This window comes from Aeromonas sp. QDB39 (genome assembly GCF_027707585.1).
Taxonomy (GTDB): Bacteria; Pseudomonadota; Gammaproteobacteria; order Enterobacterales; family Aeromonadaceae; genus Aeromonas; species Aeromonas hydrophila.
In genome coordinates, this window is the sequence record NZ_JAPCIV010000002.1 from 57,672 (window position 1) to 114,278 (window position 56,607).

Below are 56,607 nucleotides of genomic sequence, written 5' to 3' on the forward strand. Positions count from 1 at the left end.
GCTGGCCCAGCGCTTTCGGTTGATCGCCAAGCGGCTCGGGCTCGGCAAGCGCCACTTTCAGCTGCGCCAGGATGCCTTCATCCGCCAAGGCGAGCAGTTGCGGCTGTTCTAGGCGCCCGTCAAGCCCGCCACGGGCAAAGCCTCAGCCCCTTGGTCGCGACGCACTGGCCTTGCTGCTGCGGGCAATCAACTCGGCGGGCAAACGGGCTGGCTCGTGTGCCACCTCAGGTTCATGTTCGCCTGCGCGGGCATCCATCTCTGCCTCGCCCCATACCCGGCTCCACCAGATCTCCCACATTACCCAGCTGGTCATGACATGCTCCTGGCAGGCGTTACCTGCGTCTATGGTGGTTTATCTCCAACGGGAGCAGCATGGCTGGCCGCCATGACAGAGCGATGACATTCACATGAAGGAGCCGTGTCGAGGCCATGCTCCCTTGGGAGCAGCCCTGGTAAGCGGGTAGTGCCCGTTCTTCCTGCCATGACAGGCAAGACTGGACAGGGAAAAGGAAGAGAAGGAAGGAAGGAAGGAAGGAAGGAAGGAAGGAGGATAACGGGGGACGCCAGCAACAAGAGAGCCAATGAAAAGAGCGGCCATGAGGCCGCTCTTTGGTATCGGGTAAAGAGGAGCGATTATTCGTCGCCCGCTTCACCTGCATCGACAGCACCGGTGTCCGCTGCGGTATCGGTGCCTTCAGACACCTCCCCTTCAACGGCCAGCACTTCGTTTTCGTCTTCGTCGCTCTCGGCAACCCGCTGCAGACCGACCACGGTCTCGTCTTCACCGGTACGGATCAGACGCACACCACCGGTGTTGCGGCCGATGACGCTCACCTCGGACACCCGGGTACGAACCAGGGTACCGCCGTTGGTGATCAGCATGATCTGGTCGGTATCTTCGACCTGGATCGCATCGATCACCTTGCCGTTGCGCTCATCCACCTTGATGGAGATGACGCCCTGGGTACCACGGCTCTTGGTCGGGTACTCGTCAAGCGCGGTGCGCTTGCCGTAACCGTTCTCGGTGGCGGTGAGGATGGCCCCGTCGCCACGCGGCACGATGAGGGACACCACCTTGTCACCGGCGCCCAGCTTGATGCCGCGCACACCGGCAGCGGTACGACCCATGGGACGTACGCCCTTGAAGGTGCCCTTGCTTTCGGTGCCTTCGCCGTTGTCGCTGCCATCATCGTCGTTGCCGGCGTCGTTGCCGGCGTCGTTGCCGGCGTCGTCGTCGGTGTCGACTTCGTCAGTGGCATCGGCATCAGCGCGACCGCTGCCTTCCGCGAAGCGAACAACCTTGCCCGCATCGGAGAACAGCATGATCTCGTTGCTGCCATCGGTGATGTCCACCCCGATCAGCTCATCACCCTCTTTGAGGTTGATGGCTCGGATGCCGGAGGAGAGCGGACGGCTGAAATCAGACAGGCTGGTCTTCTTCACGGTACCGTTGGCGGTGGCGAAGAACACATACTTGTCGGCGTCATACTCCTTGACCGGCAGAATGGCGGTGATGCGCTCACCCTCATCCAGCGGCAGCAGGTTGATGATCGGACGACCGCGGGCGCCGCGGGACGCCTCCGGCAGCTGGTAAACCTTGAGCCAGTAGACTTTGCCACGAGTGGAGAAGCACAGAATGGTGTCGTGGGTGTTGGCCACCAGCAGACGCTCCACAAAGTCCTCTTCCTTGATCCGGGTGGCCGACTTGCCACGACCACCGCGGCGCTGGGCCTCGTAGTCGGAGAGCGGCTGATACTTCACGTAACCCTGGTGAGACAAGGTAACGACCACGTCTTCCGGGGTGATCAGATCTTCGATGTTGATCTCGGCACTGGACATGCTGATCTCGGTACGACGCTCGTCGCCGTACTGCTCGCGCACGGCCAGCAGTTCGTCACGGATCACTTCCATCAACCGCACCGGGCTCGCCAGGATGAACAGCAGCTCGGCGATGAGATCCAGCAGAGACTGGTACTCTTCCAGGATCTTCTCGTGCTCGAGGCCGGTCAGCTTGTGCAGACGCAGGTCAAGGATGGCCTGGGCCTGCTGCTCGGTCAGGTAGTAGTGACCTTCGCGGATGCCGAACTCGGGTTCCAGCCACTCGGGGCGTGCCGCGTCGTCACCGGCTTTCTCCAGCATGGAGGCCACGTTGCCGAGCTCCCAGCCGCGGGCAACCAGGCCCGCTTTCGCGTCGGCCGGGGTCGCGCTGTGGCGAATGAGTTCGATGACCGGGTCGATGTTGGCCAGCGCCACCGCCAGGCCTTCCAGGATGTGAGCCCGATCCCGCGCCTTGCGCAGTTCGAACACGGTCCGGCGGGTCACCACTTCACGGCGGTGCAGCAGGAACGCATCCAGGATCTCTTTGAGGTTCATCACCTTGGGCTGGTTGTTATCGAGCGCCACCATGTTGATGCCGAACGTGGTCTGCATCTGGGTGTGCTTGTAGAGATTGTTCAGCACAATCTCGCCGGACTCGCCGCGCTTGATCTCGATAACGATGCGCATGCCGTCCTTGTCGGACTCATCGCGCAGGGCACTGATGCCCTCGATCTTCTTCTCTTTGACCAGCTCGGCGATCTTCTCGATCAGCCGCGCCTTGTTCACCTGATAGGGGATCTCGTGAACGATGATGGTCTCGCGACTGGTCTTCTCGTCCACCTCCACTTCGGCCTTGGCACGCACATAGACGGAGCCACGACCGGTACGGTACGCCTGCACGATGCCGGAACGACCGTTGATGATGCCACCAGTGGGGAAATCCGGGCCGGTGATGTAGGTCATCAGCTCGTCGATGGTGAGGTCGCCGTTCTCGATCAACGCCAGACAGCCGTTGACTATCTCGGTGAGGTTGTGAGGCGGAATGTTGGTCGCCATGCCCACCGCAATACCGGAGGAGCCGTTGACCAGCAGGTTGGGAACCTTGGTGGGCATGACAGCCGGGATCATCTCGGTGCCGTCATAGTTCGGCACCCAGTCCACGGTCTCTTTGTCCAGATCGGCCAGCAGCTCGTGGGAGATGCGGGCCATCCGCACTTCGGTGTAACGCATGGCGGCGGCGCTGTCGCCGTCGACCGAACCGAAGTTGCCCTGACCATCGACCAGCATGTAACGCATGGAGAAATCCTGCGCCATGCGAACGATGGTGTCATACACGGCAATGTCGCCGTGCGGGTGATATTTACCGATTACGTCACCGACCACACGGGCCGATTTTTTATAGGGCTTGTTCCAGTCGTTCCCCAGCTCGTTCATTGCATACAGAACGCGGCGGTGAACCGGTTTCAAGCCATCACGCACATCCGGCAGAGCTCGTCCTACGATCACGCTCATGGCGTAATCAAGATAGGAACTCTTGAGCTCTTCTTCGATGTTGACCGGCGTGATCTCTCTGGCCAGATCGCTCATAGAAAGCCTTAATCCCTAATTAGTTGTTCTTTGGCTTAAACAGCGCGACATGGTAACACACTGAGCCAAATACCTTAAGCCACAAATCCGGTAACAAGTCGGGCTGGTGTGACAAAGTCCGTCCGTTATAATGCCCGCCAGGACAACAGATTGCGCGCGCCCCACCCAGCCTGCGCGCCCTTGCCACAGGATCATCAAAAAATGCACAGTGATGCCAATGTCGATCTGACAGAAATTGCCAAATTCGAAGCCATCGCCTCCCGCTGGTGGGACATGGAGGGAGAGTTCAAGCCGCTGCACCAGATAAACCCGGTGCGCCTTGACTGGATCACCGACAAGAGCGGCGGCCTGTTCGGCAAGCGCATCCTCGACATCGGCTGCGGCGGCGGCATTCTCGCCGAGAGCATGGCCCGCCGGGGCGCCAAGGTCACCGGCATCGACATGGGCAAGGAGCCCCTCGGGGTCGCCCGCCTCCATGCCCTCGAGGCAGGCGTGGAGCTCGAGTATCGCCAGATCACCGCCGAGGCCCACGCCGATGAGGCCCCCGGCCAGTACGACGTGGTCACCTGCATGGAGATGCTGGAGCACGTGCCGGATCCCGCCTCCGTACTGCGCGCCATCGCTACCCTGGTGCGCCCGGGCGGCAAGGTGTTCGTCTCCACCATCAACCGCAACCCGAAAGCCTATCTGATGATGATCCTCGGCGCCGAGTACCTGATGAAGATGGTGCCCAAGGGCACCCACGACCACAAGAAGTTCATCACCCCCGCCGAACTGTGTCGCATGGGTGAGGCGGCGGGCCTGCTGGTACGGGACATGAGCGGGGTGCACTACGCACCGCTCTCCAACAGCTTCAAGCTCGGTCGCAACGTCGACGTCAACTACATGGTGGCGTTCGAGCGCCCGGAGCAAGGCTGATGACGACTCACTCTGCTGCGCCCCTTGGCTGCGTGCTGTTCGATCTGGACGGCACCCTGCTCGACACCGCGCCCGATCTGGGGGCCGCCGTCAACCACGTGCTGATAAGCGAAGGCTTTGCCCCCCTCTCTGACGACATCATCCGTCAGACCACCTCCCACGGGGCGCTCGGGCTGCTCAGGGCCGGTCTTGGTGACGAACTGCTCGAAGAGCTAGGCGCCACCCGCCTTCGCACCGCCCTGCTCGATTACTACGCCGCCAACCTCTGCGTTGGCACCCGTCCCTATGAGGGGATGGTGGATCTCATCGAGTGGCTCGACGAGAAGCAGCTGCCCTGGGGCATCGTCACCAACAAGCCGGGCTTTCTCACCGAGCCGCTGCTGGCGGCCCTGCCCGAGCTCGCCAGTTGTGGCGTGACCGTCAGCGCCGACACCCTGCCAGTGCGCAAGCCCGACCCCGCCCCCATGTACTTTGCCTGCGACCAGCTTGGCGTCGAGGCGAGCCACTGCCTTTATGTGGGAGATCACGTGCGCGACATTGAGGCTGGCCGCAACGCCGGCATGCGCACCGCCGTCGCCGGCTGGGGTTATCTCAATGACAACGAGGATCCGGCCCAGTGGGGCGCCGATCTGCATTTTGACACCGTGCAGGCCCTGCACCACTGGCTGCGCTACGAGCTGGGCTGAGATTACCAGCCCGTGCCGGGCACCTCTGGTACAGGAAGCAGGCAACAGAGATGGATAACAAAGGCAGCTTTGCCGCCAAATGGTGGCCAGATGAGCACTGTTGATTGATCGCGGCAGAGCCTTGCCAGTCCCGACGGGGGATCCCTGGCGATCCCCCGTTTTGGCGGTTTGACAAGCAGGGAAGCGGCGAGATCGGACACCTTTTGACCCTTGCTGCACAAGGGATAATCAGGCTGAATTTGCTAGTAAAAACACCCCCTTTTCGCAAGCAAAAAAAGTTATTTAAATTTTCCATGTTCGATCATCAGACTTGCATTTACCGGATCGGACGGATGAAAACCCACTCGCTGTGAGCGTCCACTAACACAGAGCGGAACACCCACAATTTATCCACAGCTAATCCCTTATCCACAGATTGCAAAGCCGGGCCGACCTCACTATCTTGTAGCTCGAAATCAAAATAACACTATATCTTGTGATTCATCGCACAATAGGTCCCCACCTCCCACGCCTCTCACAGGCCTGGAGGCGAGCGCCGTGCGATGGTTTTTCGGGAATCAACTAAAGGTCATCAGCCAATGAACTTGTTTGTGACGAAGCGTAACGGCCACAAAGAACCCATCGATCTGGATAAAATTCACCGCGTGCTCGACTGGGCTGCCGAGGGTCTCGACAACGTGTCGGTCTCCCAGGTGGAACTCAAGTCCCACATCCAGTTCTATGACGGCATCCGTACCGCCGACATCCACGAAACCGTCATCAAGGCCGCTGCTGACCTGATCTCCGAGCAAAGTCCGGACTACCAGTACATGGCCGCCCGCCTGGCCATCTTCCACCTGCGCAAGAAGGCCTACGGCCAGTTCGAGCCGCCCCACCTCTATCAGCACGTCGCCAAGCTGGTGGACATGGGCAAGTACGACAAGCACCTGCTGGAAGACTACAGCCAGGCCGAATTCGAGGAGCTGAACCAGCACCTGGATCACTGGCGCGACATGGACTTCTCCTACGCGGCGGTCAAGCAGCTGGAAGGCAAGTACCTGGTCCAGAACCGCGTCACCGGCGAAATTTACGAGAGCCCGCAGTTCCTCTACATCCTGGTAGCGGCCTGCCTCTTCTCCAAGTATCCGAAAGATACCCGTCTGGACTACATCAAGCGCTTCTATGATGCGGTCTCGACCTTCAAGATCTCGCTGCCGACCCCGATCATGAGCGGCGTGCGCACCCCGACCCGTCAGTTCAGCTCCTGCGTGCTGATCGAGTGCGATGACAGCCTGGATTCCATCAATGCCACCGCCAGCGCCATCGTGCGTTACGTGTCCCAGCGCGCCGGTATCGGCATCAACGCCGGCCGCATCCGTGGTCTGGGCAGCCCCATCCGTGGCGGCGAAGCGTTCCACACCGGTTGCATCCCCTTCTACAAGTACTTCCAGACTGCCGTGAAGTGCTGCTCCCAGGGCGGCGTGCGCGGCGGTGCGGCCACCCTGTTCTACCCGCTGTGGCACACCGAAGTGGAAAGCCTGCTGGTACTGAAGAACAACCGCGGCGTGGAGGAGAACCGGGTCCGTCACATGGACTACGGCGTGCAGATCAACAAGCTGATGTACCAGCGCCTGATCAAGGGCGGCGACATCACCCTGTTCTCCCCGTCCGATGCGCCTGGCCTGTACGATGCCTTCTTCGCGGATCAGGACAAGTTCGAAGCGCTCTACGTCAAGTACGAGCAGGATCCGAGCATTCGCAAGAAGACCCTCAAGGCGGTCGATCTCTTCTCCCTGATGATGCAGGAGCGCGCCGGTACCGGTCGCATCTACATCCAGAACGTGGATCACTGCAACACCCACAGCCCGTTCGATCCGAGCGTGGCGCCGGTGCGCCAGTCCAACCTCTGCCTCGAGATTGCGCTGCCGACCAAGCCGCTCAACAACGTGGATGACGAAGAGGGCGAGATCGCGCTCTGCACCCTGTCCGCCTTCAACCTGGGTGCCATCGAGAAGCTGGAAGATCTGGAAGAGATGGCGGATCTCGCCGTGCGCGCTCTGGATGCCCTGCTCGACTATCAGGACTACCCGCTCAAAGCCGCGATGAAGGGCAGCATGAACCGCCGTACCCTGGGGATCGGCGTCATCAACTACGCCTACTACCTGGCAAAGAACGGTGCCCGCTACTCCGACGGTTCCGGTCTGGCGCTGACCCACCGCACCTTCGAGGCGATCCAGTACTACCTGTTGAAGGCTTCCGTGCAGCTGGCCCGCGAGTTCGGCCCCTGCCCGGCCTTCAACGAGACCACCTATGCTCAGGGGATCCTGCCCATCGATACCTATAAAAAGGATCTGGACAACCTGTGCAACGAGCCGCTGCACCTGGACTGGGAAGCGCTGCGCGAAGAGATCCGCACCGTGGGTCTGCGCAACTCCACCCTGACCGCCCTGATGCCGAGCGAGACCTCCAGCCAGATCTCCAACGCCACCAACGGCATCGAACCGCCGCGCGGCCTGGTGTCGGTCAAGGCCTCCAAGGACGGTATCCTCAAGCAGGTGGTGCCCGAGTATGACCGCCTGAAAGATCAATACGAACTGCTCTGGAAGCAACCGAGCGTCGATGGTTACCTGCAGCTGGTCGGTATCATGCAGAAGTTTGTGGATCAGGCGATCTCCGCCAACACCAACTATGATCCCGCCCGTTTCGAAGGCAACAAGGTACCGATGAAGCAGCTGCTGAAGGACTTGCTGACCGCCTACAAATACGGCCTCAAGACCCTCTACTATCACAACACCCGTGATGGTGCGGACGATGCCCAGACCGATCTGCAAGATGACGGTTGTGCCGGCGGCGCCTGCAAGATCTGATGAACCGGGCGGGAGCATGAAGCTCCCGCCCTCCTGTTTCCCCTTATTCAAGACATTCAAATCACCATGGCCTATTCAACGTTCTGCCAGACCCAAAACGACCAGCTCAAGGAGCCGATGTTTTTCGGCCAATCGGTCAACGTGGCCCGTTATGACCAGCAAAAACACGAAGTGTTCGAACGGCTGATCGAAAAGCAGCTCTCCTTCTTCTGGCGCCCGGAAGAGGTGGACGTCTCCCACGACCGCATCGACTTCCAGGCCCTGCCGCCCCATGAGCAGCACATCTTCATCTCCAACCTGAAGTACCAGACCCTGCTGGATTCCATCCAGGGTCGCAGCCCCAACGTGGCGCTGCTGCCGCTGGTCTCCATTCCGGAGCTGGAAACCTGGATCGAGACCTGGGCCTTCTCGGAAACCATCCACTCTCGCTCCTACACCCATATCATTCGCAACATCGTCAACACCCCCGCTCAGGTGTTCGACGACATCGTCACCAACGAACAGATCCTGAAGCGCGCCGGCTCCATCAGCCACTTCTACGACGATCTGATCGAGGCGACCGCGCTCTACAACCTGCACGGTGAAGGCACCCACCGGGTGGCCGGTCGTGACGTGACCATCACCTTGCGCGAGCTGAAAAAGAAACTCTATCTGTGCCTGATGAGCGTCAACGCGCTGGAAGCGATCCGCTTCTACGTCAGCTTCGCCTGCTCCTTCGCCTTCGCCGAGCGCGAGCTGATGGAGGGCAACGCCAAGATCATCAAGATGATCGCCCGCGACGAAGCGCTGCACCTGACCGGGACCCAGCACATGCTGAACCTGATGCGCAGCGGTCAGGACGACCCCGAAATGGCCGAGATTGCCGCCGAGTGCGAGCAGGCCTGCTTCGAGCTGTTCAAGGAAGCCGCCATCCAGGAGAAAGAGTGGGCCGAGTACCTGTTCCAGGACGGCTCCATGATCGGCCTGAACAAGGACATCCTCTGCCAGTACGTGGAGTACATCACCAACCTGCGCATGAATGCGGTGGGTCTGCAGCCAGCCTTTGCCGGTGCCAAGCAAAACCCGATCCCCTGGATCAACACCTGGCTGTCGTCCGACAACGTGCAGGTCGCCCCACAGGAAGTGGAAGTGAGCTCCTATCTGGTAGGTCAGATCGACAGCGAAGTGAATGCCGAAGACCTGGGTGATTTCGAGCTGTGAGTGACGCCACCGGCACGCTGACTCCTGCCCCGCACGCGGCTCCCGCCCAGAGCGACGCAGGCTCGCCACGGGTGCATACCCAGGATGACGTGCTGCACGCCCATCCCGGCGAGAGCGTACTGGAAACCCTGGAGCGCCACGGTCATCACGTGGAGTTCCAGTGCCGCAGCGGCTATTGCGGCGCCTGCCGCACCCCGCTGCTGGCAGGCAAGGTGCACTATGCCGCCGTGCCGCTCGCCTTTGTCTCAGAGGGAGAGTGCCTGCCCTGCTGCTGCAAACCGGTGGGCGCCATCCGGCTGGACATCAAGAAGCGCTGAGCCCCCTCAGGTTCGCGTCAGCAAACAAAAAGCCGCCGGATTGCTCCGGCGGCTTTTTTATATCCATCTCTATGCCTGGTGAGCGGGCGGCTGATGCACCACCCGCCCCCGCAGGGCCTTACAGCCAGGGCGCGGCGGTCGGCCCATGGTGCAGACCCAGCTTCCAGACCCGGCCGAAGTGCTTGTAGTGACCGGCCGCGACACCGGCCTTCTCGCCCATGCCGTGGTAGAGGTCGAGGTGGCCCTTCTTCACCGCACCGCCCACATCCAGCGCGATCAACAGCCGCAGCTGGTGCTTGCCGGTCCAGTTGCCCTCTTTGTCCAGCAGCGGCACTTCCGCCAGGATAGGCGTGCCCATCGGCAGCAGGGTCTTGTCGGCGGCCACCGCTGCCATCGGCAACAATGGAATGCCGGCGGCCCCGATCACGTCGTTGGTGGGGCGACGCTCGAAGAAGACATAGGAGGGGTTCTGCTCCACCAGCTCCTTGACGCTCTCCTCCGGCTGACGGTTGGCCCACTCCTTGATGGCCTTCATGGACATCTGCTCCTTGGGCACTTCGCCGCGATCGATCAGCACCCGGCCGATGCTGACGTAACCGTGACCGTTCTTGCCGCTGTAACCCAGATATTGCAGCCGATCGTCGTCACCATAGTGGACAAAGCCCGAGCCCTGCACGTCCATCAGGAAATTGTCGATGAGGGATTTGCTGTAGCCCAGCTCCAGCCCACGGTTGGCCAGGGCCCCCTGATGGATCTGGGCCCGGCTCGGGCAGCGCCCGCCGCATTTGGGCATGGCATAGATGGGGTACTTGTACTTGGCATCCGGGCGGTGACGCACCTCCAGCACCGGCGAGTAGTAACCGGTGAACAGCACGTTGCCCATCCGATCCGAGCCGCCCAGCTGGGCCAGGCTGATGCCGTAACGGGTGATCTGAGCGGGATCGCCGCCATTGGCCACCCAGCGGGAGAGTTGATGGTAAAGCTCGCCGTAGCGACGGGTCATCTTGCCGGAGCGCTCCAGCACCAGCCGGCTCTGGGGGCCGAACTTGCTGTAGTCGGCGCGCTGTCGGCTGTTGACCCGCTCCACTCGCACCAGATCGTCAGGCAGGGGACCGTCCAGATACTGCTTGCCCAGATTTTCCGGCACCTCGCAGTTGAGAAAACATCTGGCATCGGGTTTGTTTTTGGGCACCTGGGCTTGCTCAGAGTTGCCCGCACAACCGGCCAACCCCAGTACTGCGGCGGTCAGCCAGTAAGCGTGTTTATTCATATGTCCTCATATAACACCAAGGGTTATGTTCGGCGGGGAAGATGCCAAATTTGCAGGGGGAAAGCAAACGCCTTCAGGCCTGGGACGGCGGATTTCTCCAAAGGGGATCTTCTGGGTTATAACAAGGTAACAGGGTGTGAGAGGCCATGGATGGAACAGCTCGAAATCTTCCCGCTGCAGAGCCCCTGCATCGGGGTCTGCGAAGTGAACAACAAGGGCTACTGCAAAGGGTGCCTGCGCAGCCGCGAGGAGCGTTTCAACTGGCTCACCATGAGCCATGCCCAGCAGCAAGAGGTGATGCGCCTGTGCCGTGGTCGCAAGGCGCGGGTGGAAGCCGCCCGCCGCAAAGCGCTGGAGGGAGCCCAACCCGAGTCGCCGGAGCAACCGGGCTGGGATTTTTAAACCCAGCCCCTCTCTTATCCCTCTTTACCCCCCCCCCCCCCTTTGCACCACTCGCACCAGCTCGCTGAACGCCACGAACAGGTGATAGAAGGTGCTGGCCGGTGCATGGCCGGCCAACGGCGCCCCCGTCACATCCACCTGATCTATCCACTGACCCGGCAGCGCCGGCATCAGGTAATAGTCAAAGATCCGTCCCACCACCTCACCAATCCGGTGCGCAATCTCAGCCTCCCCTCGCCGCTCGTAGGCTGCCAGCAGCGCCTTGAGCTGCTCGGTCTGGCACCAGAGCCGGCTGGTCGTCCGATGGGGCCGCCCGTCATCGCTGAGTTCATCCAGCACCAGCCCGGTCGGTCCGTGGCCGTGAACGGTGGCAAAGCGGGTCAGGATGGCCATCACCTCGTCTATCTTGCGGGCACTCGGTCCATATTCCCACCCTTGCGCCAATGCCCGATAGCGGGCCAGCAGCCAGCACCACTCGTAGTGATGGCCCGGGTCGATCAGGTGCGAATCGGGATGGGTCGGGAGAAGCCGTTCATCGAAGAACTCCCGCAGCAAGGCGGGCTCCAGCAAGCGCTGGCAAAACAGCTGATAGAGCCGATGGGCACGCCCTTGCCAGCGCGGCTCATCAAAGCTCTCCGCCGCCACCAGCAGCGCTTCAAACAGATGCATATGGGGGTTTTGACTGCGCGGCGCGCTTGCTGGAAAGCGGGAGTGAAACCCGCCGTGCACGGGATCGGCAAAGAGCAGTTCGATGGCCTGATAGCGCGACTCGGCCTGCTGCTGCCAGCGCGGCTCGCCGCTCAAGCGGTAGAGCCAGCACTCGGCCAGCAGGGCAAAGGCGTATTCGTAGCAGCACACCGCACCGTCGGCGGGCGAGCCATCGGCATTGAGGGAAAACAGCTGGTTGCCGGCGCCATCAGCAAAGCGCCTCATGCCGAACGTGGCGCAGCGCTCTGCCAGCTCGCCCCCCTCATACCAGCCGAGCAGGGCGGCGTGGCTGAACACATAGATCTGGCGACTCTGCACCCGAAAACGAATGGGCTGCCAGAGCGGTGCGCCTGCGCTATCCAGCCCTTCGGCAAACAGCCCCCGCGCCCAATCAAAGCCGCTTGCCCCCCAGTGAGGCAGCGCCTCCTCCAGCAGCCAACGTCGGCAACGCTGCGCCGCCTCTTTTATCTCGTCATGCATCTCATCACCTCTCCAGCCAACCCATCATCCAGCCCATAAAAAGGGAGAGCCCTGCTCTCCCCTGTCTGTGCTCACCTCAACCTTTGAACGGCCTAGAAGAGCCCGACGGCGACCCCGACAAAGGCCACGACCAGCAGCCCCAGCATGGCCTTGACCGGCGAGACGTTGCGTCTGGCCATCAGATACCATGTGCCCAGCACCACCAGCAGCGGCATCAGCTTGGGAAAAATGCCGTCCAGCATGGCCTGCAACTGGATGTTGACCCCGTCGGAGGTGACGAAATCGAGCCCGGTGGAGAGATTGACGTAACTGGCCGCCACCCCGCCCATCACGAAGACCCCGAGCAGGGAGAGCGCCTCGCGTAGCTTGACCGACTCCGAGCTCACCAGCGCCTCCACCGAGCCGGTCCCCATCCGGTAGCCCTTCATGAACAGCATGTAGGAGCCGGTGATGACGATGGCGTTGAAGCTGATGATGTAAAAGAGCGGCCCCAGCACGCTGCCGCCGGCGGCCAGCGCCATGCCGATGCTAAGCAGAATGGGCACCAACATGCCCGGGATCATGGAATCCCCGATCCCGGCGATGGGCCCCATCAGCCCCACTTTCAGGGTGTTGATGGTCTCGCCATCGATCCGCTCGCCGTTGGCCCGCTTCTCCTCCAGCCCTACCGCCAACCCGTTGATGATGGCGCCAAGCTGAGGCTCGGTGTTGTAGAAGGAGGCGTGACGCTTCATCGCCTCCGTCCGCTCCGCCTTGCCGGGATAGAGCTTCTTGAGCGCCGGCATCATGCCAAGGCAGAAGCCGAAGGATTCGAGCCGCTCGAAGCTCATGGAGGAGAGGTTGTACATCATCCAGGCGCGCCAGCAGGCACGCAAATCCTTGAGAGTGAGGGCCACCGGCGCCTTGTTCACCGGCTGGCCCGCTTGCAGCTTTGCGTCCATCAGAATTCATCCTCATCGTCGGTTTGGGTGGCAGCGCGGGCAGCCGGTGCAGGGCGCGGCTCCGGCTTGTAGTTGTAGTGGATGAGCGCGAGCAGGGCGCCGATCATCACCAGCCCCACCATGTTGAGCTTGAGAAAGACGATGCCGACAAAGCCCACCAGAAAATAGATCAGCATGCTGCTCTGCTTGATGATCTGCTTGAGCAGGATGGCGATGCCGACCGCCGGCAAGATGCCCCCCACCACCGTCATGGTGCGGATCACCAGCTCCGGCAGGCTGTTCATGAAGCCTTCGATGTACTGGTTACCAAAATAGACGGCGATGAAGGTGGGTACGAAGCGCAGCACGAAGTTGCTGGCCTGCGGGAAGATCGCGCTGTTGAGGTAGACCCCCTGCTCGTCCCCCTGCTCCAGTGCCACGTCGGCCCTGTGGTTCCAGTAGGAGTTGAGCACCATCATGAAGTTGAAGAGGATGGTACCGGCGATGCCGATGGTGGCAGCAATGGCCACCGCCACCGACGGCTCCTTGCCCGACAGTATGCCCAGCGCAATGGCCGGAAAGGCGACGAAGTTGAGATCCGCCGGCATGGAACCACCCGGCGTCACCATGGCGATATAGACCGCCTGCACCGCCACCCCGATGAGGATCCCGGTCTGGATATCACCGAGGATGGCCCCCACCAGCATGCCCGAGACCAGCGGGCGGGTGATGGTGTACCAGCCCCCGGTCAATCCCAACAGCCAGAGGCTGCTGAGGGCACCGAGATAACAGAGTATCCCGATGAGAGTTGCTTCCAGAAACATGATGTCTGCTCCCTATTTCAGCTTTTTCTGGGCATCCGCCCAGCTGTAGTGGCTGGCATCCGGCACCAGCCGAAAGTCAATGTCGTGGCCCAGGCCGGCCAGGTAGTCGAAGGCGGCGATCTCCTGCGCCGTGACCGACTGGTTGGGGCCTATGGTGGTGGTCTGCTCGCGGGCACTCATGGGCCCGACGTTGATCTTGCCGTTGTGGTTCTCAAGGGAGATGCCGGCGGCGCAGAGCCGCTGCAGGGTGACCGGCGACTTGCCGATCACGAAGTAGCGCTTGTCGCTGGCGATCACCTTGGGCAGCTTGGCAATCGCCGTCGCCACATCGAACAGCCATACCCGGGTATCCGGCACGGCACCGATCATCACCTGGGAGAGCAGCGGATCGGCCGCCACCTCGTCATCGATCGCGACGATGCCGTCGCAAGGTAGCTCCCTGGCCCAGCGCGTCACCAGCTGACCGTGGATCACCCGATCGTCAATGCGTACAAATGAAATGGCCATCTCGCTCTCCTAGAAGTTGTCGTCTTGCTGGTGCGCAACCGCCGGGGCCGCGATCACCATGGATTCCAGCGCCTGGGCCAGCAACTGGCGGGCCGCCTCGTGCACATCCACGGCATCCAGCAGATCGGCGCTCATCAGCAGCATGGGGAAGTTGACCCCGGCCACCACGGCCAGCGGCTGCGGCCATTCATGGTCAAACGCGCAGCGGCACGCCACGTTGTAGGGGGTGCCGCACTCCATGTCGCACAGCACCAGCACCCCGTCAGCCCCCGCGCCATGGCGGCGCAAGGTCTGTTCAAACTCGCTGCGAAAGGCCTCGATCCCCCCCTCTTCGGTGAGGGAGACGGTCGCCACCGCCGGCAGTTCGCCGTAGACCATGCTGGCGCTGGCCAGCAGGGCCGGCGCCAGTGAACCATGGGTTGCGATAAGGATCCTCAGCATCTTGGTTACCCCCTCACATAGGCCTTGATGGTGGCGATGGTCGCCCCTTCACTCTCACCGCTCGGGCGGATGCGATAGCGCCCTACCGAGGCCGGGACGATGAAGGTTTCGGCGTAGTGCACCACAAACGGTGCGAACGCATGGTCGGGACTCTCCACCGTCGCCTCCCGCCCCTCAATCAGATTGAGCACCTGCACAGTGCCACCGGTGTCGTGCTCCACCGGCACGCTGAACCAGTGGCGACGGGTCTCGATGAATTCCCGCTCGTGCAGCCCGGTGCGCTCCTCGCGCCAGCCCGGCCCCTCGGCAATGGGTTCGATGCGATTGACCAGGTGCTCGCGGGTCCAGTCGGTGTCGCGCTCCCACTGGATCACCTTGCTGCCATGCTCCAGATGGATGGGGCGCGGGATGCCGTCGAGCCCGACCCGACTCCAGTCCCACAGCTTGAAGGTGAAGATGTAGGGGGTGGCGCTGATCTCGAGCACCATGGCCCCCTCTCCCGAGCAGTGGACGGTCCCGGCCGGGATCAGGAAGTGATCGTGCTGGCGGGCCGGGAAGCGGTTGATGAAGCGCTCGTCATCGAAGGGCTTCTCGCCGCGCTGGGCGGCAGCCAGCTCCGCCAGCATCGCCTGCGGGTCGATACCGGTGCGGGTACCGAGGTAGACGCAGGCACCCGGCTTGCCATCGAGCAGGTAGTAGCTCTCGTCCTGGGTGTAGTGCATGCCGAACTCCTGCTGGATGTACTCGGTCAGCGGATGCACCTGCAGGCTGAGCGGCTGCCCCCCTACCGTGTCGAGAAAATCGAACCGGATCGGGAACTCGGCGCCAAAGCGGGCGTGTACCCGCTCCCCAAGCAGGGCGCTGGGCTGGCACAGCACCAGGTTTTGCGACGGGATCTCTACCCGCACCTCGCCAATGCGCAGGTAGAGGCTGTTCTCTTCCGGTACGCAATCAAAGCACCAGGCATAGTTGGGCTGGGCCGGGTCCAGATCGCACACCTGCTTCATCCACTGCCCGCCCCAGACCCCGGGGTCGAAGAAGGGCACCACCCGAAACGGCTGGTGCGCCGCCTGATGCAACCCCGCCAGCAGCGCCTGCCCCGTCACCAGGGTCGGCTTGCCTCGGGTGTTGGTATCGAGCAGGAAATCGATGGTGGGCAGCTGGGCCAGTTTATGGCGGTCAAACACCCGCCACTCGATGAAGAAGGCGCGCTTGTAGCGGCGCAGTATGTCCTCCTCCTCGTTGCCGGCCCCCCAGTTGCCGATCTCCTTGCGACGCAGCCGCTGCTGGATCTCCCAGCGGGCGAGATCGGCATAGACCCGCACGTCCCCCTCGGCCACCAGGGAGGCGCCACTGCCCATCACCACCACCAGGCCACCGGTTATCTCTGCGACCTGCTGCTGCAGACGCGCCAGCGCGGCCGGGTCAAAAAACTCCACCATCTTGTGGGGGGCCAGCACGCCAAAGACCCGGTCGTCGGTGATGAAGCGATCCAGCATCGCCAGCACTTTTGGTTCGGGCAGGCGGGCCTGCTCCACCTCGATGAGCGTGTGGGGTCCAAGCCTCGCCAGCAGCTGGCTACGCAGCTCGTCCTGATCCACGCCGTGATAGCAGTCGATCACCAGCACTACCCTTGCCCCACCTTGCCCGTCTGCCGCGGCCTGCAGTCGCCGGGCTATCTCGTGCCAGCCGGCACAGGCGGCGCCCTCATGGCCGGCGACCACCACGTCCGGGAATTTGTCGTAGTTGGAGACGTAACTCGAATGAATCATTGGCTTGCTCTCTCGTTGACACCTACGAAAGAGATAAATCGATTAACCTGTTAACCACAACCTGATAAACAAGATTAACCTCATAAAATGGTGTATTTGATCGCCAACATGGGCGAAATATGTGATCATGACGGCAATTTCATCATGGCACGTTAACAACAGAAGGTTAATCGATATACCTTTGAGGCCTACTCCCTGACAGGATCCATCCCATGAGCAATGTGACCGTTGCCGACATCGCCCGCCATCTGGGGGTGTCGACTGCCACCGTCTCCATGACCCTGCGCAACAAGGGGCGCATCTCCGAGCACACCCGCCAGCGGGTACTCAGGGCCATCGACGAGCTCGGCTATGTCTACAACCAGACCGCCGCCAACCTGCGCAACAAGAGCAGCAACCAGGTCGGTCTGTTGCTGCACGACATCACCAACCCCTTCTATGCGGAGATGACGGCGGGCCTGAGCCGGGAGATGGAACATCACGATCTGATGCTGTTTCTGGCCAACAGCGAGGAGTCGGCCACCCGGCAGCAGCAGTTCACCGACTCGCTGCAGCGCAACAACGCCGCCGGCATGGTGATCTGCGCCACCCAGACCACCCCCCGCAGCTTCTTCGAGAGTCTGCAGCGCCGCCGCATGCCCACCATTCTGATCGTACGGCCGGTGCCGGACGTGGCGATCGACTTCGTCGGCACCGACAACTTTCTGGGCTGCCAGCTGGCGACCGAACACCTGCTGAAGCTGGGCCACCGCCACATCGCCTTTGTCGGGGGCAACCCCGCCTCCATCAGTCGCTCCCAGCGTCTCGGCGGCTACATGAGCAAGTTGCTCGAACACGGCATCTCCCCAAGGCCGGAGTGGATCATCGGCTGCGGCGCCAGCCGGGTGGAAGGCACCCGCGCCATCACGGCGCTGCTGGAACAGCATCCCGAGGTAACGGCGGCGGTCTGCTATCAGGACGTGGTGGCGCTCGGCGCCATTCTGGCGCTGCGCAAGCTGGGGCGGGTCATCGGTCAGGACTTTGCACTGGTGGGCTTTGACGATCTGCCGGAAACCGCGCTGGTGGACCCGCCCCTCACCACCGTCTCGGTGGCGTCGCGGGAGATCGGCCGAAAAGCCGGCGAGCTGCTGCTCGAGCGGATGGCCGGCAACGACGAACCGGCCAAGAGCATCATTCTGCCCCCCACCCTGGTGGTGCGCCAATCCTGCGGTAGCCCCTAGCAGGCCGCCGCACGCGCTGTTTCAAGTGGCTTGCCCAGCAGAAGTGACAATCCGGGGCGTGCCATCCTCCCCGGCCAGCACCCGCAGGCCAAAGCCGCGCACTCCCAACGCACCGTAATCGTGGCCGGCGACGGCGGGCCAGACCGCCAGCGCCGAGAGCTGCGTCGCGCCGGTGTTGATGAGTCGATGGGCCACATGGCCAGGGATATGATGAACGCTGCCGGCAAAGACCTGCTCCAGCCAGCAGACACCGGCCATATCTTGCAGCAGCAACAACCCCTGCCCGCACAACCCGAAGTAGTATTCCGCCTGCTCGGCGCGCGCATGGAGATGACCGCGGGTCATGAAGAATTCCCGGCCAACCCGGCCCGCCTCCAGATAGGTGACCCCCATGTTGAGATCCCCCTCGCCTCCATGGCCGGGCAACATGGCGACCCGATAGAGCCGGGTATCAGGCGAAAGCGCCGCCGCGGCGTGAGGGTCGGCAAAAAGCTCCTGCAGGTCGGCCAGGGTGGTGCTCTTTTCTACCAGCTCGGCGCCAGCGAGTCTACCGGTCGCAAAGTCGAGAATGGGGGGAATCATGGGGGTCATCATCTGCTCCTGAGGATCGGGTTATCGACAGGCGCGGTGGCGCCCTTCGGGGTTCCACGCTAGAGGGTTAATCCATTAACCACAAGCCAGGTTGCCCTACCCTCGTCACTTTTTTGGACAATAAATTTGGGCAATAAAAAAGCGGCCCAAAGGCCGCTCTCTTGTATGGCGTGTTGCTGGTTAGCGGCTTATGCCGTGGCCAGCTTGGCCTGCTCTTCACCGCGCTTGAGCATGGCGTAGGAGACACCGGTCAGCAGCGAGCCTGCCGCAATCGCCACGATATACATCATGACGTTGCTGATGGCGTGCGGGATGAACAGCACGAACAGACCGCCGTGGGGTGCCATCAGCTCACAGCCGAACAGCATGGAGAGCGCACCGGTCAGGGCGCCGCCCACCATACAGGCCGGGATGACCCGCATCGGATCCTTGGCGGCAAACGGGATAGCCCCCTCGGAGATAAAGCACAGACCCAGCACGAAGGAGGCTTTGCCCGCTTCCTGCTCCGCCTTGATGAACTTGGTGCGGGCCAGGAAGGTGGCGATCCCCATCCCCAGCGCCGGCACCATACCGGCGGCCATCACCGCAGCCATCGGGGCGTAGGTTTTGGAGGCCAGCAGGCCAACCCCGAAGGCGTAGGCCGCCTTGTTGACCGGGCCCCCCATGTCGAAGCACATCATGGCGCCGATGATGACACCCAGCAGCACTGCGTTGGCAGAGCCCATGTTGTTGAGGAAGGTGGTCATGGCATTCATGATGCCGGCCACCGGGCCACCCACGACGTAGATCATCACCAGACCGGTAAACAGGCTGGCAAAGAGCGGAATGATCAGGATGGGCTTGAGCGCTTCCAGGGTCACCGGCAGGCGCACCTTGTCGCTCAGGTACTTGGCGCTGTAACCGGCCAGGAAACCGGCCACGATGCCGCCAAGGAAACCGGCGCCCAAGGAGCTTGCCAGCATGCCGCCGATCATGCCGGGAGCGAGACCCGGACGATCAGCGATGGAGTAGGCAATGTAACCGGCCAGCACCGGGATCATCAGGGCAAAGGCGGAGCCACCACCGATCTTCATCAGGGCGGCGGCCAGAGTGCCTTCCACCTTGAACGCCTCAATACCGAACACGAACGAGAGCGCGATGATAAGGCCACCCGCCACCACCATCGGCAGCATGAAGGAGACACCGGTCAGCAGGTGCTTGTAGGGGCCTGCTTTTTCCTCTTTCTTGGGCTGGCTGGCGCCGCTGTGGCGATAGGTTTTCGCCTCGTTCCACGCCTTGTCGAGCTCGGCACGGGTTTTCTTGAGCGCCGCACCGGTACTGGTGCGATAGACCGGCTTGCCGTCGAAACGGGCCATGTCCACCTCGATATCGGTGGCGAGGAACACCAGATCGGCGGATGCAATCTCCTCGGCAGTCAGGGCATTCTGGGCACCGACCGAGCCTTGAGTCTCGACGCGGATCTGATAACCCAGCTGTTTGGCCATGGTCTCCAGCGCTTCTGCCGACATAAAGGTGTGGGCCACCCCGGTCGGGCAGGCGGTCACCGCCACGATGCGCTTGCCTGCGGCGGCCGGTTTGGCGGCAGCATTGGCAACGGCGGAGTCGGCTTGATGACGATAAACACTGGCGCCGCTGCTGGCGGCTTCCAGCAAGGCGGCCGGATCCTGCAGGGCGAGATCCATGCTGCCCTGATAGACCTGCTTGCCATCATATGCAGCGAGATCCACCGGAGCGCTGGCGACGACCAGCACCAGATCGGCGGCGGCAATCTGCTCCTTATTCGGCACCTGACGGGGTTGCACGCTGGAGCCGACGTCGAGGGTGAGTTCCCAGCCAGCCAGTTTGGCCTGCTGTTCTATCCGTTTTGCAGCGAGAAAGCTGGTGGCAATGCCCGCCGGGCAAGCCGTAACCAAGATTGCTTTCATTGGGCATCTCCTGAGTTTTCCATTGAGGGGGTATGGCATTGAACCGGTGCCAGCGCATCCAGACGCTCTACGCGCACCTGTTCAAGCAAGGGGTTGAGCACATTGATATCGTCAAAGCCGACCGCGACCTGGCTGACCGCCAGCGCCGAGACGGCGGTGGCCAGCCGCAGGGTCTGCTCCGGCGTCCAACCAAGGCTGAGACCATGGGCGAGACCGGCCACCAGCGAATCGCCAGCACCCACGGTGCTGACCACCTGCATCCGCGGCGGAATGGCCTGCCAGACGGCATCCGGGGCAAACCAGATGAGGCCATTAGCGCCGTTGGAGATCACCACGTTGGGGATCCCGCTGGCCTGCAGCGCGCGGGCACACTCGGCCTGCTCGCTCAGGGTCTTGATGGGGCGGCCTGCCCACTGGCTCAGCTCCTCCAGATTGGGTTTGACCAGGGTCGGCGCCGCCTTGATCCCTTCGCTTAACGCCGCGCCGCTGCAATCAAAGATCACCTGCTTGCCCTTGGCCTTGAGCAGGCGGATCAGATGGGCGCAGTAATCGGGGGCCACCCCTTTGGGCAGGCTGCCCGCCAGCACGAACCACTCAGCATGCGCAGCCAACTCGTCGATGGCCTGCTCCAGCGCGCTCACCTCCCCTTGCTCAATGGTGAGCCCCGGCAGGTTGAGATCGGTGACCCGACCGGATTGCTCGGAGATCTTGACGTTGATACGGGTGCTGCCCGCAACACGGACAAAGTGATCATCCAGCGCCCGCTCTGCAAACAGGGAGACAAAGCTCTGTTCATTGTCAGCGCCCAGCCAGCCGGTGACGCCTACCTCGCGGCCCAAATCCTTGAGCACCATGGCGACGTTGATCCCCTTGCCCGCCGCACGCAGGTTGGCCTCGCTCACCAGATTGACCTCGCCAAGGCTCATCGCGTCCAAACGAGTGGTGAGATCCAGGGCGGGGTTGAGGGTAATGGTGACAATCTTCATCAATGCGCCCCCTCGCCGAGACCAGCGGCGATCGCCTCACCGATCCCCTTGAGAGCCGCTTCGGCATCAGCCCCTTCGGCGCGAAACGCCAGACGGTGCCCGCATTTGACCCCAAGACCGATCACTTTCATCAGGCTCTTGGCGGAAACCGCTTCGCCGCTGCCATCCAGATTGGCCACCCGGATGTCGGATTCAAACTCTTTGGCCACCTTGACCAGCATGGCGCCGGGACGAGCGTGCAAGCCGTGGGGATTGATGATGGTGAAGGTTTCGGAAAGACCGCTCGCGGGGCCTGCTTGCAGCATGGCCAGTCCCTCGCCGCCCGCCAGCGTAGCGAGTTGGCCGGCAGCCGCCAGTTTGGCCAGATTCTCCAGTTGCGGCAGATGGCTGCTATCTGCGGCGCACAGCAGCAGCATGGCGCTGACCGGCAGCTCCCCTGCCGTGAGGGCGCTACTCGGGGTGGCCAGCACCCAACCGGTCTGGGCCGCTTGCGCCCGGGCGAGCCAGACGCCTTCGCCCAGATAGGCAGGTTCGCTTGCCAGCAGCGCGCTCACCATGGCGGCATCGCCCCAGCCCGCAGACTTGGCGCGGGCGGCTGCTCCCAGCAGCAGTTGGTCGCGATCATCGGCCGGGAAGTCAGCCAGGGTCAGGTATTGCACCTCTTTGGCGGCAGTGGCGCCAGTCAGGATGTTGATGATGGTGTCGGCATCGGTGGCCTCTTTGAGCTGAGCTGCCGCCTGCTCGTCACCCAGCACATGGGTGAGCTGGCGCAAAATGCCCAGATGCTCGTCGGACTTGGCGGCGATGCCGATGGCGACATAGGCGATCTGCCCCTCATCCCACTCGATGCCATGAGGGAACTGGGCCACCATGACGCCTGTGTTCTTCACCAGATGACGGGTATCGGTGGTGCCGTGGGGAATGGCGATGCCGCTGCCAAGATAGGTGGCATGCTGCGCTTCACGGGCCAGCATCCCATCCACATAGCCCGCTTCCACCAGACCGGCTTCGGTCAGTTTGCCTGCCAGCAGGGCAATGGCGTCCGACTTGGTCGCCACCGACTGCCCCAGCAGGATCTGCTGTCGCGCCAACTTCAACATAGAAATTCTCCATCAGGTGCCGGGCGGCCTGACCGTACCGGCTCATCAAACATAACCATTCGTACCACTCGCCTGCTGACAATAGACCGGATTGCATCCCTTCGCGGGTCATACCCGGTTTTTATGCCCGGCCATCGATTGTCTGCTGACAAGCTGAATCGTTTCACTTACACTCAGACTGAATCGTTTCAGCGAATTGATCAAGTACCCACAAAGAGTGCTTTTCAATGATATGATCCCGCGCACATTTTTCGGTGCCCTCACCAGGCAGTGCCCGTGGGCCTTGCAACTCAAACAGAGCCAACATGATGAAACTGGATGAAATCGCCGCCCTCGCCGGTGTCTCGCGCACCACGGCCAGCTATGTGATCAATGGCAAGGCCGACCAATACCGCATCAGCCAGGCCACCCGCGACAAGGTGATGGCGGTGGTTACCGCCCACAACTACCAGCCGGACAGCCGCGCCGCCTCCCTGCGTGGTGGCCAGACCAAGACCCTGGGCTTCATCCTGCCCGACCTGGAGAACGCCAGTTACGCCAAGCTCGCCAAACGGCTGGAGCAAGGGGCGCGGGTACAGGGCTATCAGCTGCTGATCGTCTGCTCGGAAGATGACCCCGCCACCGAAAAAGAACTGGCCGAGATGCTGGCCAGCCGCCACGTGGATGCCTTGCTGGTGGCCAGTTGCCTGCCACCCGAAGATCCCTTCTACCTCGGCCTGCAGACGCGCGGCATCCAGGTGCTCGCCATCGACCGGGCCATGGCGGCCGACAAGTTCGTCACCGTGGCCAGCGAAAACCAGAAGGCAAGCTGCGATCTCACCGCCTCCCTGCTCTCGCCGGCAATCAAGCACATCGCCCTGATCACCGCGCTGCCGGCGCTCACGATCAGTCGGGAACGCAAGGCAGGCTTCGAGCAGGCCGTCGCCAGCCACAGCACGGCTTGCCATCTGTGTGAAGGGGCCCACTTCTCCCGCGCCGAGGGCTACCGCCTGATCAAGACGCTGCATCAGCAGCTCGGCCAGCTACCCCAGGCACTGGTAGCCACCTCCTACATCCTGATGGAGGGGGTGCTCGACTATCTGCTGGAACAGGAGACCGACATGAGCCGGCTGGCCATGGCCACCTTCGGCGACGATCGCCTGCTCGATTTTCTCCCCTTCGGCATCAACTCCCTGCCCCAGCAGCACGATGCCCTCGCCAGCCAGGCGCTGGAACTTGCCCTCAAGGCGATTGGCGGTGAATATCAGTGCGGGTTGCACTATGTGAGCCGTACCCTTAAACGCCGCCGCTAATCCTCTCTGCATCGCGCGCCGCTGCGACCCGGTTCGCAGCGGCGCGTTTTTTCACCAGCCAAAGTGCACTCCTGTCATCTTTTATTTCCACTCATTCTACCCACCCAGTACAAAATCCGCCTTTACACGCTTGTATCCAACATTTTAATTCGCTAAGTTGGCAACCATCTTTTACAACCAGCGGATTTTTCGTAACGATGGGTTCACTCCGATATTGCTAGCCTCCGGTCTCGACCCCGGAGGCGCCTTGCCAACACCTCATATGCCTGCTGCGCACGGCGCAGTTTCTCGATTCGGATGGACACCATGAATACCAAAACCCTGGGATGTACCCTGTTGATTGCCGGCACCACCATAGGCGCCGGCATGCTGGCCCTGCCGCTGGCCTCCTCCTCCCTTGGCGGGCCCGCCACCCTGCTGCTGATGATCAGTCTCTGGGGCCTGATGGCCTTTACCGCCATGCTGCAGGTGGAAGCCAGCCTCAACACCGGCAAGTGGTACCTGCACCAGCTGGCGGATCACCTGCTCGGCCCCTGGGGCAAGCGCATTGCCTCCTTCTGCATCCTGATGCTGTTCTACTCGCTGGCCTCCGCCTACATCAGCGGCGGCAGCAGCCTGCTGGCACAGGCGCTGGCCGATGCGGGCCTGCCCCTCAGCCAGGAGCAGGCGGCCTGGGCCTTTACTCTGCTGTTTGGCGGCATGGTCTGTGTCGGCACCAAACAGGTGGATTACCTCAACCGACTGATGTTCACCGTCAAGCTGGTGATCATGGTGGCCGTCCTCGGGCTGCTGCTGCCGCGTGCCGAGGGGCAGCACCTGCTCTCCATGCCGCTCGGTCAGGGCTTGTTGCTGGCAGGCCTGCCGGTCATCTTCACCTCGTTCGGTTTTCACGGCTCCATCCCGAGCGTGATGCTCTACCTGGGGGACTGCCCCAAGCAGCTGCGCCGGGTCTTCGTGTGGGGCTCCGCCCTGCCGCTCATCCTCTACGTGCTGTGGCAAATCGCCATCCTGGGGCTGCTCGGTCAGCAATCCCTGATCCAGACCGGCGGGGCGCTGGACAGCCTGCTGGCCAACGTCGGTAATCTGGTGAGCTGGCCCGCTTTCAACCAGGCGATGCATCTCTTTGCAGATCTGGCGCTGGCCACCTCCTTCCTCGGAGTGACGCTGGGGCTGTTCGACTTCATGGCCAAGGTGACCCGCCGCAAGGACAACTGGCAGGGTCGCACCCAGACCGGTCTCATCACCTTTGTGCCGCCGTTGCTGTTTGCCCTCTACTTCCCGCAAGGCTTCATCATGGCGCTGGGCTACGCCGCCATCGCGCTGGCAGTGTTGGCGGTGCTGCTGCCGGTGACCCTGGTGTGGCAGAGCCGCAAGCGGGCCGAGGCGCACCACTACCGCGCCCCGGGCGGCGTGCTGGCCCTGGGCCTTGCCGGCGCCATGGGGGTGCTGATCGTCGGGGTACAGATAAGCGTCAGCATGGGATTGCTGCCCGCGCTCTAAGCCAGAGCCGGTATTGCATGTCCCAATAGCAAAAGCGCAAAAGCCCCGCCAACCCAGTTGGCGGGGCTTTTTCTATGCCATCGGTATATGTCATCGATATAAAGGGGTCCGCCTGCGCGGTGATCATCTCCCTGATGCATCAAACGTTCATATATGCACCATGTATCGACACCCTGTATATATATGAACAATTCTTGTACACTGATAGCAGATCGCCTTTTTGGCAACAGAATACACGCTCAATCCAGCAAGGAGCCTGACATGGCCACAATCGCACACGTTCAACGGCAAGATGGCGCCGTTGATCCCAGCAAGGCGCTGCCGGTGGTGTTTCGCATCCTGGACAAATGGCAGTGCAACACAGATGAACAGTTACGACTGCTCGGCATCTCTTCGCGTTCAACCTTGAACAAGTACAAAGAGTCCCACGGCGGGATCAGACTGAGTGCGGATCTGCAGGAGCGAATGAGCTACCTGCTCAACATTCACAAGAGCCTGCGGGTGCTGTTCAGCGCGGACGAGAGCATCTATGGCTGGGTACGCAAGTCCAACAGCCACCCCTTCTTCGCCGGCCGCAGCGCCATGGAGGTGATGCAGGGTGGCCGTGTGGCCGATCTGTATGAGGTCGCTATCCGCCTGCACGCCTGGCGCGGAGGCATGGCCTGATGCAGACTCCCCCGCAGCGCGCATTCAAGGACGAGTCAGCCTACCGGATCATCCCGAGCCGCTACCCCACCATCTGCCTCTATGAGGATGTGGCCAACGCCGACGAACTGGAGGCAGTCTGGGCCATCGAAGCGCTGACCAACGACAGGTTGAGGGAAGAGGCCGGCGAGCTGACGAGAGTGCCGAAAGCGGACTGGCTGGTGGGCTTGGCCGGCGGCAGCCATGTGATGGCCGCCTTCACCCACCTCAATCCGGAGGGGGCCCGCTTCACCACCGGCGATTTTGGCGGTTATTACTGCGCCCCCAGCCTCGACACCGCCATCAAGGAGACGGTCTACCACCAAGAGCGCGTATTCGGCTACACCCGTGAACCCGCCCAGAAGGTGCAGATGCGGGTGATCCATGCCGAGTTCAGCGCCAGCCTGGTCGACATTACCGGCGAGGCCTTTCTCGCCACACCGCTCTACCATGCTACCGACTACGGGTATTCCCAAGCCTTCGCCCGCGAGCAGAAAGCCCTGGATGTGGACGGCATCTGTTACCGCTCGGTGCGCCACAGCGGCCACGATTGCTACCTGCTCTATCGCCCGCGCCTGGTCAGCCGCGTCCATCAGCCCCGCCATCTGGAGTACCACTGGAACGGCAGCGCCATCGCCAACGTGCTGCAAATCACCCTCTATGGCGAGTGACGGGCACTGCCCACCTCACTCGGCCGATTCCCGGATATAGAAAAGCCCCGCCAGACTGGCGGGGCTTTTTACATCAACCGAGCGAGGGAGCAGGCTCCCTGGCCGCTTACTGGTTGTGGGTAGCGCGACGGGGACGACGAGCCTGAGCCGGTTTGCCGGCGCCGCCTTCAGGGCGCTGGCCACCCTGGGGCTTGGGCTTGCCACCGTTGCCGGAGCGGTTACCGCCGCCATTGCCACCGTTGGCAGAGCGACCGGCACCCTGACGCTGGCCTTGACCTTGCGGGCGCGGCGCACGGCGCTGCTCGCTCGGATCGCGCGGCTCTTTGCGCAGCGGCGCGCCGATGCCACGGGCGATGTTGTCGAGGGTTTCGCGGGAGGCTTCAAAACCGGCCACCTGCTCGCACGGAATGTTCTGCTTGGTCAGCCGCTCGATGGCCTTGATGAGCTTGCCCTCATCGGCCGCGACCAGGGAGATGGCATGACCGGCGGCGCCGGCACGGCCGGTACGGCCGATGCGGTGCACGTAATCTTCCGCCACGTTGGGCAACTCGAAGTTGACTACCTGCGGCAACTTGTCGATGTCCAGACCACGGGCGGCGATGTCGGTCGCCACCAGCACCTTAACGCTGCCATCCTTGAAACCGGCCAGCGCGCGGGTACGGGCACCCTGGCTCTTGTTGCCGTGGATGGCGGCGGCGCTGACGCCGTTCTTGTCGAGGGTCTCGGCAACGCGGTTGGCCATGTGCTTGGTACGGGTGAACACCAGCACCTGCTGCCAGTTGTTGCTGGTGACCAGGTGGCTCAGCAGGGCAATCTTGTTGGCCTTGTCACAGGGGTGTACCAGCTGCTCGATACGCTCGGCGGTACTGTTGCGCGGGGTCACTTCGATCACCGCCGGGTTGTCCAGCAGGCCGGTGGCCAGCTCGCGGATCTCGTCGGCGAAGGTGGCGGAGAACAGCAGATTCTGGCGCTTCTTCGGCAACAGGGCCAGGATGCGGCGGATGTCGCGGATAAAGCCCATGTCGAGCATGCGATCCGCTTCGTCCAGCACCAGGATTTCCACTTCGTCGAACTTGACGGCGTTCTGGTTGTAGAGATCCATCAGGCGGCCCGGGCAGGCCACCAGCACGTCCAGACCACGGCGGGTGGCCATCATCTGCGGGTTGATGCTCACGCCGCCAAATACCACGTGGCTGCGGATCGGCAGGTGTTTGCCGTAGTTGCGCACGCTCTCGCCCACCTGGGCGGCCAGCTCGCGAGTCGGGGTCAGCACCAGGGCACGGATGCGGTTCGGGGAGACCTTGCGCTTGCTTTCAGTCAGACGCTGCAGCATCGGCAGGGTAAAACCTGCGGTCTTGCCGGTCCCGGTCTGGGCGGCGGCCATCAGATCACGGCCAGCCAGTACCGCCGGGATCGCTTGTTGCTGAATGGGAGACGGGGTGTCGTAGCCTTGCTCGGCAACGGCACGCAACAAGGGTTCGGCCAGACCGAGGGAAGTAAAACTCATAGTTACCTGCTAGGGATAGGGGCGCCGACAATCCGGGATGGGGCTCCTCTGCTGAGCCGATGCCATCTCGCCAGACTCGGGCCTGTTGAGAACACAACGATTTCCCCGGGGAGCAGAGCAAAGGGGAAAGAATAGGGGCGCAGTCTAACGGAGTTATTGAGGAGAAACGAGAAAAATGTGACGTCCCTCCCAGCATGTTTGCCAAAAGCAGGTCACCGTCCCGCCCGGAAAAGCCGCTCAAGAACTCATTCGAATCAGGCTATGCTTGATGCCAGATAACGGCGATACCTCCGCATCCGTCCTGTACAAGGAGGTTCAGGTTCATGCGTGTTCATCTTCTGTCGGCCGCCCCTGGCTGGCTCTTGCTCTCCCTGCTGGCAGTTGGGTTCTGTCTGCCGCTGCAGGCCAAGCCCAGGCTGTCGGTGGCCTGGAGCCACTGGCCTCCGTTCAGTTACATCAATCCCCAGGGGACGCTGGATGGGCTGGACGTCACCCTGACCCGCCAGATCTTGAGTCAGGCGGGGCTGGAATCCCACTTTCGCAACCTGCCCTGGGCCAGGGCCATCCATCTGCTCGAGCAGCAGCAGCTGGACGTGGCCATGGGGGCGCTCGATACGCCGGAGCGGCGCGCCTTTGCCCGCTTCTCGGTGCCCTATCGGCGCAGTACCTTCGTGCTGCTGAGCAACAACCCCATCCCGGGCCAGCGTGATCCCTGGCTGGCGGTGTCAGACCTGTCGCAGCTTTGCCAGCAAAGCCAACTGCGCCTTGGCAAGCTGCGCGGCACCCGCCCCATCCAGTTGATGGAAGCGTGTCCCGCCCTCAAGCAGGCGAGCGAATACAACGCGGATGACCGACTGGTCGATCTGCTGCTGGCCCGTCGGCTGGACGGCGTCATCATGGAGTGGCAATACGCTCGCTACCGGCTGCAACAGCTGGGGGCCGACGGCTTTATCCGCTGTCAGTTGCTGCTCCATCACCAACCGGTCAGCCTGATGTTTGCCAACTCGGCCGTCACCGACGAGCAGCTCAGCCGGGTCAATGAGGTGATTGCCGGCCTGCCCCCACCCGGCCGTGATGTGGCACCGCCCCCCTGCCGGCTCGACAACCCGGCGGCTGAGCAGGTAACACCCAACCAATAACCCAGCGCGATGAAGGCCCATGAAAAAGGCGACCCTGAGGTCGCCTTTTGACTGTGACTGTGTCTGCCCAACTCGATCAACCGAGCGGTGGGCAGGCCGATCAGCGCAGTTGCGGGGTATGGGTCAGCACGCCCTGGTTCTGGGCACGGTGGCGCAGCAGGTGATCCATCAGCACCAGTGCCAGCATCGCCTCGGCGATGGGCACGGCGCGGATGCCGACGCAAGGATCGTGGCGCCCCTTGGTGATCATCTCGGTGGCCTCACCCTCGGTGGTGATGGTCTTGCCCGGTACCGTGATGCTGGAGGTGGGCTTGAGCGCCATACTCACCACGATATCCTGACCCGACGAGATGCCGCCCAGAATGCCGCCCGCATGGTTGCTGGCAAAGCCGGCCGGGGTCATCTCGTCGCGGTGCTCGGAGCCTTTTTGCTCCACCACCGCAAAGCCGTCGCCGATCTCCACCCCTTTCACCGCATTGATGCCCATCATGGCGTGGGCGATGTCGGCATCGAGGCGATCGAACACCGGCTCACCGAGACCTACCGGCACATTGCTGGCGATGACCTGCACCTTGGCACCGATACTGTTGCCTTCTTTCTTCAGGTCGCGCATGTATTGATCGAGCGCTTCCAGCTTGCCCGCATCGGGGAAGAAGAAGGGATTCTGCTCGATCTGGGCCGCGTCGAAGGCTTCTGCCTTGATGGGGCCTAGCTGGGAGAGAAAGCCGGTGATCTCGATGCCGTGCACCTGTTTCAGGTACTTCTTGGCAATGGCCCCCGCCGCGACTCGCATCGCGGTTTCACGGGCGGAGGAGCGACCGCCGCCACGATAGTCGCGCTGGCCGTACTTCTGGTGATAGGTGTAATCGGCGTGGCCTGGGCGGAACAAGTCCTTGATGTCGGAGTAGTCCTTGGAGCGCTGATCGGTGTTCTCGATCAAGAGCCCGATGGAAGTGCCGGTGGTCTTGCCCTCGAACACCCCGGAGAGGATCTTCACCTCGTCCGGCTCGCGGCGCGGCGTGGTGTAGCGGGAGGTGCCGGGCTTGCGCCGGTCCAGATCCCCCTGCAGATCCGCTTCACTGATCTCCAGTCCCGGCGGGCAGCCATCGACCACGGCGCCCAGCGCCAGGCCGTGACTCTCGCCGAAGGTCGTCACACGAAAGAGTTGGCCGAAACTGTTCCCTGCCATGAGTGCTCCTGCTTAGCTCTTGTAAATCGCGAAATGGTCCTGGTATTGCACCAGGTCGGCACGGCTCATCACGAACACGCCGTGACCGCCGTTCTCGAATTCGACCCAGGTAAAGGGCACGTCCGGGAACTGGGCTTCCAGATGGATCATGCTGTTGCCCACCTCGACCACCAGCACGCCATCCTCTTTGAGGAAGTCTGCGGCATTGGCCAGCAGGCGCTTGGTGAGCTTGAGGCCGTCAGAGCCGGAGGCCAGCGCCAGCTCGGGTTCGTGACGAAACTCGTCCGGCAGATCCGACATGTCTTCGGAATCCACGTAGGGCGGGTTGGAGACGATGAGATCGTACTTGTCGCCGACCGGCAGATCGCGGAACAGATCGGAGCGGATCGGAATGACCTGCTGCTCCAGCCCGTGATCGTTGATGTTGCGCTCGGCCACGTTGAGGGCATCGACGCTGATGTCGATGGCATCCACTTCGGCTTGTGGGAACTCGTGGGCCATGATGATGGCGATGCAGCCAGAGCCGGTGCACAAGTCCATGATCCGGGTCGGCTCATGCTTGAGGAAGGGGGCGAAGCGGTTGGCCACCATCTCGGCGATGGGGGAACGGGGAATGAGCACCCGCTCGTCCACGTAGAACTCCCAACCGGCATACCAGGCCTTGTTGGTCAGGTAGGCGGCCGGTACCCGCTCCTGCACGCGGCGGATGATGAGCTCGGCGATGCGGTGCCGTTCGCTGGTGGTCAGACGGGAGTGGCGCATGCCCGGATCCACGTCCGGCGGCAGATGTAGCGCGGGCAGTACCAGCTGCACGGCTTCATCCCAGGCGTTGTCGGTACCATGTCCGTAGAAGATCCCGGCGTCGTTGAAACGACTCATGGCCCAGCGCAACATGTCCTGGATGGTGTGCATCTCGGCAACCACCTCATCGATAAATATCTTGTCCAAATCCACCTCCAAGTCGAGTAATATCCGGCCCGAGAATTCTATACAGCGAGCAAGACGAGTACCTGATGAAAAAAACGCCCTCACCGACAGACGAGGAAACCCAGCTGTTCCGCGATGCGATAAAAGGTACCCGGAAAATCAAGCAAGATACCATAAGGGCCGACCTGCGCCCGGTCAAGCAGAAACGCGAACTGCGTGAGAGCCGCGAAAAGCTTGGGGTTGACCACTATTTCAGCGATGAGTACCAGCCCCATCTCGAGGCCGATGGACCGACCCGTTACGTGCGCGAAGATGTGTCAAAATTCGAGCTGAAAAAGCTCAAGCGCGGCAGCTATCCGCCGGAGATTTACCTCGACCTGCACGGCATGAACCAGCAGCAGGCCAAACAGGAGCTGGCAGCCCTGCTGACCCTCTGCCAAAAAGAGAACATCCATGTCGCCTCCGTGATGCACGGCATCGGCAAACATATCCTCAAACAGCGCATTCCAAGCTGGCTGGCCCAGCACCCCAACGTGCAGGCGTTCCATCAGGCACCCCGCGAGTGGGGCGGCGACAGTGCCATCCTGGTGCTGCTGGATATCGAAGAGTAACCCTCGTCCTCTGGCATGCTCTGACGAGCAGAGCAGCATAAAAAAACCACCGCGACCTGGCGGTGGTTTTTTTTATGGGCGCAGATGCCTCCCCTAGCCTGCCGCTTCCACATAACGTTTGAAGTTGTCGAGGATCCCCTGCCAGCCCGCCTGCTGCTGGGCCGGGGTGTGGCTTGTCTCGGCATCGAAGGTTTCCTGCACCCAGGTGCCGCCCGGTTCGCTCGCAAACTGCACATCCACCTCGCGCCCGTCGTCCATCACGAACGAGAGGCGGGTCGGCGCCTCCACCCGGGTAAAGGTACCGGTGAAATCAAAACCGGCGCTGCCATCCTTGGCGGCCATGTGATGGCAGAAACGCCCGCCCACCACCAAGTCGACCCGGCTGCCGGTGGTGTGCCAGTCGCTGGAGGCCGCATTCCATCTGGCGATGCAGTCCGGATCGTTCCAGGCCCACCAGACGGCCTCTATCTCCTGCTCGATATGTGCCTCGATGCTGATCTTCATGACGCGCTCCGTGCTAGTGTGCTGTGAGATGACTGGCCATGCCGGCCAGCTCGCTTGCGGATGCCAGCAAGTAAAGCCCAGTCGATGGCGTCGAGCCAGTCCATCTGGCGGGGCTCATCACCGCCAATCCAGTGGCAAGGCGTTGCTTCTGCCTGCGGGACAAGGATCAAAAACGGCCGCACTATACTGAATATCAATACGTTATTCGCCATGGAGGTTTCATGTTCACACAGGGTTCCCATGCCGACATCAAGTCGTCTCTCGATGCCATCGGTGCCGCCGTTGCGGTGTTTTCCCTCGACGACGACGATCGCTTTACCCTGGTCTCCGCCAACGATACCTTTGCCCAAGCCTTTGAACTGGACGTGCTCGGCAGCATCGGCAAGCGCCTGAACGAAATGTTTCCCCGCTACATCACCGGCAGCATCGAGCAGCCGATGCACGAGTGCGTGAGCCAGCAGACGGGGCTCGAGAGCGAACTGCCCATCGACACCCTGTCGCGCACCAGCTGGTGGCGTTTTGTCATCTCCCCCATCATTCCCGAGCAGTCACGCATCACCCGCATAATAGTCACCGCCATCGACATCACTGCCAAAAAGCAGCTGGAGGAGGCGCTCAAGATGAGCCGCAAGCGCTTCGAGGCGGTGGTCAACTCCGCCTACGACGGCATCATCAGCGTCAACAGCGAGTCGCGCATCGAACTTATCAACACCGCCGCCTGCGAGATGTTCGGGGTGGACGAAAGCTACCTCGGCAAACGGCTGGAGACCCTGCTGCCCCAGCGCTTTCGGGCCAACCACGACGGCTACTTCAAGGCCTTCAGCAACTCCCCCATCAACTCGCGCCCCATGCATGCCCGCGCCTCCGTGATGGGGCTGCGCCGCGACGGCAGCGAATTTCCGCTGGAGGTGACCATCGCCAAGATCAATCTGGGCCAGACCACCGAGATGACCGCCATCCTGCGCGATATCTCGGAGCGGGCCCGGCTGGTGGAAGAGCTCAAGGTGGCGGCCACCACGGATCCCCTCACCGGGATCGCCAACCGGCGCCGCTTTGACGAGCTGGTCAAGCTGGAGATGCAGCGCTGTCAGCGCTTCGGCCACACCATGAGCCTGCTGCTGATCGACATCGATCACTTCAAGCAGATCAACGACACCTATGGCCATCAGCAAGGGGATCAGGCCATTCTCAGCCTGGTAAGACGGGTCGCCAAACAGCTGCGGGAGGTGGACATGCTGGGCCGCTGGGGTGGCGAGGAGTTCATCGTGCTGCTGCCGGAAACCTCGCTGGAGCTGGCCTGGGCCAGTGCGGAGCGGATCCGACTCGCCGTCGAGTCGCAGCTGCATCAGCTGGGCGCAGGCACCGAGGTACCGCTCACCATCAGCATCGGCATCAGTGCCAGCCTGGGCCCGCAGGATACGGTGGAACGCATGGTGCGCCGGGCCGATACCGCCCTCTATCTGGCCAAGAAACAGGGGCGCAACTGCTCAAGGAAGGCACTGCCAGACTCCCCCTGACAGGCAATACGCGTCAGGCCTGAGAAACACGTATCAGGCCTGGCGCTTCTGGCTCAATTCAAGGCCGCGACGCCATGTTCACTGCCCGGCGGGGCAAAGAAACCCAGCGGCCCGCCAGCGTCGCCACATGCCAGTGACACCTCCAGCACAGCCCCGTTGGCCAGCTGCCACTCGAAGAAGTCGTCAAATCCCGCCACGGTCAGCGCCCGGATCACCTTGGCCACCACGCCGTGCGCCACCAGCAACACCCGTTCCTGGCGGCCGCTCTGCGCCAGTTTCGCCAGTCCCTGCCCGACCCGGGCAATGACTTCGTCCAGCGATTCGCCGCCAGGTGGCGCCTCGGCCCAGCGCCGGGTGATGTTGCGTGCCCACAGCGCAGGGTAACGCTCCCTCGCCTCTTGTTGGGTCAGCCCCTCGAACACCCCGACATGGCGCTCGCGAAAAGCGGGGACGAGCGTCACCGGCAACCCCAGCTCGTCCGCTACCAGGGCCGCGCTTTGCCGTGCCCGCAGCAAGGGGGAGCTCAGCAGCCGCTGAAACGGAGCCTGCGCCAAGGCCAGCGCCCTTGCCTGCGCTCTGATCTGGGCCACACCGGTTTCGCTCAGACCGATATCCAGCGCCCCCTGATAGCGCTCCTCGGCATTGGCCGGGGTTTGCCCGTGGCGCATCACCACCAGTTGCATTGTCTGTTCCTTTGATTGCGGCCGATGCTCGCGCGGCCTCGCCCCGTTCTCACGGCTTGGGCGCAAATTGATCGAACACCTGCTGACCGGTCAGGGTCGGTGTCTCGTTTTTCAGCTCGTAGAAATCGGGCTTTTCGTCGATGAAGATCTGGCTCGCCAGCTGGAAGGATTCACGCTGAAACAGGCCGGCCGGCACTATGTATTCATCCGTCGGCAACAGGTGATAGAAAAGGTGGGTACCGCAGGTGGGGCAAAATCCTCGCTCCGCCCACTCCGAGGAGTGATAGGCCACCGGGATGAGCCCGCGAAAGCGCACCTCCTTGCCACAGTGCACCGTAAACAGGGGGCCGCCTGACCAGCGCCGACAGGTGCTGCAGTGACACAGCCCCACCTCCTTATGATCGCCGGCCGAGACCTCAATCCCGCCGCACAGACAATGTCCTTTCATCACGCCTCCTTGCCTCTTGTTGTCGCTTGCCGTCGCTGACGTGACCGCGCCATCGCCGCCACTACCGGATCAGATGAGTACCATGTTGTATCCTCGTCGGCCCCTCCCCATTACAAAACCGGCTGCTAGATGGCTCACGAGGCCGGCAGCCAGCGCTCCTGCAATGCAATCCGGTTGCCTTCCGGGTCCTGAAACTCGGCCACCTTGATGCCCTCCCCGACCTGAGTTACCGGGTAGAGCAGCCGGGCCCCGGTTTCCAGGGCCATCGCCATCACCCGCTCAATCTCGCTGACCGCAAGATAGATCCGCGTGCCGTCGATACTGGGCACATAGCTCTCCCCTTTGGCCAAAGCGCCGGAGCAACCCTCCACCCCTTCTTTCAGCGGGAACAGCGCCATCTCGTTGCCATCAATCTGGGTCAATTCAAACTCGATGCCAAACACACGGCGGTAAAACGCCGTGGCACGCGCCATATCCGTCACCGGGATTTCAAAATGCATGGCAATATTGAACATGAAGTCTCCTCTGATTTTCACTCATCGGCACAGTGATACCCCATTGCGGGGTGACGGCCAATGTTTTTCAACCATTGAATATGCCTGCTCCGATAAAGATGAATATCCGAATGATGGGTGCCTGGCGAAAAAAAGGAGGCAGTACAATAACACCTAGCAGTCACCAATGCCGGCCCTAACAAATACTGTCCGATGACACACAGCCCAGATTAAAAACAGGGCCAGCGCGATATTTTTGACTGACCATGCCCACCCTCAGCCATTGTTGATGGATATTTTTATCACCGAGCACGCTTATACACTGATAAACATCCAGCACCGCATTCCGTTCCACTCAATTAGACACTGGTTTTATTTTCCAAGGCCGGATATCGAAAAGGGGGACAATATGTCCCCCGACTTGGCAAGAGAGGTGTTACCCATTGCCGAGTTTATTGATACCAGCCGCTTTACGCTATTTCGCCGGCACCAGCACCCAGGGATCGCCCTTGCCCGGTTCATTGCCCTGGGTCCACCATTTGGCCTGATAGATGGCTCCCTTGTAGCTCACCTTGTTGCCCGCCGTATAGACCTTGCTGGCGCTCCAGGCGGCCACATCGCCCACGGGGGGATCGGTCGGATCAACCGGCGCAGGGTCCAGCTTGGCCACTACCCGCACCTTGGGCCAGTTGGCGTGGGAGCCGTAGAAGTTGGTCACGCACTTCTCGTAATCCCCCGGTACCAGTGCCGAGTAGGCGGTCTGGAACCCCACCAGCTCACATTCAAACGAGTAGCCGCCGGGCCGATCCGGATAGTATTTCCAGTTGCCGTCCCAGTTGGTGTAGAGCACGTCGGTGGCACCGTTGAGGTTGAGGCTGCCATAGGGGGTCTGCTGCCAGCAGGTGTTCTTCTCATCGGCCTTGACGGGGATCTGATAGTGCTCGGCCAGCCCTTCCCAGTAGCGGATGCGGTTGACCGGCTGGCCCTTGTTCTTGTTCTGCTCGCCGCACTCGATGCCGCCATTGATGACGTTGATGGTGGTACCGAAGCCGTAGCCGATACCGGCGGCGATTTCGCGCTGGGAGGGCACCCAGGTGCGATCAATCACGTGCAGCATGGCGGGTTTTGGTGCCTGCGGGGTCAGGAAGAACCAGATGGCGGAGGCGAGGTTGAGCCAGGAGTCCGCCACCAACCCGGGGTTGTTCAGCAACACGGACGCATCGCCGTCAAACATCGCCTCGGAGAAAGCGCCGTAGTTGAAGTGATAGGAGAGCTGCTTGGCGCCGCGGCCGAAATAACCCTGGCCTGTGCTGCAGGGCCACTTCTTGTTCTGCCAGTCGTTCTGGCCACAGCCGGTGGTGTAGCCGGTCTGCCCCTCCGACCAGCCCATCTCGCGCACGTGCACCAGCGCCTGCTGCCACTCCTCCAGCGCCAGCGGGTTGTCGGAGATATTCTCCTTGGCGATGTGGCCGCCGGTCTCCTGGGCGAAATGGGCAAAGGCGGTGATGATGGATTTTTTGCAGATGGCATCGGCATCGCGGCCATCGGTATATTCGCCGCAAAAAGCCGGGAATTTCCCGACCGCCCGCAAGAAGCGCTCATAGGTATATTCCGGCGCCGCCATCTGGGTTAAATAATCCCAATCTGATTCGGTGAATACCCGCTCGACCCGTTTGACGTTATCCGGATTGCTGGCCGCCCTTGGCTTGATGGCATCGACAATGGTATTGGAACGTGTCGCCAACGCCTTTGCCCAAATCCCGTACATGGGATTGGCCGTCTTGGTTTTTTCAACCGCCGCCAGATCCGGGGCGGAAATTACGTATCCACCGGTATTTTGTGGATCGGGTTGAATATTCATGGCATAACTTGGCAATGCGCAGGCAGCCGCAACCAGCCAGGCACAATGTGTAGGCTTGAACATAACAGACAGTCCTTATGTCAGAATAACGTCGGGATAAGAGCCGCCTCGAGAATAATCCTACAGGCCACTAAATTCACGATGAAAATTAAGAATATTGCCGGAACTGTGAGCCAATTCACTCTGCCGGTTGGCGAGCATAAAATGCATTGTGCAGCGATGTGATGACGAGCCTTTCGGCTATATGAAAATAAACCGAATAAAAATGAGAAAAGAGCGGTCACGCCGCTCTTTCAACGACACGATCCCATCAACAGGAAGTTCCAAAGGGCAAACTGCACAGCGCTGCAACAGGCCTCGCCGCGACGAGGCCCGCCACTTATCCGTGCCGTGCTCGCACCGCGCGGATCAGGATATTGCGGGGGGTCATGGGCTTGTCGCAAAACTCGCCCACCTCCACCCGGTAGCCCTGCTCTTGCAGGAAGAGGGCGCGATCCAGCACCAGCCAGAGTTCCAGCGGGCGACGAAACAGGTGACGTACCAGCTCCATGCGGGCGACATCGCCATAGCGCGCCTCCCCCTTTGCCAGAAACCCGGCGTATTCGAGGCCGGTCGGCAACACCAGCCCCTTTCGCTCGGCGGCCCAGCCACAGAAATCCTCGAAGGTACCGGTCAGCAGGCTCTTTTGCATGTTGGGCACCGGCAGATACTCGTCCACCCCGCGCACCTGGCGCTGCAGGCAGTCAAAAGCCAGCCGCCAGGCTACCTCCTGTTCACGCAAGCGGGCGATGCGGGCGCCGCCGGTGACCGTCTCCTGCAGCGGCAACTTCAGATCGCTCTTGGCAAGCTGCAGCACACTGGCTTTGGCCGGGCCGGAGAGCGGGCGGTAGTGGCTGGTGCGGATCAGGTGATAACAGCAGGGGGAGAGGGTCACCCCCTCGGCACCGCGCGCCGCCACCTGTTCAATCAGATGGGTGTGCAGCTCGCCGCAGGCGTGCAGCGCCATGGCGTGATGGGCCGGGGCGATCAGCTGGGCGGTCTCATCGGCGAAGGCATCGGCACAGACAAATGCCATCCGGGCACCGTCGCGAGCGGCCAGCTGGCGCCCCTCATCGCACAGTGGCGCCTGCAGCTCCAGGCTCAGCACCTCGGCTTGACGGTGCAGGGAGACCAGTCGCCCCAGGTGCCCCTTGCCCGCACACCACTCCAGATAGGGGCCGCGGTGCGCGGGCAGACAGGCGGTGAAGGCTTCAATCTGGGCCTGCTTGCGCCCCGGCATGTACATCGCCATGGTCCGCTCGCACGGGATGGGCTCGGCCGTCAGGGTCGGCAACGCGCTCAGGGCATGCAGCACTGATCCCTGCGGGATCCAGGGGGCCAGCAGCTCGGACAGGGCAGGCATGTCGCCATCGAGCCGCTCAATCTCGGCCAGCGACAGGGCATTGAGCCGTTCAGCCAGCGCCGGCGCCGCCTTGGCAAAGGCAAGGTCCAGGTGGTGGTAGGGTTGGTATTGCCACCAGTGCCGGGCTTCGCTCAGCAGTCGATCCAGTTGTTGAAAACGTTGAGCCAGCACGCGTGCCCCTGTTCTGCCGTCAAAATGGAGGCTCATTCTAGCGATCCCGCGTCAAAAAGCACTCTCATCTATGCTGTACCGTCACAGCTGTCCTGCCATCCTCCTACGCCAACAGGCCCCGATGATGCCCCCTATGGTCGACAGCGGGCCCGCGACCGGGCTTAGCCTGACAAAGAGCGGGGTTTTGTGGTATATTCCGCCCCTTCATTATCTTGGCCTGCCCATCGCGGGCCATTTTACCAACGTGAATGGAACCAAAACATGACCATCAATGCCATCCTGCAAGCGCGCGCGGGCGCCAAGTGTGAACTGTGCGGTGCCGAACAGGCGCTGACTGCCTTCGCGGTCCCCCACTCTCCGGCCAGCGATGATGATCACAGCGTTGCCCTGTGCGACACCTGCCGTGGCCAGCTGGAGCAGCCGGCGACCACAGTGGTCAACCACTGGCGTTGCCTGGGCGACAGCATGTGGAGCCAGGTACCTGCGGTACAGGTCATGGCGTGGCGCCAGTTGAAGAACCTCTCCGCTCAAGGCGAGGTCTGGGCCCAGGACATGCTGGACATGATGTACATGGAAGACGAGACCAAGGCCTGGGCCGAAGCGGGCATGGCCAGCGACGATGACGACAGCGTGCTCACCGTTGACTCCAACGGCGCCGTATTGGTCGAAGGTGACTCGGTGACCCTGATCAAGGATCTGGACGTCAAGGGCGCGGGCTTCACCGCCAAGCGCGGCACCCTGGTGAAGGGCATCCGCCTCACCAACAACCCGCTGCACATCGAAGGCAAGGTCAACGGCGTGCAGATCGTGCTGGTCGCCGCCTACCTGAAAAAGGCCTGATCGCCCTCAGCCCTGCTAGCAAGAGCGCCCCACGGGCGCTTTTTTTGTGCCTGCCGATAACACTCCTCCCCCCTGTTCTGGCTTAGGACCATCGCGACACAAGGCCCTACGCCGGCATGCTGTCTGCCGTTATTTTGAGCGAAAGGTTGGTGTCATCAGCGACCCTGTGGCACTCTGGCGTTTCATGGACTGATCTACCCCCGACACCGCGAGTGTCATCACTGCAAAAGGAGCACGCCAGATGGCCAAAGTCAGCAAGAAAGAGATCAAGCAGAAGATTGCCGCCCGCCTTGAGAAAATTGCCAAGCACGAGAGCAAGATCAAGAAGCTGAAGAAAGCCCTGAAATAAGGGCCGGCAGAACAAAAAAACCGCCTGATGGCGGTTTTTTTGTGGCGACATCAGTCGCAAGTCACGTTCAATGGCCATGCTTGCCAGCCCCTCGCAAGTACCAATACCTCCTGCTCCAGCCACCAACCCTGCCTGATCAGATGCATAAGCGTCTCTGCCAGCGGATTGCCATGCCCGCCGGTCTCAGGCTCAATGCTCCAGGGCGTCTTACCTCTGCTGATCAGTTGCCCCTCCAGACGCTGAGTCAGCGGGCGGGCATAGTGATGAACATACGCCACCAATGCGTCGGGCAACCAGAGCACCAAGGGGCGATGGAGGACATTAGCCAGTTCAGCAGCAATATCCAATCCCCGCTGATCCAGGTCGCCAAAGTGGGCCCAAGGCACAACCGCTGGCAGCAGCGGGATCACTTGCCGCGCCAGTCTGGTATTGCGGCCAGGCACATAAAGCAACAACTCCCCTGCTTGCAACGGGTAATCCACGAAGGCCCCCTTGTTCTCCACCGTGACTATCTGCTGCCCTTGCCATTCGATGCCCTGCAACTTGCAAAGACAACGCTCCGGCAAGACCAGCTCTCCCAATAGCGCCAACTGTGCCGTCATATCATGACGCTGGCCGCTCTTATCAATGAGTCGCAACGGGCTCATGGTACGCAGCCGGACCACCTCATCCTGTGTCAATGTTATGTAGACAGCATCATTATCTGGACCTATCCCACTCTTGCTGTCCCCATACCAGAGGGCATGAAAACTGGCCTGGTTGAGGCACGCAGGCAGGTCAACCCCGAGAGCAAGTAAAGTGTCACGCCTGTCCGCCATCGTTGGTGCCACTTGCGCTAGCTGTCCGGTGAGATAAGCACGCCCGGCATCAGTCAGCACATGACGAGCGCCTCGCCCCACCGGCCTGATTCCGTCCACTGCCTGCAACAGGGTATGCAACTCACGGCCATGCCTGCTAGCAAGTGAATCCCCTTTCTCATTGGTACTCGCCAGCATGCGCACACACAAATCCTGTACCCTACGCTCATCAAACAGTGACATCTTCGCCTCCCCATTTCGATGCCATATGGAAAAGAAGTAGAGTGGATTTTACTGCCCGCTGCCGTGACCCGACTCGCACCAAGGAAAGATCACGCTCCTAGCCTTTAGTCGCACTAGGTAGCCTTCTCGCCAAGAACCGCCGATGCGTCACTGGCAAACCCGGGGCAAACGGCGCAAGCTGGTTGTCATGCATGCCGCCCCGCTGCCGGGCGGGAGCAGGCCGGCGATACCTTCACAGGGGCTTTTCATGACGCAACCAACAGCACCGCAACCCGCCTCCTCCTGGCATCTTGCGGACATTCGCGAGCTGACCCGGCTGTTCATTCAGGCCCTGCCTGCGACGATACAGCTCACCGAGGCCGTCCATCAGGCGGTATTGAGCGGCATGGGCTTCAAAGGGCGGGAGGAAGGAAAGACGGCGGGGATCACCGGGCTGGTCTACAAGGGAGTATATGGTGCCACCAGCGCGCTGGGCAGCGGTATCCATGCCCTGCTTGCCCGTCTGCCGCCAGCCCCGCCCCTGCAGCAAATTCCCGACACCCCCAGCCGCGCCGCCCTGCTCGCCACCCTCAATGGCGTGATGGGGGACAAGCTGGTCGAGAGTCACAATGCCCTGGCCACCCCCATGACCCTGCGTTATCTCGGCAAGCCCCTAAGCTGGCAGGCCCTGCCGGCGCAACTGCCCCCTCGCGCACGGATACTGCTGATGGTGCACGGGCTGTGCATGAACGATCTGCAGTGGCAGACCCGGCATCAGGATGCGCCGGTCAATCACGGGGAGATGCTGGCCAAGGCGCTGGGTTACCTGCCCATCTATCTGCGCTACAACTCGGGCCTCTCCATCGTGCAGAACGGTCACGCACTGGCCCCTCAGCTGGAACAACTGGCGACCCACTGGCCCGGCGGCCTTGGCGAGATCAGCGTGCTGGCCTACAGCATGGGCGGGCTGGTGATCCGCAGCGCCTGTCACAGTGCCGACCTGGCCGTTCATGCCTGGCCGGCTCACCTTAAAAACCTGCTGTTTCTCGGCACGCCCCATCATGGCGCACCGCTCGAATCCGCCGGCCACTGGCTGGAGCAACTGCTGCCGGCGACGGCCTACAGCGAGCCGTTCGTCAGGCTGGCACAGCTGCGCAGCGTCGGCATCAAGGATCTGCGCCACGGCAAGGTGATGGACTCATCCTCTGCCCGGAATCCCCCTTCTTCCCCCTTGGCCGATCCTCGCGCCCCCTTGCCCCTGCCAAGCGGAGTACGCTGTTTTGCCATTGCGGCCACCACGGCGGCCAAACGCAGCGTGCTGGCAGATCGGTTGATTGGTGATGGTCTGGTGCCCCTGCGCAGTGCCCTTGGCCTGCATGACGAGGCTCGCCACCAGCTCGCCTTTCTCCCCGCCCATACCATGATTGCCTATCGCACCAGCCACATGGCGCTGCTCGGCAGCCCGCAGGTGGCTCGCCAGCTGCTGCACTGGCTACAGAGCGCTCACCAGGAGCAGAGCCCGGCTGGGGAGCACGACCCGCAATAGGCCAAAGTGGCCGGTTTACCCCGATATAAAGTAAAAAACCGCCAGCCGGCGGTTTTTTCATTGTCTGGCAGTCACATCAGGCGGGCGCGGCCAAATACCCGGATTGAGCTGCCGGGTTCGGGGGGGATCTCGGCATGCAGGTGCGACGCCATCCCCATATCCTCCCCTTGAAAGAGATCGATGATGCCGCCGTGAGGCCAGTGCAGATCCCGCAGGTAACCGGCAAAGGCCGCGGTGGCGGCACCGGTGGCGGGATCCTCATACACGCCACCATAGGCAAAGGGGTTGCGGGTATGAAACAGCTGCTCGCGGGCGGCATACGCCAGCAAGATGGTCACCAGCCCCGCTTGCTGCATCAGGGTCCGTCCCTCGGCCATCTGGTAGTGCATGGCCGCCAGGGCGGCGCGACTGTTGAGCGCCAGCACCAGATGATCGGCGCCGCCATGAATGAGGGCCGGCGGAATGCGAGGATCCAGGTCTGCCTGGGTATAACCAAACAGCGCCAGTGCGGCGCTCACCAATTCGGCCGGGGCAGGTTTGCTGCAGGTGGGGGGCGATTGCAGCGCCGCCTGCCACTCCCCTTCCCCATCCAGCCAGCTCGAGACCGAGATAGTGGCCTGATTGAGTTGCAGCTGATACTCGCCGGCGCCAACCCGGCGGGCCAGCGCCACCCCGAGGGCAATGGTGGCGTGGCCGCAAAACGGCACCTCGGCGGCAGGAGAGAAATAGCGAACCCGCCACTGCCGCGGGCCAGCCTGCTCATCCACCGGCGTTGCGGGCGTGGGCAAGGGCGCGGCGAACGCGGTCTCCGAAAAGCCCACTTCGGCGGCGATGCGCTGCATCTCTTCGACACCGGGCAGCTGCGGCCCCAGCCAGACACCGGCCGGATTGCCGCCCTTGGCACCGGTGGAGAAGGCGGCAATGCGCACCAACTCGGGTTCCCACTCACGCTCTGTCATCGCTCGCTCCTGACTGTCGCCGACATGATTGGCCTGCACTTGCCGCAGGCCGCTTTCCATAAGATAGCGAGCCCGCTGCGGCCGGTAAATTAAATGGTGCGCGGGTGCCGCTTGGGCGCCGCAGATCCGTGCCACAGCAACTACGTTTGATGCGTGTCTGTATAAGGTCCTGTTGTGGAGCGCCCTATGTATTCTTACACCCTCACCTTCAAGGAGGAGGTCGACAAGCTGACCGCCCCCGAACATGAAATCAGCCTGCACACTCCCGCCCAGGCCGGTGATTTCATCATCCTCTCCGATGGCAGCCGTCATCAGGTGATGTTTGTCACCCACCGCGCCCACTACAGCAGCCTCTACCTCGACAAGGGGGTACGAGTGCCGCAGGGCTAGCGAAGCCGTCAGCCGTTGCAGATAACTGTCGCAGACAACAAAAGCGCGGCCCTTGGCCGCGCGTTGAACATTCCGGGCAGATCACGGGATATCAGAGCACCTTGATCACCGGTTGGTGCATGATGGCAACCTCGTTCTGATAGACCACCAGCTCGCCCGGCGGCGTGCCGCGTTCACCCAAAACGGTCACGGCGCACTCGTAGCGGTAAGGGCCGCTGGTGAATAGATAGGTGTGGTTGCCCCCCGTCCCCTCCACCCTGACGGTGCCATTGCTGAGCACCAGGTCCGGCTTGTCGCTGAGCGCCTTGCCCTTGGCCCAGGAGGCATAGCGATAACGGCCGTCACCCAGATCGTCGATGCGAATGGTAAATTTCTCGGTCTGCCACATCAGCTCAGGGCGCTGGTACTCCCGCAGACCGGGATAAAGATCGCTTTTCTGTTTGGCGACAAGCTCGGCCTTGCGTTTTGCAGCCTGCGCCGTCTGATGATTGATGCCGATCACCTTGCCATCAAAATCCAGCCACACCTCGCCACTGCCCAGCATGATGCCGCGCCAGCCCATGGCCTGCCAATCCTGCCCGACCCGGGAGCTGGCGATGCTATTTAAAAGAGCCCCATCAAACACCTCGTCGAAACGGGCCACCATCTCGGACGGATTCTTGATGGCCGGGATGGGATACTCCTGCTTGAAGGGATACTTGATCTGACGGGCAAGGGCCTGTGGATCCCGCGCCTTGGCGGCATCGATCACCTTCTGTACCAGAGGGCGATACTCGGCGCCGAGCTGCGGCTCCTCGGCATAAGCTGGCGCCATGGTCAGCAGCCAGCCCAGCAGCGACACCAGCACAAGTGACACCCCGCTGCGCGCACGCCTTGACGACCAAGCGACGTTCAAAGAAACCTGCCACTGCATCTTGCTCATGCCACCTCCTCAATCAGCTTGGCCATCATATATTCATCGACATATGCACCATCGACCATCATCGTATTGCGTTTGACCCCTTCCACCTCGAATCCGCAGGCGCGGTATAGCGCACAAGCCCGGGCATTGTGACACATGACGCTCAACTCCATACGGGTAAAGCCGTGCGTCCTGGCCCACGCCTCCAGCGCAGACATCATCTTTTTGCCAAAGCCCTGTCCAGTTGCAGAGAATTGAATACCGATAACGCAATACAGCACATGTTTGTTGCGATTTGCCGGTTGACCGATGCCCACAATAAAACCAGCAATCTCGTCATGCTCCGACAGTACCAGCATGACTTGGTTGTTTGCATCGACAAACGAGGTCAATATTTGAGCTTGCTCGATCTCAGTCGTGGTGCGCTAACCCGGCTCATAGAGCATAAAAGTTGTTTCATTGTCGAGTCTGTTCATCAGGGCCAGTAGGTTATCTGCATCCGATACCCGGACTTGTCTTACTTCCATGTATTTTTCCCCTCCATGGGACTTTGTTTTTCCCGTTCAAATACGGCTGCTGATCACGCCGGATCCGGCAACCAATATTCATAGAAATCTGTCTCGGCATGCTTGGGGTTGGGCCCCCGATATTGCCACCCGCAGCGTTGATAGAAACGCAGTGCCCGCGGGTTGAGACGGCTGACCGACAACACCACTCGCCGGCAGCCAGCCTGCCACAAGGTGTGACCGATATATTGCAGCAGCAGATCGGCCATGCCTTGACCACGCGCCTGTGGCGTCAAATAGATCAGGTATATGTAGCCGGTTTCCGGTTCGGCTGAGACAGTGCAAAACTCCAGCTGCCCCACTATCTCGCCACCCTGCCAGACATGCAGATAATGCCACTCCTGGCTGGTCAGCCTCGTCGCCATCCGCTCCCGATAGCCCGTCAGAAACGCCTCAAATCCGTCGTCTCGATGGAAGCTGCAAACATAGGCATCCCGGCGGGCCGCCACACAAAACTCATAGTCACGCGCCAGGTTTATTTTTTTGAATTCGAGGTGCATGCGCCATCCTGTTTCATTGGGCAGACAGGCTATGGGTCCAAACAGATATAAACAGTGAGCAATGGCATCAGTCGAATGACTCTTCAGCCTCTCTGATAGTGGAGGAGATCAGCTGTTCGAAGATTTCCATTTGTCCGGCAGGAATAAGCTGAGATTGCATCAATCTACGTTTTTCCGGACCAAAACACCGTTCGGCCACCCAGCCAATCAAATAAACCAGTGAGAGGCAGCCACCTGCCGTTGCAATATTTCCTTGCACGACCAGAGGGAAGTCCTGAACATCCCCCCCCATCTCCAGCAACTGGGCTTTGGCTGCAGGGTTGGTTGTTAATTTCTTTCCCTGCAGCAAGCCCAGTTCATGCAATATGAATGAACCAGCACAAATTGAGCCAATCAGCTGTCGCTGCGGATCCAGCCGCAATGCGGACATGAACTCATGGTCTTGTAGCGCTGCAGGGATACCACGCTGCCCGCTGGTGATCAGCACCACATCCTGATCACGTGCTTCCGCCACATCTCCATCCGTCTTTACGTTGATACCCATTACAGAGACATGCTCAGGCTTGGTTCCCAGTATTTTCACCGACCAGCTCTCTTTGCATCTCCCAAGCAGGTCATACATCAAGAAAAAATCCACATCGGTGAAATCATCAAATAAAACAATACCAACCTTGTACATGGCTACCCCACCCTCCTGTGCAGATCATCAAATGGATATGTAATGCGCTGCATGAAATATCACGTCATGTCGCCTTGAGGTGCCTTTTCACCTTCTTCAACGCCATCTTGCGCTTTAGCGGCGAGAGATAATCGATAAACACCTTGCCCTGCAGGTGATCGATCTCATGCTGCATCACGATGGCCAGAAAATCGCAGCTCTTTACCGTGATAGGCACGCCATGGCGATCCAGTGCCGACACCACCACCGAGCCGTAACGCTCAACATCGGCATAATAATCCGGCACGGACAGACACCCCTCTTGGCCAAACGCCGGTTCGGTACCGCTTATCACTTGCGGATTGATCAACACCAGCGGCTGATCCCGTTTTTCCGACAGGTCGATGATGACGATGGCCTCCTTGCGCCCCACTTGCGTGGCCGCCAGACCAATACCATTGTCGGTGGCATAGAGGGTCTCCAGCATGTCATCGATCAGGCCTTGCACGGCCACAATATCCTCAACCTGCTCCGCCTTGATGCTCAATCGGGGGTCGGGAACCATTAAAATATCCAGCCTTGCCATCACTACTCTCCAAATCGTCAGGACACCCTCTCACAAAGAAGGTAATGTCACCGTCATCGGGCTTGGCCCCAACATTGATTTTCATTTGGGTATCTTACCGGACAATCTGGAGATGAAAAGACGGCAGGCATAAACAGGCGGGATAAGAGCAATAAGCCCCGATCATCTCGGTAGAGGATGCAGAGACGCAGACCAGGGGGCCATGATGGGGTGGGATAGCGTCCGGGGCGACATAGAAACATGAGTGTCGGAGCATAAACAGAAATCGGGCCAACCTTGGGCCCGATGGGTTTAAGGGAGGCTCACCTCCTCCATAAAAATCAGCCGCAGCGGCTCTGCCAGCAGAACCTCAGCCGCTGCGGCAAAGGCCTGGAAATAGTCCGTCTGGCAGTGGCTGTCCAGCGCGGCCTGATTGACGAACGCCTCACGCATGTAGAAGGTGCCCGGCTCGTCCTGCAATTCAAACAGCACGTAATCCAGGTTGCCCGGCTCACGCCGCGTCGGCGCAATGAGCTTGAGCAGCTCGCGGCGCAGTGGCTCTCTCATGCCGGCGCGGGCTTTCAGCACGGCGATGGACACCCGTTTCTGTTCACTCATCTTGGTCTGCTCCATTTTCTCAAGGGTAAGCAAAGGGGCCCTGAACCGGGCGCGGCCTTCGCGTCGAGCAGCAGTGTAAGAGGGGCGGCCTGGCGGGATATAGCCGGGCAGGATGGACACTCTGTTCAAGCCACTGAACGAATCAACGACTAGAGCGCTTCTATCTTCACCTTGATAAGCCCGGCGCGGGGATTGCCGATGGCGCTGAAGGCCGCTTTGGAGAGATCGATGATGCGCCCGCGCGGGAAATTACCCCTGTCGTTGACCCTGACCACCACGCTCTTGCCGTTGGCGAGGTTGGTGACCCGCACCATGGCGCCGAAGGGCAGTTCCATGTGGGCGGCGGTGTTGGCGTGGCGCTGATAAGGCTCACCGCTGGCGGTGCGCTTGTTGTGGTAGAGATCGGCGTAGTAGGAGGCGAGCCCCGTCTCGCTATAGCCGCGCCAGCTGCCGCCGTGGCTCTCGTCATAGCGGCTGCTGCAGGCGGCCAGCAGCACGGTGAGCGACAGCAGCAGCCCCTTTCGCAAAAATTGCCCCTTTTCAACCATGTGCCTTGTCCTTGCTCCCCTGCGGGGTTGTCGATGCCAATAAAACGGTAGCGGGCATGAGCGAACCGGCGTGGTACCGGCCTGCCAGGGCCGCGCCGCTACTTTGCCACAGTTTCCAAACAAAACGGGAGGCCAAGCCTCCCGTTTTCATACCTCGTCCGTCAGCCTCTGTCAGGCGATGAGCTTGTCATCGCTAAAGCCAAAGCCGCGCAGCCCCACCACATGCACGTGCTCGTGCTTGCCCTGTACCTTGCGGATGAGCTTGTAGGTGGTGCCCTTCTCGGGGCTGATGTTCTCGGGCGCGGCGATAAGCAGCTGCATATCCTGCCGCTCGCACAGCTCGAACAGGGTGGCGATGGATTTGCCATCCAGACGGGCCGCTTCGTCGAGGAACAAGAGGCGGCAGGGGGCGATGTCCTTGCCGCGCAGACGGCGGGACTCCTCCTCCCAGCTGATCAGCACCATCAGCAGGATGGCCTGACCGGTACCGATCGCCTCGCCGGTGGAGAGCGCGCCGCTCTCGGCCCGCAGCCAGCCATCGGCACCGCGCTGCACCTCGATCTCGAGCTCCAGGTAGTTGCGATAGTCGAGCAGCACGTCGCCCATCACCTGATAGCTGCGATCCCCCTGCTCCACTTGCGGGTTGAGGCGCTGGAACAGCTTGGCCATCGCCTCGGAGAAGCTGAGCTCCTTGTCGGCGAACAGATCGTTGTGCATGGCGGTTTGGTCGGCCAGCGCCGTCAGCAGACGGGTGTGGGCCTCGCGGATATTGACGTTGAGGCGTACCCCGCGCACCAGACCGAAGGCGATGTTCTGCAAGCCCTGGTTGAGCACCCGGATGCGGTTCTGCTCGCGGCGGATGATGTTGGTGATCTTGGCCGCCACCTCGTGGGAGGAGAGCGACAGATGGGTTTCCCGCTGCTTGAGCTCGTCGGCCAGACGGGCCAGCTCGATCTCCATCTCCTCGATCGCTTCGACCGGATCATCGGAGCGGATGATGTCGTTGCGGATGCGATCCTTGAGGTAACGGTAGACCTGCACGTAGAAGGCCACCTTCTGCTCGGTGCTGCGGTTGCCTTCCGACAGTCGCAGCGCATCGCGCAGGGCCTCGTCGTGGGCCACCGCCACCCGCAGGGCGCCGAGGGCCTTGTCCGACATGGAACGCAGTTCGTCGCTGTCGAGGTACGCCAGCTCGCGCTTATTTAAACGCTTCTCGACGTCGGTCTCTCGCGCCAGCCGCACCACCCGCGACCAGCTCGCCTTGTGACCCACCAGCGATTTACGGGCGCCGTAGTAATCCTTCCCTTCCAGCTTGAGACGACCACCGAGGGATTCGATCTCGCGCTTGGTTACCTGCAACTGGGCCTCGGCGCTGGTGCGACGGGAACGGGTGCGGATCAGCAGCTCTTCAATCTCTTTCTTGTGGGCGCGCGCCTTCTCTTCCATGTCGTCAGACAGCGTCAGCCCCATGGCCGCCAGCTCCTGCTCGAACTCGGTCAGGGTCTGGCGCTTGGCCTCGACGCTGGAGTTGAGGGCGGTGCGCAGTTGTAGCGCCTCGGTGTGGCGCTGGGCAATCTGCTTGTGCTGCTCGCCAGCGGTGCGGGCGGCAAGCTCGGCCGCCTTGAGCTTCTCTTTGAGTCGCTCGCTCATCTCGGACGCTTTGCCCAGCAGGTCTTGCGCATCCTGATAGGCAAAGTGCGGCAGGCGGGCCACCAGCTGATCGAGGGCGTAGCAACGGCGCTTCTGCTCGGCCAGCAGGTCGCTCACCTCATCATAGGCAGCCTGCAGCGCGGCAAGATCCTGCGGATCCTGACGCAGCACCTGCACCATGGTTTCCAGCTTCTCGAGCGCCTTGCCGTGTTTGGCGATAAAGGCCTCGGCTGTTTTAAGGGCCTCAACGTCGGCGTGAGCCGCCTCGAGGCGGGCCGCCAGATCAGTCTCGGCAAACAGGTGGGCAAAGGGCAGCATCCCCTGCACCAGCTGGATATGGCGGGTCAGCTGGGCGGCGGCCGCTTTGGCATCACTCAGCTGTTTGTCGCACTCGCTGATGGTTCCTTGCAGCGTGCGCAGTTCAGCCTGTTTGGCCTGCACTTCCGCTTCGGGGTCGGGGCGGAAGGCGATATCCAGATGCTGGCCGATAAAGTCGCGAAAATGCCCGTAGAGACGGTGATACTTCTGCTGCTCGAAGGCGGCCTTGGCGTAACCCTCGATGAGCCCTTCGCGCTCAAGGTCGAGCTGCTCGATCCGTTTTTCCCGGGCGGCACGACCAAACAGCGGCAGCTCGGGGTAGCGGGAGAAGCGCACCTGACGCTTGCTGGTGCGCACCAGCACGGCATCCCCCAGCTCGTCCGCTTCCACCAGATCCTCGTCAAAGGAGTCGGGGTTGCCCTGGATGAGGTAGATATCCTCCGGGCAATCTTCCAGCTTTTTCAGCCGTTCGATGGCCCCTTCGAGGTCGAGCACCACCAGGGCGCTGCGAGCCGGGCCGTAAAGCGCGGAGTAGTAAGGGGCATCGTCGATGGAGATATCGTCATAGACATCGGAGAGCAGCACGCCCCCCACCTGCTCGGCGATGCGAGCCAGGCGCGGATCAGCCTCGCCGGCCCCCAGTTGCAGGTTGCGAATTTGCAGCTCCAGCGCCTGTTTCTGCGCCGCGATGCGGTTGCTCTCCTGCTCGAACTCGCGCTCCTTGTCGAGCACTGTCTGCATGCCGGAAGAAAGTTCTTCGGCGGTGGTGAGCGGCAAGCCGCTCTGCTCGCGCAACTGCTCGAGCTTTTCAAAGGATTTCAGCCAGCGCGGCGCCAGCTTGGTGAGCTCCGCAATATCACGGCCCAGCTGGGTGCCCTGATGCTCGAGGCTGGCGCGGCGCTGGTTCACTTCCGCCTGCTGCTCGGCCAACTCATCCTGACGGGTGCGCTGGGCTTCGAGGAAGATCTCCAGCTCGTCCTGGCTCGCGATCAGCTGGCCGGAGGCCTGCTGCAGCTCGTCACGCAAGCGCAGCAGCGCCTGCTGACTTTCGCTCTCTTTCTCGAGGCGAGCCAGCGCGGCGCGCAGCCCCTGCCCCTGGGCGATGCGGGCCTTGTCTTCGATATGACGCTTGAGCAGCGCCTGCGCGGTAGGCCAGGCGGCCTCGCGCACTGTCTCGGGGGCGATGCTCAAAAGCAGCGCCAGCGCCGCTTCATGCTCGGCCACCGCCGCCTTGGCCAGCGCCAGCTGTTGCTCGGCCCCCAGCACCCGGCTGGTAAGGCTCTGCTCGGCGGCGCGGAACTGGTGCAGGGTGTCGCTCGCCTGTTCGGCGGTCAGCCCCGGCAGCTCGCACTGCTCGCGGGCAGTCTCCAGCGCCTGCACCGCCTGGCGGTACTGGATGGCGCGGGTCTGCTGGATATCGAGCGCCTGCTGGTAGTCGGCCAGCTGGGTCTTGAGGCTGTCGACTTCTGCCTGCGCCAGCTCCTTGCGCTCTTCCACCTCCAGCAGCTGGCCGTGGATCTCTTCCACGATCGCCTGCTGTTGCTCCAGCTTGTCCATCAGCTCCGCCAGATCGGCGCGGTACATCTCGATCTTCTTTTGCAAGCTGACGGCGGCCATCACCTTGGCCAGGTGTTCGGCGGCAGACTCCAGCTCGTCAGTCAGCAGTTTCTCACGGTTGGTGAGCTGCTCCACCTCGTCAGCCAGATAGATGGCGCGCTGCTTCTCCTCGGCCAGCAGGCGACGTTTGCCTGCCAGCTCCTGGCGGGCCTTGAGGGCCAGCTCGGAGAGGCGATTCTTCTCGGCGGCGTTGCGCACATAGTCGGCCGCCACATAGTGGGTGGTCTCGGTAATGAGGTTCTTGAACAGATCCCGCTGACCTTGCGTCTCCTTGATCGCTTCCAGGGTGCGGCGGTTCTCGTAGATGGCCGCCTCCATGTCCTGGAACGCCTTGCGCACCCCGGAGTTCTCCGGCAGCAGGTATTCACGCAGGGAACGGCTGATGGACGAAGAGATGCCGCCATAGAGGGAGGCTTCGATCAGGCGATAGAACTTGCCGCGATCCTTTTGATCACGCAGCTTCTTCGGGGTGATGCCGAACTCGAACATGAAGTTGTGATAGTCGGTCACCGTATTGAACTTGGCGACTTTCAGCGCCCCCAGCTCGGCGGCGGCCCCTTTCAGATCGGCGAAGGCACGTACCCGGCCCTTGCCGTCATCGAGCTTCTCCAGCAGCAGATCGGTGGGTTGCAACTGCTCGGGCACATCCACCAGCGCAAACGGGGTGATGTTGACCTTGTTGTCACGGTTGGCCACCTGCTCCAGGTGAACGCCGACCCAGATCCGCTGCTCGCGGCTGTTCATCACCTCCAGCAGCGAATAACAGTGGCCGCGCTGCAGCTTGCCGTAGAGCCCCTTGTCGCGGGAGGCGCTGGAGGAGCCCGCTTCCGTGGTGTTACGGAAGTGCAGCAGGGACTGGTCGGGAATGAGCGCCGCGATAAAGGCCGCCATGGTGGTGGACTTGCCCGCGCCGTTGCCGCCGGACAGGGTGGTGACCAGCTGGTCTAGATCGAAGGTGCGGGCGAAGAAGCCGTTCCAGTTGACCATGGTCAGGGATTTGAATTTGCCTCTCACGACTTTGCCTCCATCTGGGCCTTGGATTTAACGCTGCAGGTCATCTTCCACCTCCAGTTCAAGCTGCTCTTCATCGAGATCCGCTTCGATATCCTCAAACAGCGAGTCGCTGCTCGGCATTTCGTCGTCGTGGAAGATGGCCTCGCCCTCCTGGATCATCCGCAGCTGGACGGAGCGCGGATCCTCATCGGAGCGCACGTCGGCGGCAAAGCGGAACACCGACTCGTTGACCCGGAATTTGTCGCTGTTGCCAAGGGCGGTGATCATGCCAAGGCGGCGCAGGCGGCGCATGGAGGTACGGATCTTCTCCAAGAGCTTCTTCTTGTCCAGATCGGTGCCGCCAGAGCGGCTGTTGACCATCCGCAGCAGCTGCTTCTCGTCAGCCAGGCTCAGCACCTCTTCTTGCAGCTCGCCCATGGCGAACACCCCTTCCGAGGCGAGCCGATCCGGGCTCAGGTAGAGGTAACAGAGTACCTTGCCCACCAGCATGTCGAGCTCGGAGAGGACGGTGGTGCCGATGTCGGCGCTCGGGCGCGGGCGCAGATAGAAGAAGCCTTCCGGCGCCTTGATCAGTTCAACCTGATAGCGGCCGTAGAAGATCTCCAGCTCCTGGTGGTACTCCACCAGCGCCGAGTGCTGTTCGAACTCGTCGGCACTGATGTGGCGGCCGGAGCGCAAGGCGGTGTCGATGCGCGGAAACAAGGGGTTGGCAATCGCCTCTGCGAGCCGCAGCGGCAAGGGAAACTCAGTATTGATCAATGACATAGGCCTGAACCTTGGATCCAGCTTGGTTAATGGGTTTCCATGCGGGCTGACGATGCAGCTGGTGCTCGCCGCTGGCATGGCCCAGGCGCACAGCCTGGTCGATCAGAAGACGCGCCACGTCGAAGTGGGCATGGGCCGGGTAATCCAGCAGGTATTCGCGCAGCACGTCGGCGAGATCCAGCTGCTGGCCCTGCTCCGGGTAGCGGGACAGGTAGCGCTCGATGCGCTCGGCCAGCTCCTGGTTGATGTCCACCATCTCCATGTACTCCATCTCAAGCGGCACCTCGCCGGTCACCTCCTCGTCGTGGATGGCGATGGTCTCGTCGCGCAGCTCCAGCAGGCGCGGCTCTTCGGCCACTCGCAGCAACCAGTTGTGCTGCTCGAAATTGCGGATGGAGTCGCGCAGCCGCTGGCTGAAGGCGCGGTTCTTGTCCATGTCGATGGCGTTGCGGATGAACTTGTGGACGTGCCTGTCATAGCGGGCCCACAGCTCGATGCACTGCTGGCCCCAGCTGGTGATGACATCCAGCCGCCCCTGCAGGGCGTGGGTCAGCTCCTCAACGTGGAACAGATCCTCGCGCCCCTGCGCCGCTTCTTGAATGTTGAGCAGCCCCGCCTGCAGGCGGTGGCCGGCGGCGTCCAGGGTATCTTGCAACTCGCGCAGGGTCTGGCCGGTCTCGTGCAGCAGTTTTTCGCAGCTGTGAATGGCATCGACCCAGTTCTGGGTCAGCAGGGCCGCAATCTCGTTTTTGACCTGATTTTGCTGCTCGTCCATGGCGCGCTGGGTGAGATCGATGCGCCCCAGGGTCTCTTCCAGCGAGAAGGTGAGCCGTGGCAGCACCTCGGCATCCCACTGCTCGCGGGTATTGGTCTCGAGCGCCGCCTTGCGGGCGGTGTCGAGCTCGGCCGCCAGGTGTTCGAGCAGGATGGAGAGCTTGATGGAGTCAACCTGGCGCTGATCCATGAAGAAATCGACGATGCTCATGCCAAGGCGCGACAGGCGATAGAGGCTCTCCCCCGCCACCATGTCGGTGTTGAAGCGCGACAGCAGTTGCTGGCGAATGAGATCGTTGATGGCGTTGTTGGCGCGACCGGTGAGGGTCTCGTCCATCTGGCCGAAGGCGTTGCTGACGTAGCCAAAGGCATCGTGCAGCGCCGCTTCAGACAGATCCGATTCATCTTCGGACAGCGTCTTGATTGCAATCAGAAAGGCCAGCCGATCGGTGGGCAGGCTCAGCGCCAACCCCTCCTGCCTGACCCATCCCACCATTTCGGGCAGGGTACGGGATGTACTCATCATGATGTTGTCATCTCGTTGTTGTATTGGGCGCAAAGCCTTGCGCGCGGCTACATCCGGTAGCATCAAAAAAGGTGGCCTCAACCGGTGGGTTTTTGCGCCATCACGTGGATATAGCGCCCCAGGGAGATAAACGGCTCTTGCCGGCAATATTGCAGCTCCATGGCCAGCAGATCCTCGAACTTTTCTCGCTGATCCTGCTTGTGGCGCATGTAGTCGTGGATCACCCGCACCCCGGTCTTGCCGATGATCTTGAGCCCGCCCCGGCCAACCCAGTCGTAGACCTGCTCCGGCAGCTGGGGATTGGTGGGGGTCAGCGCAGTCTGGCGCTTCTTGTTGAGCCCCTGGCGCACGTAGTCAAAATTGCCCACCACCAGGCTCTGGAACAGCAGACCGTGACGGTTGTAAAAAAGAAGCGACAGTATGCCCCCGGCATTGACGAAAGGGAACAGACCGAGCAAGGTCTGGCGCGGCTCGGCGAGCCACTCCAGCACCGCGTGACAGAGCACCAGATCGAAGGTACCGGTCACGTGTGCTTTAAGATCCTGAATGGGACAATGGATGAGACGAATTCTGTCTTCCAGCCCCTTTTCGGCGATCTGGCTGCGGGCCAGCGCCAGCATTTCCGCCGACAGATCGCACAACTCCACCTGATGGCCCATGGCTGCCAGCTTCTGGGCAAAATAGCCAAAGCCGCCCCCCGCATCCAGGATGCGCAGCGGCCGGTTGCCCAGGCGGGCCAGGCAGGCTTCGATGTCGCTCCATACCACTGTGGTGCGGATGCGCCCCTTGGTGGAGTCATAAATGTTGCGGGCGAACTTGTCGGCGCGCCCGTCAAAACTTTGATCTTGCTTCAAGACGAACTCAACTCTGTGGCCACGGGAAACGGGCCTGACGAAAAAGAGGGTATTCTGTCACATCCCGAATTTGCTGAAAACTCAAGTCGAAGCACACTCCCCCAGGTGATGGAAAAAACATCGTTTGGCGCCCACTTTGCCCCCATTTCGCGCTTTGCGGTGTTGTGCGGGCAGGCACTGCACAACCTGTGTGCCTTGATGGCGCCATGCAGCCTTGGGAAGAGGCGCCTATACAAGGGCGCCAAAATCCTTAATAATTTTTTAATGCATTGTTATATAAGGAATAACACGTGGACACCCTGTTTGATCTCAAAAAGTGGCTGGGCCAGCTGCTGATGCCGCTCCCCTTCTCCCTCAGCCTGCTGTTGCTGGCGCTCTTGCTGCTCTGGTTCACCCGTTTCCAAAAGAGCGGCAAGCTGCTGGCCAGCCTCTCGCTGCTGCTGGTCACCCTGATGGGGATGCGACCGGTGAGCTACGAGCTGGCCCGCGGGCTGGAGCAGACCTTTCCCCCC

At 61.6% G+C, this 56,607-nt stretch carries 54 protein-coding genes (2 of these 54 running past the window's edge); 19 read left to right on the forward strand and 35 right to left on the reverse strand.

The features are described 5' to 3' along the window. Positions 1-112: the 3' end of a PA0069 family radical SAM protein gene (locus tag PG899_RS01440; RefSeq protein ID WP_270696851.1), read on the forward strand. Its footprint begins 944 nt before the window's first position; the window shows 112 of its 1,056 coding nt (coding positions 945-1,056); its start codon lies off the left edge, out of view; it ends in the stop codon at positions 110-112. Positions 113-142: 30 nt separating this feature from the next. On the opposite strand, the gene PG899_RS01445 is transcribed toward PG899_RS01440, so the two are convergent. Beyond that, positions 143-313, reverse strand: coding sequence for a hypothetical protein (locus tag PG899_RS01445; protein WP_017410128.1), 171 nt, complete (start codon positions 311-313; stop codon positions 143-145). Positions 314-633: 320 nt separating this feature from the next. Then, complete coding sequence (gyrA, locus tag PG899_RS01450; RefSeq protein ID WP_270696853.1) at positions 634-3,405, reverse strand: DNA topoisomerase (ATP-hydrolyzing) subunit A; 2,772 nt, start codon at positions 3,403-3,405, stop codon at positions 634-636. Positions 3,406-3,606: 201 nt separating this feature from the next. Between gyrA and ubiG the strand changes: the two genes are divergently transcribed. From ubiG to yfaE, 5 genes are all read left to right on the forward strand, one after another. Further along, positions 3,607-4,323, forward strand: coding sequence for a bifunctional 2-polyprenyl-6-hydroxyphenol methylase/3-demethylubiquinol 3-O-methyltransferase UbiG (gene ubiG / locus PG899_RS01455; RefSeq protein WP_016350657.1), 717 nt, complete (start codon positions 3,607-3,609; stop codon positions 4,321-4,323). Beyond that, positions 4,323-5,009, forward strand: a complete 687-nt coding sequence (locus PG899_RS01460) for an HAD family hydrolase (protein ID WP_190284282.1) — start codon at positions 4,323-4,325, stop codon at positions 5,007-5,009. The genes ubiG and PG899_RS01460 overlap by 1 nt, the downstream gene beginning before the upstream one ends. A gap of 578 nt (positions 5,010-5,587) precedes the next feature. Then, the gene (gene nrdA, locus PG899_RS01465) at positions 5,588-7,855 is read left to right on the forward strand and encodes a class 1a ribonucleoside-diphosphate reductase subunit alpha (protein WP_016350655.1); all 2,268 of its coding nucleotides are present in this window, start codon (positions 5,588-5,590) and stop codon (positions 7,853-7,855) included. Between the two features lie 66 nt (positions 7,856-7,921). Further along, positions 7,922-9,055 (forward strand): class Ia ribonucleoside-diphosphate reductase subunit beta, encoded by a 1,134-nt coding sequence (gene nrdB, locus PG899_RS01470; protein WP_011706176.1) that lies wholly within the window; start codon positions 7,922-7,924, stop codon positions 9,053-9,055. After that, the gene (gene yfaE, locus PG899_RS01475; RefSeq protein WP_190284281.1) at positions 9,052-9,372 is read left to right on the forward strand and encodes a class I ribonucleotide reductase maintenance protein YfaE; all 321 of its coding nucleotides are present in this window, start codon (positions 9,052-9,054) and stop codon (positions 9,370-9,372) included. Before nrdB ends, yfaE begins: the two co-directional genes overlap by 4 nt. 118 nt (positions 9,373-9,490) lie before the next feature. Here yfaE and mltA read toward each other — a convergent pair whose 3' ends face one another. Continuing rightward, complete coding sequence (gene mltA, locus PG899_RS01480) at positions 9,491-10,642, reverse strand: murein transglycosylase A (RefSeq protein ID WP_011706178.1); 1,152 nt, start codon at positions 10,640-10,642, stop codon at positions 9,491-9,493. Between the two features lie 150 nt (positions 10,643-10,792). Here mltA and PG899_RS01485 point away from each other — a divergent pair, with 150 nt between their 5' ends. Then, complete coding sequence (locus PG899_RS01485; protein ID WP_029300962.1) at positions 10,793-11,044, forward strand: DUF1289 domain-containing protein; 252 nt, start codon at positions 10,793-10,795, stop codon at positions 11,042-11,044. A 24-nt stretch (positions 11,045-11,068) separates the two neighbouring features. Here the strand turns inward: PG899_RS01485 and PG899_RS01490 are convergent, their stop codons facing one another. From PG899_RS01490 to PG899_RS01515, 6 genes are all read right to left on the reverse strand, one after another. Beyond that, the gene (locus PG899_RS01490) at positions 11,069-12,232 is read right to left on the reverse strand and encodes an AGE family epimerase/isomerase (protein ID WP_270696857.1); all 1,164 of its coding nucleotides are present in this window, start codon (positions 12,230-12,232) and stop codon (positions 11,069-11,071) included. 92 nt (positions 12,233-12,324) lie between these two features. Continuing rightward, a complete protein-coding gene (locus tag PG899_RS01495; protein ID WP_052143503.1) occupies positions 12,325-13,173 on the reverse strand; it encodes a PTS system mannose/fructose/sorbose family transporter subunit IID in 849 nt (282 codons plus the stop codon). Continuing rightward, a complete protein-coding gene (locus tag PG899_RS01500) occupies positions 13,173-13,976 on the reverse strand; it encodes a PTS mannose/fructose/sorbose/N-acetylgalactosamine transporter subunit IIC (RefSeq protein ID WP_190284279.1) in 804 nt (267 codons plus the stop codon). The genes PG899_RS01495 and PG899_RS01500 overlap by 1 nt, the downstream gene beginning before the upstream one ends. A gap of 12 nt (positions 13,977-13,988) precedes the next feature. Continuing rightward, a complete protein-coding gene (locus tag PG899_RS01505; protein WP_016350649.1) occupies positions 13,989-14,483 on the reverse strand; it encodes a PTS system mannose/fructose/N-acetylgalactosamine-transporter subunit IIB in 495 nt (164 codons plus the stop codon). 9 nt (positions 14,484-14,492) lie between these two features. Beyond that, on the reverse strand, positions 14,493-14,924 hold the full coding sequence (locus PG899_RS01510) for a PTS sugar transporter subunit IIA (protein ID WP_190284278.1): 432 nt from the start codon (positions 14,922-14,924) through the stop codon (positions 14,493-14,495). Between the two features lie 5 nt (positions 14,925-14,929). Then, positions 14,930-16,696 (reverse strand): class I mannose-6-phosphate isomerase, encoded by a 1,767-nt coding sequence (locus PG899_RS01515; RefSeq protein ID WP_190284277.1) that lies wholly within the window; start codon positions 16,694-16,696, stop codon positions 14,930-14,932. A gap of 212 nt (positions 16,697-16,908) precedes the next feature. On the opposite strand from PG899_RS01515, the gene PG899_RS01520 reads away from it, so the two are divergent. Beyond that, complete coding sequence (locus tag PG899_RS01520; RefSeq protein ID WP_016350646.1) at positions 16,909-17,916, forward strand: LacI family DNA-binding transcriptional regulator; 1,008 nt, start codon at positions 16,909-16,911, stop codon at positions 17,914-17,916. A gap of 21 nt (positions 17,917-17,937) precedes the next feature. Here PG899_RS01520 and PG899_RS01525 read toward each other — a convergent pair whose 3' ends face one another. From PG899_RS01525 to fruB, 4 genes are all read right to left on the reverse strand, one after another. After that, complete coding sequence (locus tag PG899_RS01525) at positions 17,938-18,510, reverse strand: glucose-6-phosphate isomerase family protein (protein WP_232105303.1); 573 nt, start codon at positions 18,508-18,510, stop codon at positions 17,938-17,940. A 185-nt stretch (positions 18,511-18,695) separates the two neighbouring features. Beyond that, positions 18,696-20,432, reverse strand: a complete 1,737-nt coding sequence (gene fruA / locus PG899_RS01530) for a PTS fructose transporter subunit IIBC (protein WP_190284275.1) — start codon at positions 20,430-20,432, stop codon at positions 18,696-18,698. Continuing rightward, the gene (gene pfkB / locus PG899_RS01535) at positions 20,429-21,418 is read right to left on the reverse strand and encodes a 1-phosphofructokinase (protein ID WP_190284274.1); all 990 of its coding nucleotides are present in this window, start codon (positions 21,416-21,418) and stop codon (positions 20,429-20,431) included. The genes fruA and pfkB overlap by 4 nt, the downstream gene beginning before the upstream one ends. Then, positions 21,418-22,518 carry a fused PTS fructose transporter subunit IIA/HPr protein gene (gene fruB / locus PG899_RS01540; protein WP_190284273.1) on the reverse strand — a complete coding sequence of 367 codons (1,101 nt, stop codon included), beginning with the start codon at positions 22,516-22,518 and terminating at the stop codon, positions 21,418-21,420. The genes pfkB and fruB overlap by 1 nt, the downstream gene beginning before the upstream one ends. A 305-nt stretch (positions 22,519-22,823) precedes the next feature. On the opposite strand from fruB, the gene cra reads away from it, so the two are divergent. From cra to PG899_RS01560, 4 genes are all read left to right on the forward strand, one after another. Next, on the forward strand, positions 22,824-23,810 hold the full coding sequence (cra, locus tag PG899_RS01545; protein WP_017410145.1) for a catabolite repressor/activator: 987 nt from the start codon (positions 22,824-22,826) through the stop codon (positions 23,808-23,810). A 306-nt stretch (positions 23,811-24,116) separates the two neighbouring features. Beyond that, positions 24,117-25,310, forward strand: coding sequence for an aromatic amino acid transport family protein (locus PG899_RS01550; protein WP_190284272.1), 1,194 nt, complete (start codon positions 24,117-24,119; stop codon positions 25,308-25,310). Between the two features lie 261 nt (positions 25,311-25,571). After that, positions 25,572-25,976: an antitoxin Xre-like helix-turn-helix domain-containing protein gene (locus tag PG899_RS01555; protein WP_270696860.1), complete on the forward strand. Its 405-nt coding sequence runs from the start codon at positions 25,572-25,574 to the stop codon at positions 25,974-25,976. Continuing rightward, a complete protein-coding gene (locus PG899_RS01560) occupies positions 25,976-26,665 on the forward strand; it encodes an RES family NAD+ phosphorylase (protein WP_043122731.1) in 690 nt (229 codons plus the stop codon). Before PG899_RS01555 ends, PG899_RS01560 begins: the two co-directional genes overlap by 1 nt. Positions 26,666-26,771: 106 nt before the next feature. On the opposite strand, the gene PG899_RS01565 is transcribed toward PG899_RS01560, so the two are convergent. Then, positions 26,772-28,172 carry a DEAD/DEAH box helicase gene (locus tag PG899_RS01565; protein ID WP_024945273.1) on the reverse strand — a complete coding sequence of 467 codons (1,401 nt, stop codon included), beginning with the start codon at positions 28,170-28,172 and terminating at the stop codon, positions 26,772-26,774. Positions 28,173-28,495: 323 nt separating this feature from the next. Between PG899_RS01565 and PG899_RS01570 the strand changes: the two genes are divergently transcribed. Further along, positions 28,496-29,311: a substrate-binding periplasmic protein gene (locus tag PG899_RS01570; RefSeq protein WP_190284270.1), complete on the forward strand. Its 816-nt coding sequence runs from the start codon at positions 28,496-28,498 to the stop codon at positions 29,309-29,311. 100 nt (positions 29,312-29,411) lie between these two features. On the opposite strand, the gene aroC is transcribed toward PG899_RS01570, so the two are convergent. Together aroC and prmB are read right to left on the reverse strand one after the other, a co-directional pair. Then, positions 29,412-30,500, reverse strand: a complete 1,089-nt coding sequence (gene aroC / locus PG899_RS01575) for a chorismate synthase (protein ID WP_011706197.1) — start codon at positions 30,498-30,500, stop codon at positions 29,412-29,414. Positions 30,501-30,512: 12 nt separating this feature from the next. Further along, entirely contained in the window at positions 30,513-31,448 is a 936-nt protein-coding gene (prmB, locus tag PG899_RS01580; RefSeq protein ID WP_103826897.1) for a 50S ribosomal protein L3 N(5)-glutamine methyltransferase, read from the reverse strand. Positions 31,449-31,513: 65 nt separating this feature from the next. On the opposite strand from prmB, the gene smrB reads away from it, so the two are divergent. Further along, on the forward strand, positions 31,514-32,038 hold the full coding sequence (gene smrB, locus PG899_RS01585) for an endonuclease SmrB (protein ID WP_011706199.1): 525 nt from the start codon (positions 31,514-31,516) through the stop codon (positions 32,036-32,038). A gap of 93 nt (positions 32,039-32,131) precedes the next feature. Here the strand turns inward: smrB and PG899_RS01590 are convergent, their stop codons facing one another. Continuing rightward, positions 32,132-32,542 carry an SRPBCC family protein gene (locus tag PG899_RS01590; RefSeq protein WP_011706200.1) on the reverse strand — a complete coding sequence of 137 codons (411 nt, stop codon included), beginning with the start codon at positions 32,540-32,542 and terminating at the stop codon, positions 32,132-32,134. 221 nt (positions 32,543-32,763) lie between these two features. On the opposite strand from PG899_RS01590, the gene PG899_RS01595 reads away from it, so the two are divergent. Further along, positions 32,764-34,059 carry a sensor domain-containing diguanylate cyclase gene (locus tag PG899_RS01595; RefSeq protein ID WP_190284269.1) on the forward strand — a complete coding sequence of 432 codons (1,296 nt, stop codon included), beginning with the start codon at positions 32,764-32,766 and terminating at the stop codon, positions 34,057-34,059. 53 nt (positions 34,060-34,112) lie between these two features. Here PG899_RS01595 and PG899_RS01600 read toward each other — a convergent pair whose 3' ends face one another. The 5 genes from PG899_RS01600 to PG899_RS01620 form a co-directional block, all read right to left on the reverse strand. Next, positions 34,113-34,742, reverse strand: a complete 630-nt coding sequence (locus PG899_RS01600; RefSeq protein WP_190284268.1) for a histidine phosphatase family protein — start codon at positions 34,740-34,742, stop codon at positions 34,113-34,115. A gap of 49 nt (positions 34,743-34,791) precedes the next feature. Beyond that, the gene (locus PG899_RS01605) at positions 34,792-35,190 is read right to left on the reverse strand and encodes a GFA family protein (RefSeq protein WP_190284267.1); all 399 of its coding nucleotides are present in this window, start codon (positions 35,188-35,190) and stop codon (positions 34,792-34,794) included. Positions 35,191-35,324: 134 nt separating this feature from the next. Continuing rightward, complete coding sequence (locus tag PG899_RS01610; RefSeq protein WP_190284266.1) at positions 35,325-35,705, reverse strand: VOC family protein; 381 nt, start codon at positions 35,703-35,705, stop codon at positions 35,325-35,327. A gap of 454 nt (positions 35,706-36,159) precedes the next feature. Next, entirely contained in the window at positions 36,160-37,608 is a 1,449-nt protein-coding gene (locus tag PG899_RS01615) for a chitinase (RefSeq protein ID WP_190284265.1), read from the reverse strand. Positions 37,609-37,924: 316 nt separating this feature from the next. Next, a complete protein-coding gene (locus PG899_RS01620) occupies positions 37,925-39,154 on the reverse strand; it encodes a methyltransferase (RefSeq protein WP_190284264.1) in 1,230 nt (409 codons plus the stop codon). 225 nt (positions 39,155-39,379) lie between these two features. On the opposite strand from PG899_RS01620, the gene PG899_RS01625 reads away from it, so the two are divergent. After that, positions 39,380-39,958 (forward strand): PhnA domain-containing protein, encoded by a 579-nt coding sequence (locus tag PG899_RS01625; protein ID WP_190284263.1) that lies wholly within the window; start codon positions 39,380-39,382, stop codon positions 39,956-39,958. A 399-nt stretch (positions 39,959-40,357) separates the two neighbouring features. Here the strand turns inward: PG899_RS01625 and PG899_RS01630 are convergent, their stop codons facing one another. Next, positions 40,358-41,347, reverse strand: a complete 990-nt coding sequence (locus tag PG899_RS01630; protein WP_190284262.1) for a Wadjet anti-phage system protein JetD domain-containing protein — start codon at positions 41,345-41,347, stop codon at positions 40,358-40,360. A gap of 247 nt (positions 41,348-41,594) precedes the next feature. Here PG899_RS01630 and PG899_RS01635 point away from each other — a divergent pair, with 247 nt between their 5' ends. Next, positions 41,595-42,872: an esterase/lipase family protein gene (locus PG899_RS01635; protein ID WP_190284261.1), complete on the forward strand. Its 1,278-nt coding sequence runs from the start codon at positions 41,595-41,597 to the stop codon at positions 42,870-42,872. Positions 42,873-42,943: 71 nt separating this feature from the next. Here the strand turns inward: PG899_RS01635 and PG899_RS01640 are convergent, their stop codons facing one another. Then, the gene (locus tag PG899_RS01640; RefSeq protein WP_190284260.1) at positions 42,944-43,831 is read right to left on the reverse strand and encodes a PhzF family phenazine biosynthesis protein; all 888 of its coding nucleotides are present in this window, start codon (positions 43,829-43,831) and stop codon (positions 42,944-42,946) included. A 186-nt stretch (positions 43,832-44,017) separates the two neighbouring features. Between PG899_RS01640 and PG899_RS01645 the strand changes: the two genes are divergently transcribed. Continuing rightward, complete coding sequence (locus PG899_RS01645) at positions 44,018-44,221, forward strand: hypothetical protein (protein WP_024946319.1); 204 nt, start codon at positions 44,018-44,020, stop codon at positions 44,219-44,221. Between the two features lie 91 nt (positions 44,222-44,312). Here PG899_RS01645 and PG899_RS01650 read toward each other — a convergent pair whose 3' ends face one another. The 11 genes from PG899_RS01650 to cmoM all read right to left on the reverse strand — a co-directional run bounded on the left by PG899_RS01650 (position 44,313) and on the right by cmoM (position 56,095). Then, positions 44,313-45,143: a hypothetical protein gene (locus PG899_RS01650; protein ID WP_190284259.1), complete on the reverse strand. Its 831-nt coding sequence runs from the start codon at positions 45,141-45,143 to the stop codon at positions 44,313-44,315. Next, positions 45,140-45,532, reverse strand: a complete 393-nt coding sequence (locus tag PG899_RS01655) for a GNAT family N-acetyltransferase (RefSeq protein WP_323947372.1) — start codon at positions 45,530-45,532, stop codon at positions 45,140-45,142. The genes PG899_RS01650 and PG899_RS01655 overlap by 4 nt, the downstream gene beginning before the upstream one ends. A gap of 170 nt (positions 45,533-45,702) precedes the next feature. Next, positions 45,703-46,188 (reverse strand): GNAT family N-acetyltransferase, encoded by a 486-nt coding sequence (locus PG899_RS01660; protein ID WP_190284258.1) that lies wholly within the window; start codon positions 46,186-46,188, stop codon positions 45,703-45,705. 67 nt (positions 46,189-46,255) lie between these two features. After that, entirely contained in the window at positions 46,256-46,867 is a 612-nt protein-coding gene (locus PG899_RS01665) for a DJ-1/PfpI family protein (protein WP_190284257.1), read from the reverse strand. A 64-nt stretch (positions 46,868-46,931) separates the two neighbouring features. Further along, positions 46,932-47,432 carry a peptide deformylase gene (gene def, locus PG899_RS01670; protein ID WP_190284256.1) on the reverse strand — a complete coding sequence of 167 codons (501 nt, stop codon included), beginning with the start codon at positions 47,430-47,432 and terminating at the stop codon, positions 46,932-46,934. 291 nt (positions 47,433-47,723) lie between these two features. After that, positions 47,724-48,044, reverse strand: a complete 321-nt coding sequence (locus PG899_RS01675; RefSeq protein WP_190284255.1) for a putative quinol monooxygenase — start codon at positions 48,042-48,044, stop codon at positions 47,724-47,726. Between the two features lie 134 nt (positions 48,045-48,178). After that, positions 48,179-48,577 (reverse strand): septal ring lytic transglycosylase RlpA family protein, encoded by a 399-nt coding sequence (locus tag PG899_RS01680; protein WP_190284254.1) that lies wholly within the window; start codon positions 48,575-48,577, stop codon positions 48,179-48,181. 171 nt (positions 48,578-48,748) lie between these two features. Further along, on the reverse strand, positions 48,749-53,176 hold the full coding sequence (mukB, locus tag PG899_RS01685) for a chromosome partition protein MukB (RefSeq protein WP_190284253.1): 4,428 nt from the start codon (positions 53,174-53,176) through the stop codon (positions 48,749-48,751). 27 nt (positions 53,177-53,203) lie between these two features. Beyond that, positions 53,204-53,941 carry a chromosome partition protein MukE gene (mukE, locus tag PG899_RS01690; protein ID WP_190284252.1) on the reverse strand — a complete coding sequence of 246 codons (738 nt, stop codon included), beginning with the start codon at positions 53,939-53,941 and terminating at the stop codon, positions 53,204-53,206. Next, a complete protein-coding gene (mukF, locus tag PG899_RS01695) occupies positions 53,922-55,241 on the reverse strand; it encodes a chromosome partition protein MukF (RefSeq protein WP_103826829.1) in 1,320 nt (439 codons plus the stop codon). The genes mukE and mukF overlap by 20 nt, the downstream gene beginning before the upstream one ends. 77 nt (positions 55,242-55,318) lie before the next feature. After that, positions 55,319-56,095: a tRNA uridine 5-oxyacetic acid(34) methyltransferase CmoM gene (gene cmoM, locus PG899_RS01700; RefSeq protein WP_190284251.1), complete on the reverse strand. Its 777-nt coding sequence runs from the start codon at positions 56,093-56,095 to the stop codon at positions 55,319-55,321. Between the two features lie 299 nt (positions 56,096-56,394). Here cmoM and elyC point away from each other — a divergent pair, with 299 nt between their 5' ends. Beyond that, a protein-coding gene (elyC, locus tag PG899_RS01705; protein ID WP_190284320.1) for an envelope biogenesis factor ElyC crosses the window boundary here: on the forward strand, positions 56,395-56,607 show its 5' portion. It continues 558 nt past the right edge of the window; only the first 213 of its 771 coding nucleotides appear in the window; it begins with the start codon at positions 56,395-56,397; its stop codon lies off the right edge, out of view.

Excerpts from the sequence above, each read along its gene's own strand:
- PG899_RS01445 (WP_017410128.1), bottom strand. The coding sequence starts at position 313 with ATGACCAGCTGGGTAATGTGGGAGATCTGGTGGAGCCGGGTATGGGGC.
- gyrA (WP_270696853.1), bottom strand. The coding sequence starts at position 3,405 with ATGAGCGATCTGGCCAGAGAGATCACGCCGGTCAACATCGAAGAAGAG.
- ubiG (WP_016350657.1), top strand. The coding sequence starts at position 3,607 with ATGCACAGTGATGCCAATGTCGATCTGACAGAAATTGCCAAATTCGAA.
- PG899_RS01460 (WP_190284282.1), top strand. The coding sequence starts at position 4,323 with ATGACGACTCACTCTGCTGCGCCCCTTGGCTGCGTGCTGTTCGATCTG.
- nrdA (WP_016350655.1), top strand. The coding sequence starts at position 5,588 with ATGAACTTGTTTGTGACGAAGCGTAACGGCCACAAAGAACCCATCGAT.
- nrdB (WP_011706176.1), top strand. The coding sequence starts at position 7,922 with ATGGCCTATTCAACGTTCTGCCAGACCCAAAACGACCAGCTCAAGGAG.
- mltA (WP_011706178.1), bottom strand. The coding sequence starts at position 10,642 with ATGAATAAACACGCTTACTGGCTGACCGCCGCAGTACTGGGGTTGGCC.
- PG899_RS01485 (WP_029300962.1), top strand. The coding sequence starts at position 10,793 with ATGGAACAGCTCGAAATCTTCCCGCTGCAGAGCCCCTGCATCGGGGTC.
- PG899_RS01490 (WP_270696857.1), bottom strand. The coding sequence starts at position 12,232 with ATGCATGACGAGATAAAAGAGGCGGCGCAGCGTTGCCGACGTTGGCTG.
- PG899_RS01495 (WP_052143503.1), bottom strand. The coding sequence starts at position 13,173 with ATGGACGCAAAGCTGCAAGCGGGCCAGCCGGTGAACAAGGCGCCGGTG.
- PG899_RS01500 (WP_190284279.1), bottom strand. The coding sequence starts at position 13,976 with ATGTTTCTGGAAGCAACTCTCATCGGGATACTCTGTTATCTCGGTGCC.
- PG899_RS01505 (WP_016350649.1), bottom strand. The coding sequence starts at position 14,483 with ATGGCCATTTCATTTGTACGCATTGACGATCGGGTGATCCACGGTCAG.
- PG899_RS01510 (WP_190284278.1), bottom strand. The coding sequence starts at position 14,924 with ATGCTGAGGATCCTTATCGCAACCCATGGTTCACTGGCGCCGGCCCTG.
- PG899_RS01515 (WP_190284277.1), bottom strand. The coding sequence starts at position 16,696 with ATGATTCATTCGAGTTACGTCTCCAACTACGACAAATTCCCGGACGTG.
- PG899_RS01520 (WP_016350646.1), top strand. The coding sequence starts at position 16,909 with ATGAGCAATGTGACCGTTGCCGACATCGCCCGCCATCTGGGGGTGTCG.
- PG899_RS01525 (WP_232105303.1), bottom strand. The coding sequence starts at position 18,510 with ATGATGACCCCCATGATTCCCCCCATTCTCGACTTTGCGACCGGTAGA.
- fruA (WP_190284275.1), bottom strand. The coding sequence starts at position 20,432 with ATGAAAGCAATCTTGGTTACGGCTTGCCCGGCGGGCATTGCCACCAGC.
- pfkB (WP_190284274.1), bottom strand. The coding sequence starts at position 21,418 with ATGAAGATTGTCACCATTACCCTCAACCCCGCCCTGGATCTCACCACT.
- fruB (WP_190284273.1), bottom strand. The coding sequence starts at position 22,518 with ATGTTGAAGTTGGCGCGACAGCAGATCCTGCTGGGGCAGTCGGTGGCG.
- cra (WP_017410145.1), top strand. The coding sequence starts at position 22,824 with ATGATGAAACTGGATGAAATCGCCGCCCTCGCCGGTGTCTCGCGCACC.
- PG899_RS01550 (WP_190284272.1), top strand. The coding sequence starts at position 24,117 with ATGAATACCAAAACCCTGGGATGTACCCTGTTGATTGCCGGCACCACC.
- PG899_RS01555 (WP_270696860.1), top strand. The coding sequence starts at position 25,572 with ATGGCCACAATCGCACACGTTCAACGGCAAGATGGCGCCGTTGATCCC.
- PG899_RS01560 (WP_043122731.1), top strand. The coding sequence starts at position 25,976 with ATGCAGACTCCCCCGCAGCGCGCATTCAAGGACGAGTCAGCCTACCGG.
- PG899_RS01565 (WP_024945273.1), bottom strand. The coding sequence starts at position 28,172 with ATGAGTTTTACTTCCCTCGGTCTGGCCGAACCCTTGTTGCGTGCCGTT.
- PG899_RS01570 (WP_190284270.1), top strand. The coding sequence starts at position 28,496 with ATGCGTGTTCATCTTCTGTCGGCCGCCCCTGGCTGGCTCTTGCTCTCC.
- aroC (WP_011706197.1), bottom strand. The coding sequence starts at position 30,500 with ATGGCAGGGAACAGTTTCGGCCAACTCTTTCGTGTGACGACCTTCGGC.
- smrB (WP_011706199.1), top strand. The coding sequence starts at position 31,514 with ATGAAAAAAACGCCCTCACCGACAGACGAGGAAACCCAGCTGTTCCGC.
- PG899_RS01590 (WP_011706200.1), bottom strand. The coding sequence starts at position 32,542 with ATGAAGATCAGCATCGAGGCACATATCGAGCAGGAGATAGAGGCCGTC.
- PG899_RS01595 (WP_190284269.1), top strand. The coding sequence starts at position 32,764 with ATGTTCACACAGGGTTCCCATGCCGACATCAAGTCGTCTCTCGATGCC.
- PG899_RS01600 (WP_190284268.1), bottom strand. The coding sequence starts at position 34,742 with ATGCAACTGGTGGTGATGCGCCACGGGCAAACCCCGGCCAATGCCGAG.
- PG899_RS01605 (WP_190284267.1), bottom strand. The coding sequence starts at position 35,190 with ATGAAAGGACATTGTCTGTGCGGCGGGATTGAGGTCTCGGCCGGCGAT.
- PG899_RS01610 (WP_190284266.1), bottom strand. The coding sequence starts at position 35,705 with ATGTTCAATATTGCCATGCATTTTGAAATCCCGGTGACGGATATGGCG.
- PG899_RS01615 (WP_190284265.1), bottom strand. The coding sequence starts at position 37,608 with ATGTTCAAGCCTACACATTGTGCCTGGCTGGTTGCGGCTGCCTGCGCA.
- PG899_RS01620 (WP_190284264.1), bottom strand. The coding sequence starts at position 39,154 with ATGAGCCTCCATTTTGACGGCAGAACAGGGGCACGCGTGCTGGCTCAA.
- PG899_RS01625 (WP_190284263.1), top strand. The coding sequence starts at position 39,380 with ATGACCATCAATGCCATCCTGCAAGCGCGCGCGGGCGCCAAGTGTGAA.
- PG899_RS01630 (WP_190284262.1), bottom strand. The coding sequence starts at position 41,347 with ATGTCACTGTTTGATGAGCGTAGGGTACAGGATTTGTGTGTGCGCATG.
- PG899_RS01635 (WP_190284261.1), top strand. The coding sequence starts at position 41,595 with ATGACGCAACCAACAGCACCGCAACCCGCCTCCTCCTGGCATCTTGCG.
- PG899_RS01640 (WP_190284260.1), bottom strand. The coding sequence starts at position 43,831 with ATGACAGAGCGTGAGTGGGAACCCGAGTTGGTGCGCATTGCCGCCTTC.
- PG899_RS01645 (WP_024946319.1), top strand. The coding sequence starts at position 44,018 with ATGTATTCTTACACCCTCACCTTCAAGGAGGAGGTCGACAAGCTGACC.
- PG899_RS01650 (WP_190284259.1), bottom strand. The coding sequence starts at position 45,143 with ATGAGCAAGATGCAGTGGCAGGTTTCTTTGAACGTCGCTTGGTCGTCA.
- PG899_RS01660 (WP_190284258.1), bottom strand. The coding sequence starts at position 46,188 with ATGCACCTCGAATTCAAAAAAATAAACCTGGCGCGTGACTATGAGTTT.
- PG899_RS01665 (WP_190284257.1), bottom strand. The coding sequence starts at position 46,867 with ATGTACAAGGTTGGTATTGTTTTATTTGATGATTTCACCGATGTGGAT.
- def (WP_190284256.1), bottom strand. The coding sequence starts at position 47,432 with ATGGCAAGGCTGGATATTTTAATGGTTCCCGACCCCCGATTGAGCATC.
- PG899_RS01675 (WP_190284255.1), bottom strand. The coding sequence starts at position 48,044 with ATGGAGCAGACCAAGATGAGTGAACAGAAACGGGTGTCCATCGCCGTG.
- PG899_RS01680 (WP_190284254.1), bottom strand. The coding sequence starts at position 48,577 with ATGGTTGAAAAGGGGCAATTTTTGCGAAAGGGGCTGCTGCTGTCGCTC.
- mukE (WP_190284252.1), bottom strand. The coding sequence starts at position 53,941 with ATGTCATTGATCAATACTGAGTTTCCCTTGCCGCTGCGGCTCGCAGAG.
- mukF (WP_103826829.1), bottom strand. The coding sequence starts at position 55,241 with ATGATGAGTACATCCCGTACCCTGCCCGAAATGGTGGGATGGGTCAGG.